The sequence below is a fragment of the Pedobacter kyonggii genome (assembly GCF_004310665.1).
Taxonomy (GTDB): Bacteria; Bacteroidota; Bacteroidia; order Sphingobacteriales; family Sphingobacteriaceae; genus Pedobacter; species Pedobacter kyonggii.
Window position 1 is genome coordinate 1 of record NZ_SIXF01000040.1, and the last position, 40,478, is coordinate 40,478.

The following is a 40,478-nucleotide window of genomic DNA, read 5'->3' on the forward strand; positions in this document are numbered from 1 at the left end:
AAAGCCCATTGACTGAATGTGTTTTGCATTTGAGAACAGCTTAACACAAAGCCCATAACAAAATCCATCGGAGAAATCTTCTTTGCACTGCGCTGAAGAAAACCACTGCTCCGAGCTATAGTATCAATGGTTGATCCATTAAAAAAAATATCAAATCTTTTTTTTATTTTAGAGTTGAAAAAGCGGCTTGTAGACATTGTCAAATGTGTTTAGAACTACAAGTTGCTTTTTCCTTTTTAAATAATAATCACAGACTTTTCAACCTTTGTCAATATCATTAACTTGACGCTAATGCGAACTTTCGGGAAAGCGTAAAAGTGAAAAACGGAAAAAAACTTATTGTTTGTACAGGGATTGCGATCCAAATGAAAAATCATTAAACTACAATCGAAAGCGCGATTTTTCCATCGCTATGGTTCGTGTCTTCATGCACCATAAGATCGAAATTAAGCATTAGGGAATAAACCTAAGGTCGCTGCGTACCGGAAAGTGGTCGGATAACTTGGCCTGGGTAATTTTGTAATTTAACACTTCAAGTTCCTTAGAAGTAGCAATGTAATCGATCTGAAAATTGGGGAACTTACCATTATAAGTTTTACCAAAGCCATTTCCCTTTTTAATAAAGCTATTGTTTAATCCGGCAGTAATCTGGGTAACCACGTAAGAAGCTGGCGTATCGTTAAAATCGCCTGCAATAAGATAAGGTGTTTTACAGGCTGCCATTTCCTTTTTCATAATATCTACCTGACCGCTACGCTTCAAAAAGGCACTTTTCAGCATTCTTAAAATCCGTTTCGATGGCTGGATTTCGGTATTCATTTCCTTAACCTTATCCAGGTATTGGTAATCTTGTTTTTCGAAAGAAATAGATTGAAAATGTACATTATAAACCCTCAGGGTTTTTCCCTTAATGTTTAAATCGGTATAAATACTCATGTTGCCAGGAAAGCCTTCAACAAATGGAATTTTGCCAGAATCTTTAATGGGGAATTTAGAAAATATAGCTAAGCCAGTAGCTTCGTAATCATTTTTATTGGTTGGTACGAAGTAATAATATTTTGTATTTAAGAGTAGCTTTAAGCTATCAACAGTATCGAAAGCACCTTTATAACGGGTAAAAAATTCCTGAAAACAGATGATATCAGGATTTTGATCTTTCACCACCTGAAGCATTTTTTCTTTTACCGATTCGGTATTGTCTTCGCCGTATAATTTAAAGCTATGCACATTATAGGTCATCATTCTGATGCTGTTTTCTGCCTTTTCGGTGCCACCTTCATCGCCGCCAATGGCAAATGTTGCTTTTAAAGCTTTAGCACCAAGTGCGATAACCAAAACGGTAGCGATTGCAAAAATCCATTTTTTGCTTAAAAACCACCAAGCCAGCAAGATAATGTTAACGAATAAAACGAAAGGGTAGGCGAGACCGAAAAAGGCAATAATAGCATGTTTTCTTGGATCCATATTTCCGGCAAGAACCCCCAATAGCAAAGCAATTGCCAATACAAAGGCAATGGGCAAAAGGAGTTTATCCACTAAACTATACTTCTTTTTTTTTGTGGCCATTAATCTTTACTCGCCTTAAATAATTTTTCTTTTTCTACCGCTGTTAATTTATCGTATCCTGAGGTTGATATTTTATCTAAAATGGCATCTATTTCCTGCTGGGAAACGCCGCCTTTAAATTCGGGTTTTTTAACCGGTTTTTCATTCCGAACTACCTTTAATTTCGGTTTGCGTTCGAAAATTTTGCTCCAATCCCTTCCGCTCTGCAAACTTTTTATAAAGGTGAAACCTAAAAGTGCTCCACCAATATGGGCTAAACTTCCACCTGCATTTACGGAGCCGATGGCAATGAAATCGAGTGCAAAATATATAATTGCAATCCATTTAATTTTAACCTCGCCAAAGAAAAGTAGCATGATGGTATAATTCGGTACCAGAGTTGCAGCGGCGAAAATAATGGCCATTACTGCCGCAGATGCCCCTACAATGGTCACGCCTGCTAATCCGCCTGAATAAACTGGAAATATATTTAATATGGCTACGGCAAATAAGCCGCCAAATAAACCACCAGCAAGGTAAACAAAATGAAATTGCCTGCTTTTTAGAAAATTCATGAATATGTTGCCGAACCAGAATAAGCCGAGCATGTTGAACAGGATATGAAGAATCCCGTCATGAAAAAACATGTAAGTAAATATGGCGTAAAAACGTTCAGGCAATTTGGAAATACTTGCTGGTAAGCCAACATATTCTCTAAGCCATAAATCAAAATCGATAGGGATACGACCTAAAAAAACAATTACACCAATGATGGCGGTGATTAAAAACAGCATCACATTAATCCCAATGTAAAAGAACAATGGATTGCTCGATTGAAAAACCTTGTATTTTAAATCTTTGAAAGTATTATTCATAGAGTGTATAAAATGTATCGTTTTTGTCTTTCCATATTTTAACAAGTATAAAGCCGATTAAGGCACCCCCAAGATGGGCATAATGGGCAATAGAATCGCCTTGTATTGATGCAATGCCTAAAGATAACTCTACTAAAATATAAATTGGTATAATGTATTTTGCTTTTACAGGAACCGGAATAAACATAATCAATAATTCGGCATTTGGATAAAGCATGCCAAAAGCTACCAATAAGCCGAAAATGGCACCAGAGGCACCAACCATACCACCATAATAAATTCCGCCTAAAGTATCCATTTGAGCCTGACTGGTAATGTGCTTCTGCCAACCATCAAATAGGGTAATGTGACCAATAATCTGCTGAACTTCAAAAGCTTGTACTGCCCACTGTAAAAATAATGCGCCTAAACCTGTTATGAAATAGAATGCCAGAAATTTTTTAGCCCCCCACCTCGATTCGAGCAGGCTCCCAAAAGAATACAATGCAAACATGTTGAAGAAAATATGTGCAATACCCCCATGCATAAACATATAGGTAATGGGCTGCCAGAGTCTAAAATTTGGTGAATCGAAATAAAATACAGCGAGTAAATTATCGAGCTTGAGGCTTGGAAGCAGGTTTGCCGCTGCAAAAAATAAGACGTTAATAATCAGCAGGTTTTTTACTACTGGTGGAATATATATGTTATTCATTTAATTTTTTCTTGTTTTTAAGCGGCAAAGTTTAATCTTTATTTGTTTACCCTAAACCCTAAACCCTAAACCCTAAACCTATTTCTCAAACTTCTTATCCAGCTCTGCCAGAGTAATGGTTTGGATAATCGGTTTGCCACTCACGCTAAAGTTAGGTGTTTTACAGGCAAAAAGCTCATCAATCAAAGTATTCATTTCTTCCTGACCAAGACTTGTTCCCGCTTTTATAGCGCTGTTTTTTGCTAAACTTCTGGCCAAGCTATCGCGTTTGCTTAATTTTAGTTCCTGCTGCGAGTTTTTAAAGCCCTCAATCAACTGTTCAAATAATTGTGTTTCGTTAATATTGCTGCTGCCCAGATCAACCGGAACACCTTCTACTACCAACGTATTTTTTCCAAATTCCCGTACATCGAAGCCCAAACTTTTTATATCATCCAATAAACTTTTGGCCAGTTCGAAATCATTGGCATTAAGCGTAATGGTTTGCGGAAATAAGCTCTGCTGCGATGCACCTTTGCGGTCATCCAGATGTACGAGAAAACGCTCGTAAAGGATCCGCTCATGTGCCATTTGTTGATCAATCACCATCAATCCCGACTTAATCTGCGAAACAATATAGCGGTTGTGCAATTGCATGTACTGCTTTTGCTTGGTTTCTAAAACCGTTTCATCAGCATAAATAGAAGTTTGTTCTAAAATTGGCTGTTCTGTTATTTCGTAAAGCGAACCCCAGTTTTTAGCACTCGGTTTGGCTTCATAATTTCTTGGCGATGAAGCGTAACCTGATGTAGAAGTACTATCGCTTGCAAATGGATTAAAATCAGGATTGAAATTAATACTTGGTGGAACAATGTCTTCAACCGCTTTATGGGTAATCATATTGCTAAAACCTGTTTCCTGATCGAAATCTAAAGTCGGCGAAATGTTATAGCGGCCAATAGAACGTTTTACGGCCGATTTCATGATCGCATAAATGGATTTTTCATCCAGATACTTAATTTCTGTTTTAGTGGGATGAACGTTTACGTCAATTTTTGATGGATCGATCTCTATAAACAATACATATAACGGGTAACTGTCATCCGGCAATAAATCTTCGAAAGCAGAGCTTACCGCGTGGTTTAAATAGGGATCTTTAATAAAACGGTTATTTACAAAAAAGAATTGTTCGCCCCTGGTTTTCTTTGCAAAAGCAGGTTTACCAATATACCCTTTTAGGTTAATAATGGTCGTTTCTTCCTCAACAGGAACCAAACGTTCATTATAGTTGTTGCCAAAAAGGTGAACAATACGTTGTTTTAAATTGCCTTTTGGCAGGTTAAAAATCTCGGTGCCATCATGGTGCAGACTAAAAAATACAGCGGGGTGCGCCAATGCTACACGTTGAAATTCATCCAGGATATGGCGCATTTCAACTGGATTACTTTTAAGGAAATTCCTTCTGGCAGGCGTATTGAAAAATAGGTTTTTAATCGAAATCTGTGTTCCAGGTGAGGTAGCTACAGGTTCCTGGTTGGTTACCTGTGCACCTTCGATAGAGATACAGGTACCGATTTCATCCTCATGCCTGCGGGTTTTCATTTCTACCTGCGAAATCGCCGCAATAGAAGCCATGGCTTCGCCTCTAAAACCCATGGTGCGGATGGCAAATAAATCTTCGGCTTTTTTTACCTTCGAAGTGGCATGGCGTTCGAAACACATTCTGGCATCAGTAACGCTCATCCCACAGCCGTTATCTATAATCTGAATCAATGCCTTACCGGCATCTTTTACTACCAGTTGAATTTTATCTGCGCCGGCATCTATCGAATTTTCGAGCAATTCTTTTACCGCAGAAGCAGGTCGTTGAACAACTTCTCCGGCAGCAATTTGATTGGCAACAGCATCAGGCAATAAGTGAATAATATCAGTCATGTATTAAGGCAAAGTGAATTCGCTAAATTATGCAAAATAAGCTTAAAGAACCCGATTTGTTTAAAACTCAACATGTAAATGACTGTTGGTAAATAGGATTAATTGCTTCAACTGATTTTATTTACACCAGTTGTCATCCTGAGCGGAGTCGAAGGATATGGCTGGAAAGAATTAATTCTTTATGCTTAATTTTTTTGTTTTTTTTGAAAAGCAGGCTCCTGCGTCAATCGGTTTTGGTAGTCCCGCTGTCCGCTGTATCTTTTTGGCTGCCCTTCGACTCCGCTCAGGGTGACCGCCTAAAAAGTATACCGCTTCCATCAGGTTTATTTTACAAAGGGCTGTTCATCCAAATATAGTGAAGAAATAAATATCCATTTTTACGAAGAGTTGTCCTCCTGAACTTGTTTCAGGATCTATTAACGGATAAAAAAAAGTTGTTATTTCGGCGGTCTGTGAAGACACAGACCCCGGCCTAGGGTAAAAAAAAACGTGTTTATGGTATGTATCTGTGGCAAAAAACTAATTGTTGCAGTGTCTTAGCTTGGCGCTTAGACCAATGTTACAAATGATCTCTGTAAAACCGAATTTACAAAGCCAAATGATTTCAATTTTCTATCTTTATCGATATGAAAGCCACTTTATACAGCCTTTTTCTAGCTATACTTTTGACTTCTTGTGCCAGGAAAGAGGCAGTTGATGTTGTTATTTATAATGCTAAGGTTTATACCGTAAACAACAAATTCGAAACAGTTGAGGCCTTTGCCGTGAAGAATGGTAAGATCCTGGAACTTGGCAAAAGTGATGATATCAAATCAAAATACGCTGGCAGAGAAGAGATTGATGCCGATGGAAAAGCAGTTTATCCTGGTTTTATAGATGCTCATGCCCATTTTTATGGCTACGGACAAAGTCTGCAAACGGCCGATTTAAGAGAAACAAAATCGTGGAATGAAGTGCTTACTCGTTTAACTGATTTTGCCAAAACGCACCCTGATGGTTGGCTAATTGGTAATGGTTGGGATCAAAACGATTGGGATAATAAAGCTTTCCCTACTAATGAAAAGCTAACGCTACTTTTCCCTGATCGACCAGTGTTTTTAAACCGTATCGATGGTCATGCGGCCATTGCTAATCAAAAAGCTTTAGATGATGCAGGCATTAAAGGCGAGCAGAAATTGGTAGGTGGCGATATGCTTACCCAAAACGGAAAGTTAACTGGTGTTTTAATCGATAATGCCGTAGCTTTAGTAGAGCGTAAAATCCCATCACCAGATGCTAAATTGGCTGAAAAAATATTTATTGATGCGCAGAAAAACTGCTTTGCTGCTGGTTTAACTACCATTGATGATTGTGGTCTGAGTTATTTAGCAGTAGAATTTATCGAAAAACTGCAGAAAGAGAATAAACTCAAAATGAGGCTTTATGTAATGCTTTCTGATGAGCCTGATAATTATAAATACCTTTTTAGTCGCGGGCCGATCAAAACCGAAAGGCTGAATGTTCGGGCTTTTAAGGTTTATGCCGATGGTGCTTTGGGGTCGCGTGGAGCCTGCCTGTTGCACCCATATAGCGATATGCCCGATAAAACAGGTTTTCTGTTGAGCGATCAAAAACACTTTGAAGAAGTAGCCAAAAAAATTGCAGCCAATCATTTCCAGATGTGTACCCATGCCATTGGCGATTCAGCCAATAGGGTAATCCTGAATATTTACAATAAAATTTTAAAAGGCAAAAACGATCAGCGCTGGCGGATTGAGCATGCACAGGTAGTAAATGCTAACGATTTCGGTTTATTTGGAAGCGCCAGTATTGTGCCATCAGTACAGCCTACACATGCTACTTCTGATATGTACTGGGCCAGACAGCGGTTGGGTGCCGAAAGATTAAAAAGTGCTTATGCTTACAAACAATTGTTAAAGCAAAATGGTTGGATTCCTTTAGGTACCGATTTTCCGGTCGAAAACATTAACCCATTATTAACGTTTTATGCAGCAACAGTGAGGGAAGATGTAAAAGGTTTTCCGAAAGGGGGCTTTCAGGTGGAAAATGCCTTAACACCTGAAGAAGCTTTACGCGGAATGACCATATGGGCTGCAAAAGCCAACTTTGAAGAAGAAGAAAAAGGAAGTTTAGAAAAAGGCAAGTTCGCCGATTTTGTCATCCTCGATCACGATATTTTGAAATCAACACCACAAAACATATTAAAAACCAAAGTTTTAAAAACCTACCTGAACGGAGAAAAAGTATATGAAGCGAAATAGATTGTATATCCTGGCTATAGCAACTTGCTGCAATGTTTTATGTTTAATGGCCTGCGCACAGGAGCATACAGCGAATGAGAAAAAACTGGCTATTGCCAATGCGATAACTAATGCAACAGTGTTATTAAATAATCAGGACGGTATTGTTCCTTTAAAATCGCTAGAGAAAAAGAACATTGCTTCAGTTAGCCTGAGTTTTGCTTATAGCGCTGTTTTCGATAGTCTGGCCAATAAATATGATAAAATCACTTCATTTTCTGCCGATTCGTATAAGGACAGCGTAAACCTGAACGATTTAGAAGATGATCTTAAATATTTTAATACGATTTTGATTTCCATTGATGATCAAAATGTAAACAAAGCCAAATACATTAACTTCATTAACAGCATCAGTAAAAATAAACAGGTAATTATTTCTTTTTTTGGCAACGGACCTGGTTTGAAATCATTCGATCTGTTAAAATCTCCGATTGTATGGTCCGGTCAAAACAATATTGATGCTGCTGCTATTGTGCCACAATATATTTTTGGTGGTATTGCTGCTACGAATAAGTTAACCACGGCATATTCTGCCCGCTATACCATGGGTTCTGGTTTCACTACAACGGCTACGCGCTTAAAGTATACTGTACCCGAAGATGCAGGTTTAAATTCGAACAACTTAAAAGAAATTGATGCCATTGCTGCTGAGGCCATAGCGCAGAAAGCAACGCCAGGATTGGTGGTTTTGGTGGCTAAAGATGGCAAGGTAATCTTTAACAAAGCATATGGCACACATACTTATGATACCAATGTGCCCGATAAGGTAACCGATATTTTTGATCTGGCCTCAGTAACCAAGGTAACTGCAACCACACCTGCCGTAATGCGTTTGTTTGAAGAAGGAAAGTTAAAATTAGATACCAATATTGGTGCTTATATCCCAAAGGCACGTACTACGCCAATGAACAACATTCAGGTACGCGAAGTGATGTTGCACCAGGCAGGTTTTATCCCTTACATTCCTTTTCACGATTATGTTAAAATCGGCGATTACAGCAGAGATTCTTCAGCAGCATATCCAACCAAAGTGGCCGATAACTATTACATCAAAAAAGGCTTTTTTAAAGATTTTATGTGGCCTAAAATGCTCAATTCGCCAATAAGAACACGTGGCAAATATGTGTACAGCGATATCAGCATGTATGTAATGAAAGATATTGTAGAACATATTAGTGAGGAGCCTTTAAATCAATATATTTATGAAAACTTTTACAAACCATTAGGCATGCAAACAGCGGGTTTCTTGCCACGTAACCGTTTTAAACCAGAACAGATTATTCCAACCGAAATGGACAGCTATTTCAGGAAAACCCTTTTAGTTGGCTACGTTCACGATCAGGGTGCGGCTTTGGCTGGTGGTGTTTCTGGTCACGCAGGTTTATTTGCCAGCGCCAACGATCTGGCTATTATTTACCAGATGCTTTTAAACCGCGGTACTTATGGCGGGGTAGAATATTTCAAGAATTCGACAGTAGATATGTTTACTTCGAAACAATCGAATGTTAGCCGCAGAGGCTTGGGTTTCGATCGTTGGGATCCAGATACGACTAAACGTTACCCGTCTGAACTGGCTTCGCCACAAACTTATGGCCATACCGGTTATACCGGAACTTGTGTTTGGGTAGATCCATCGCGCGGTTTGGTGTATGTGTTTTTGTCTAACCGTGTTAACCCTACCGTTACGGATAAGCTATCGAACTTAAAAATTAGAGGAAGGATTCAGGATGTGGTGAACAAAGCCATTGATGAATCGAAGAAATAAATTTGTAAAATATCTAAATATGAAACGAATCAAAACTTTAGCGCTTTCGTTGCTTTTTATTGGAGGGGTAAGCATTGCAAATGCACAACAGATTAAAGATGGAGAAACCGTAAATGTAGATGGAATTGCGGTAACCTATTCTATTGTTAATAAAGAAAAATTAACCATAAAAGATCAAAATGTCGATCGTTATAAAGTGCTGGCTTCGGTAAAAAACAATACTGGTAAATCTTTTAATATCCGATTGGCCAGTTCGCTGGATTTGTCAGCAATAAGTAGCTCAAAAATTGTAGAGCTAGATTGTATTAACGCAACGGGAGCTAGGCTAACCTCAAAAAAGGTTCAGATTGCTATGAAAAGCCATTTGATAAATGTTACTTATCCTACAAAAGATAAAGATGGGAAAGCAATTACCGCTGTGTTACCGATTACGGCGGGCTATTATTTCGATCAGGGACAAGTGATAGAAAATGATGCTATTTTTATTGTACCGGCAGGCGAAGCACCAAAAGTTTCTGTAAGGAGTTTGCTGAAGAATTAAATATTTGCTTAAATTCAGAGTTGTCAACTTAAATAGCCAGTTTGCCAGAAAGTTGACAACTCTTCCGCCTAAAAATTGATTGCCAACTTATAAATTACCGTTTTAAGTTCTTCGCTATCACGATCCTCACACAATAAAAAAGTTGTACTATGCTCGTTTTGGCTAAGTAAAGTAATGCCTTCAAATTTATGTTTGTCCGAGATTTTATTGCTGAAGGTTAGCTTCAAAGTCTGCAGGTTAATACTGCCGATAAAACTGCCCAAAATTTCTCCATCAGCATAAGTCGATTTGGTATCTTCGGCGGTAGCAATGAAAAATATTTCATTTTTCACCAATACAGCATCGGTAAAAGAAGATTCTACATGATCAATATTTGGAAGCTTAAAAGGGTTGAACTTAACTTGTTTAGCTTTAGCTAAATCTGCTTCCTGGATATCGAATATGCCATTCTTTGCATCGATCCCATTGCCACGGTTAAAAAGTAGCCACTCATTCCCTGTAAAAATTGAACCTTCAAGGTTAAAGTTCTGATCATCTATTTTAGCAATAGCTTTAAGTTTGGTGTAGGTATCGGTCAGGTCTTTCTGAATAACTTTTTGAGTTTTCAGGTCGAATTCGATCATCAGGTTTCTTTTGGGCGTAGAGCCCGAACCTAATATGTAGAGCTTATTGTTATTATGACAAAGGATTTCGAAATCGGGTTTTAAGGATTTAGGTATGTTTTCTAACTGATTTAGTTCCGCTTCAAATAATATCTGAATCTTGCGGAGCTGCTTGGTTTTGATGTTGTATTCATTTAAATAAGCACTGTTATCGCCTATAATATACAGTAAATCTTCACTCAAGAATAACCCTGAAGCAGAACCAATCCCATCAATTTCGGCGTAAACTTCTAAAGTTGTTGAATGCATGTTTGAAAATAATAAAAGAGCACCGGTTTTGCACTGCCCCCAAAAAGTTAGACACTATTTGGGGCAGTCTATTTTGGCCGATGCTTTTATTTTTGTTTACGATTCGCTAGGGACTCATGACTGAGGGCTCACGACTCCAAACTATTTCTTCAATCCAATTTCTCTTAATCTTTCATCCAAATATTCACCCGCAGTCATGTCACTATAGGCTTTAGGGTGTTCCGCATCAATGGTTGATGGTAAACTTGTTAGATCCATATCGCTGCGTGGATGTAAGAAAAACGGAACAGAAAAACGAGAGGTTTTCATCAGCTCGCGAGGTGGGTTTACCACTCTATGTGTTGTCGATTTTAATTTATTGTTGGTTAAACGCTGTAACATATCGCCAACGTTCACCACTATATCAGTGTGGTGTGCTTTAATCGGTAACCACTCATTGCTACGGGTTAAAACTTCTAAGCCATCTGCACTGGCACCAATTAATAAGGTAATCAAATTGATGTCTTCATGCGCACCAGCACGTACCGCGTCGTCAGGAATGGTTTCAGGATTTTCGATCGGGAAGTAGTGAATACCCCTCAAAATAGAATTTCCGTTATGAACATGTTTGTCGAAATAATTGATCGGCAATTCCAGGTAGGTAGCAATGGCACGTAATAAATGTGTCCCGTTTTCTTCCAGTTTTTTATAAATATCGCCTGTTACTTGGTTAAATTCTGGTAGTTCTTCTAAAACTTCATTGTCAGGATATTCATTTTTAACCGGATCACCATCAGTTACTTCCTGGCCAATCTGCCAGAATTCTTTCAAATCTGGAGTTTTAGCCCCTTTAGCTGTTTCTTTGCCTGCACTGGTGTAACCACGTTGACCGGCTAATTCCGGTTTCTCGTATTTCCTTTTGGTTTCAACGGGAAGCGAAAAGGCAGCTTTAATATTTTCATAAAGCTTGTCAATTAATTCCTGGCTTAAACCATGGTTGGTAATGGTAACAAAACCCGAATCGTTAAAAGCCCTGCCCAATTCATCAGAAAACTTTTTACGGTCTTCTGCAGAGCCATTGATGTAAGAGCCTAAATCTAAACAAGGAATATACGGTGTAGACATAATTTTATATTTAATGTTTTACGAATTTAAAAAGAATTGTTATTAACTGCATTTAGGTTGGAAGTTAAGTCTTTAATAAATTAATATACAGTTTTTTAAGTTATTAACAAAATTGCAAAAGCTAGGTAATATTCGATTGTCACACTAAATCCATTATAATTTAAACGCAAACTAGACTTTGTTTAATTTCGTATCATTAAGTAGAAATAACATTAGTAGCCTGTAAGGTAAAATGGTTATTTGCGACTAAAAAAATAAAACACAAATGAAAAAAATAATTTTAATCCTATTAGCAGTATTAGCCTTAAATCAGGCGGATGCACAAGGGAAAAAGACAGAGAAAGCTACATTTGGAATGGGCTGTTTTTGGTGTACTGAAGCCATTTTTCAACGTTTAAAAGGCGTAATATCGGTTAAATCGGGATATGAAGGTGGTGCCTTAAGCAATCCAACATATGAAGAAGTGTGTACAGGGGCTACCGGGCATGCCGAGGTTTTAGAGATTACCTATAACCCAATGGTGATTTCTTACGATGATTTATTGGAAGTTTTTTGGAAAAGCCACGATCCTACAACATTAAACCGTCAGGGTGCTGATAGCGGTACCCAATATCGCTCCGTAGTTTTTTATCATTCGGCTGAGCAAAAATCTTTGGCAGAAAAATATAAGGCAGAACTGAATAAAACCAATGCCTATGGCAAAAAAGTGGTAACAGCAATTGAAGCAGCCAAGCCATTTTATATTGCAGAAAATTACCACCAGAATTATTTCAACAAAAACGGAAGTGAACCTTATTGCAGATTGGTGATCCAGCCTAAAATAGAGAAACTGGAAAAAATATTTAAGGCGAAGCTTAAAAATTAATAAGCGTGCTTGACTAGCCCTGCAATAAACATTGCAGGGCTTTTTGTTAATTTAGGAATTTAAACTTTTGTTTATGGTAAAAAGAATAGTGCTGAATATCGATACCCTAAAAATTGCTGATGCAGCCAGTTTTTATAAAGATATTTTGGGGCTTGATCTGCTAATGGATCTTGGTTGGATTGCAACTTATGGTGCGGCAGGACAAAGAATGGATGTACAGATCAGTTTTGCGTCCGAAGGTGGATCGGGTACCCCAACACCAGATCTATCCATCGAAGTTGAACATGTTGATGAAATATTGGAAAAAGTTAAGGCAGCTGGATTTTCGATCGAATACGGCCCGGCTGATGAACCATGGGGTGTTAGGCGGTTTTACACCAGAGATCCTTTCGGTAAATTGATTAATATTTTAAGCCATCTCGATTAATTCCCGAATCCTTCCGCTTATGAATTTGTCCTCTTGAGTAGATGCTAATATCTATCTGTGTGTATCCTTTTTATCAGTGGTTAAAACTTACCATTAGTTCAAAAAACCTTTAGCTTTTTCGAGCAGTTCGCTGCCTTTCTTGCCAATCTCTTTTTTTCCTTTTTCTATGGTTGATGGCTGAGTATACTCACTCACCGAATTGGAAAGCGCTTTAAACTTGCCTATGCCGGCAAATACTTCTTCGGTATAAGGAACACCCTGTTGTTTCATCAGTTTTTCCCAATCTATTTTCGAGAGTACCGCAATCATGTATTTGGTAGCAATTTTACCGATAAACGCTTTGTCGTACACACCAGTTAATGCCTTGTCTGATTTACGGTCTTTTACATATATCATAGTTTGTTGTAGGGCTTCGCGTTCGCTATTAGAAAATAATGGGCTTTTGCTCAGCTTTTCCAAGGCTGGAAGCGACTGCTCTGGTCTTTCCTTTTTTAAATTCAGATAAGCGGTTATTCCCCAAACCAGTTCGTTTTGGATGCCGAGTTTGTTCATGTCGTTTAAGAAAGCCTCAAAATCTTCAAGCGATCTTTCTTCATCGATTTTCCGTTCCATTCTCATTCGGTCAAAGCCTCTAAAAAGATAGTTCATGCTATGGAAAGCCAAGTGTGTCTGCTCATCGTTTAATCGGCTACAGCCAAAAAAGGCTTTGGTGTAGGGGAGTGGGATTTTCTCGTTTTTATCGAGCCATTTAATGTTTCTCGAAAGACCATCTTCAGATAAATAAAACAGGTTGTTGCTAAAAAACAAGAAACCGCGCACAAATTCCAAAAGTGTTTTAATTTCGCAATCATCCAGCAGTTCAGGTTGAGTTTTAGCACATTCATATAATGCAAAAGGTTGCCCTAAATCTCTGGTGGCCAGTACCGCCATGCTTAAAATGGCATGTTCTATATTTTGATAGTAAGCCTTGTTTGCATCCTTAAAAAATGGTTGCGGCGTTTTTACGCCCGTTTTCATTGCAATAAATCCAGCGGTAAGCAATGGAAAAACATCCTCATCGGTTTCTTTTACAAATTGTTTAACCGATCGATATTCTTTATACACCATCAGCGCATCAATTACAGAAATATTTTCGTTGTTGTGCGCATTTACTTTGTTGAGGGTACTAACAACACTTTGTGCCTGTTTACTGAATTTCTGATACTCAGGCTGGGTGGTATCCTGAACGGCAGTTGAACGGACTGCTATTTTAGCAAATTTATAAAATATGATTTTATCATAATTGATGTTTTCAGCCAGTTTCTTTTTATCAAGTTCGAGTAAAAGCTGATCGGTTTTTTCGCCAGAACAGGCAGCTAAAAATAGTACAAAGCAAAATAAAATTAAATTCTTCATGAGGCATGTTTTAAACAAATAGATGTATAAAACTAACACTTTAGGAAGGAAAAAAAATTAAAAATGCAGATTTTGCTAAATTTAGCCTTTCTGAACATTTCCTGATTATCGAAATTTAAATTTTTTCGAGCGTTTAAAAGTAAAATGATAAATTTTTAGAAGAAATAGATGGTTCGATTAGCAAATTAACAATAGGTTTCTATGGTTAGTTTTATGTTCTGTTTGCTTTGTTATTGATCAAACTAATTTTTGGATTAAAATTTGATTAGAGCTTGTCAAAAAGAGAGAGGTATTTCTAATTTTTTGGCAATTTTTTCAGAATTAATGGCCTAAAATTCGTGGGATGTTTAAAATCATTCTAAATTTGTAACTCCTTTAAGCTAAGATGACAAAAAAGAAAAAGACAGTTGGTAAAACTGACGCTGATGTAATTTTAATTGGGGCTGGCATCATGAGTGCAACCCTGGGTGTTTTGTTAAAACAATTAGAGCCCAATTTAAGCATAGAAATTTACGAACGTTTAGATATTGCGGCGGCAGAAAGTTCTGATGCCTGGAATAACGCCGGAACGGGACACTCTGCTTTTTGCGAATTAAACTATACACCCGAAAAGAAGGATGGTACGGTTGAAATAAAAAAGGCAGTTCAGATTGCAGAACATTTTGAAGTTTCCAAGCAATTTTGGTCATACTTAGTTACCAAGGGATTGGTTTCTGACCCTTGTAATTTTATCCGCAATATTCCTCACATGAGTTTTGTTTGGGGGAAAAAGAACGTAGAGTACCTTAAAAAACGCTACGACGCATTAACCCAATGTGATCTGTTTAGCGACATGCAATATACGGAGGATACTGAGCTCGTAAAAAACTGGGCACCTTTAATTATGGATGGTCGTAAAAAAAGCGAAAAAGTTGCAGCAACAAAAATGGATTTAGGAACCGATGTTAATTTCGGAACTTTAACCCGTGATATGTTTAACAACTTAAAGGAGCAAAGTAATGTTAATCTGCATTTCAATCACGAAATCCGCGACCTGAAAAAAAATAAAGACGGCAATTGGATTGTAAAAGTTAAAGATTTAGAAACCGGTGATAAACGTAAACGTGTAGCTAAATTTGTATTTATCGGTGCCGGTGGTGGTTCTTTGCCATTATTGGAAAAATCAGATATTCCTGAAGGAAAAGGTTTTGGCGGTTTCCCCGTAAGTGGGCAATGGCTAAAATGTACCAATGAAGAAATTATTAAAAAACACCATGCAAAAGTGTACGGAAAAGCTGCGGTTGGTGCGCCACCAATGTCGGTTCCACATTTAGATACCAGAATGATTAATGGCAAACAAGCATTGTTGTTTGGCCCTTATGCTGGTTTTTCTACCAAATTCCTTAAAAATGGTTCATTCCTGGATTTACCAAAATCAATTAAATTTAATAACATCCGTCCGATGCTCTCTGCAGGATTGCATAACCTCGATTTAACAAAATATTTAATTGAGCAGGTTAGGCAGTCGCCAGAAGACAGGTTGGAAGCGTTGAAAGAATATTTACCAACTGCCGAACTTAAAGATTGGGAACTGGAATATGCAGGGCAGCGTGTTCAGGTAATTAAAAAAGACGAAAAACAAGGTGGTATTTTAGAGTTTGGCACCGAGGTAGTAAGTACTGCTGATGGTTCTATTGCAGCTTTGCTGGGCGCTTCTCCAGGGGCATCAACAGCAGTTTCTATTATGCTCGATCTATTAAACCGTTGCTTTGCAGAAGATTTAGCTACCGACGAATGGCAGGCGAAAATCAGAGAAATGATCCCAACCTATGGAAAAGCCTTAGCTCAGGACCCAGCACTTTGCAAAGAAACCAGAACAAGAACATCGAAAGTATTGAAAATAGAAAATACGGTGAGTGCTTAGGCAATAACACAATAAATCTTTAAAAGGTCCTGATGTAAATCGGGACCTTCTTGTTTGAAATATTTCCGTGGTCTGTGTCCGCACAGACCATAATGGGGAAGGTAATTTATCATTTGCATCACCAAACGTTCCTACGGAACGAACACAAATAACAAAATGTTATTTGCTGCCAACCATTCGTCCCCAAGACGGCCGATACGTTATATTCGCTATCTGTTATTAGATTTATCTTATGGATGGTTCATGAGTAACATTGGTAAGATTGTAAGATTGGTTTTCTTTCGTTCCATTAGGAACGTTTCACAGGTAACACTTAGGGGAGAACGATTTTTTCGTTCCGTAGAAATGCTGGGTGTTTTGTTTACAGGCCTTACCTCAATAAACCTGATGGGAACGGCAGCTCCTGATTGAAAAAATCGGGACTACAGTGTACAGCAGGACTACAGTACCCAAAAGCAAACGGGACCTTGCTTTTCAAAAAATTATGGCATATATTCTTACCACGCAAAAGAGGGTATCCAATTGCTTGAATACCCTCTTTTGTGAAAATACTTTATAGTTAAGCCGCAATTACTTCTGCAACTTCATCGGCAGAAATATCGCTATGGGATGCTTCCAATACACAATCGCCATCTTTAATCACTAAAATCTGCGGTGATTGATGTGCTACCTGAAAGATTTCGGCAATCCGGTTGGAAATATCACGATAGCTGATTAAATCTAAAAAGTAAAGTTTTGTGTCAGCCGGAATGATGTCCCAATCAAATTCGAAGTTCTTTTTAGCCATTAAACTAATTGAGCAACGCGTGCTGTGCTTAAAAATAAGGCTAAAACCGCTTGCATTCCTGATTTCGTCAAGCTGTTCCATTGAAGTTAAGTTAACCCAAGTCATGATATTATACGTATTGTTTTATAGGACAACAATTACAGTTAAATAAAGTTCTGTAAATGACCTGAATATGAGATTACAAATGAGGTAGATTAATTCCTTCTGCGTTTTCCTTCGGGATAAGATTCATAAGCAGGACAAAGCTTAGAAGAACAGGATTCTAAGATGGTAATGGTGCAAAACACCGCCAATAATAAAATGGCTACTTTTTTCATCTGTATAAGTTTGTTTCAATGGTAATGAAGCTATCATGAACTAGTCATGATAGCTTCATCGGGATCTGTTAATTTTTAAACTTCTAAGTTACAAATAATTATTAGAACACAAGTTTAAATTTGAGCAGAAAAATTGGCCATTTTAATCGCTGTAATAGCAGCCTCATCGCCTTTGTTGCCATGTTTGCCGCCAGCACGATCTTGTGCCTGCTCTAAGTTATTGGTAGTTAAAACGCCAAAAATAACTGGTTTACTGTATTTAATGCCAACATTGGTTATACCCTGTGCTACTGCATCGCAAATAAAATCGAAATGTTTGGTATCACCCTGAATCACGCATCCTAAACAGATTACAGCATCTATATTGCTTCTTTTGCTCAATAGAATTTCTGCACCACCTGTTAATTCGAAACTTCCCGGTACAGGTAAAGAAATTATATTTTCTTCAACAACACCATTGGCTAACAAGGTTTTTAATGCCCCATTGTACAAAGCGCCGGTAATTTCGGCATTCCATTCGGCTACAATAATTCCGAATTTATAGTTAGCTCCACTAGGAACGGTGGTATGAGAGAAATCAGATAGATTTTTTAATTGTGTTGACATGGGGCAAAGATAATGTTATGCTTCGAATGTTAAAAACCTTAATGTTTGTTACTTGTAACATTTAGTTCAGTTATTATTAGATTAGTATAATAATCAGATAAAATTTTAACCGCTTATGGAATTTTTACGTTCTGCCCATCTATATTAAAACGCAAAGCCATCTTATGAACATATCATTACGTATCTCCGCTTTATTTCTTTTTACCTTTTTGTTTTCCTTCGATGTTTCTGCTCAGCATAAATATACGCTGGCAGATTTTTACCAGGTTGACTCTCTTGCTAACCAAGCCAAACCCAAGGATGCCCTGGCTTTGATTGAAAAAATAAATCAAGCGGCACAAAAAGAGAACAATGCACCATTGCTGATCAAATCAGTTATCTACCGGATGATGTTTCAAAGCTATTTGGAAGAGAATGCCTTTGATAAAATTTTGGTTGGTCTGCGTACAGACATCAGCAATGCCAAACAGCCCGAAAAAAGCATTTTACAATCACTTTTAGCAGAAACCTATTGGAATTATTTGCAACAAAATAGGTGGCAGATTAGTCAGCGCACACAAGTGCAGGGCGATATTGGTAACGATATTAAAACCTGGAGCATTAAAAAACTTAGCGATGAAACGGTAAAATATTACCTGTTATCGTTAAAAGAAGTTCAGCTTTTGCAACAAACCAAAGTTGGTGTTTTGGATGCTGTTTTAGCGGGTGATAAAAATAATAGAATCTTTAGGCCTACATTATATGATTTGCTTGCACACCGTGCCATAGATGTTTTTAGCAATACACAAATTAACCTTACACAATATGATGATGACTTAATTGATATGAGCAATGCTGCTTGGTTTGGCAGCAGCCGGAATTTTTTGGCGATGGAACTCACAAATGATAGTACATTGTTTAAACCGCAAGCTTTGCAGTTGTTTAAAAACCTGATCAGGTTTCATCAAAACAGCAATAACTTTTCGGCATTGGCCGATGTTGATTTAAAACGCTTAAAATTTATACAACGAAATTTTAGTGGCGATAATCAGGAATTGTATAATAACGCTTTGATTAATTTAGCTGAACAAAGCACCCAAACCGAAGTTTATGCCGATATTTTATATGAACAGGCCCTTATGCATAAAAATGCGCAATTGCCTGTTGATACCAACAAACAGAATCTTTTAACATCCTTTGCTTTGGCCAAAAAAGCTGTTGAGGCCTATCCTAAAAGTATTGGTGCGCAAAATGCAGAAAATTTAATCAAGCAGATTAAAAGCAGCGAATTATCAATTAAAATAAAAGGATATATCCAGCCGGATAAACCTGCGCAGTTGTATTTATCATATAAAAATACAGATACAGTACATATTAGGCTGTTTAAAGCACCTGAACCTCAAAATGATTACGAACAGTTTAAAAACAAAGATGGCTTTTTAGCTTTTTTTAATCAGAATAAAGTAATCAAAAAATGGTTTGTCATAGTACCAAAAACCAGCGATTACCAAAGTCATACCTTAATTGATAAAATAGATGGTTTACCCTTTGGTAATTATACCTTGATTGCCCAAACCGTTAACCGCGAACAAAAAGATACCGTTTATAGCAATATTAATTTTAAGGTTACTGCAATGGCTGTAATCAACAGGCGCAATATTGAAAAACATGAATATTTTGTTAGCCAGCTTAGCAACGGTGCACCCTTGAAGAATGTTAAGATCCAGCAACAGCGATATGATTACAACAAGCGGAAATATATTAATGGCGATTTAATTACCACTAATGAAAATGGTTATGCAACTACAAATGAAACCGATGGGAATATGTCTTTTGCCGTGGCTACTTTTGGGAAAGACGAATTGAAAGTAAACATCAATAATTATAACAGCTATCGGGACGACGATGATAAAGAACGTGTGATTCTTTTTACTGACAGACCTATTTATCGGCCAGGGCAAACCATTTACTACAAGGGTATATGCTTGCAATCGAAAGATGGTAAAAATAAAATAGAAGTAAATAAAACACTTGAGGTTTTTTTTAATGATGCCAACGGTAAGGAAATAACCTCGACCAATGTAACGAGCAATGATTTTGGTACTTTTCAAGGATCTTTTAGCATCCCGATGGGGAAATTAAATGGCAGGATGGAAATTGAAACCGATTATGGCAGCATTAATGTACAGGTAGAAGAATATAAACGTCCCACCTTTGAAGTACTTTTTGATAAACCTAATCAGCGCTACAAACTGAACGACAGCATTAAAGTACAAGGTAAAGCCATCTCATTTTCAGGGTATTCCGTAAATAATGCAAAGGTAAATTATAAAGTTTTCCGCAGGGCGATGTACGATTACCGCCTAACCTACACACAGCGTAACGCTATTTATGGTTCAAAAATATATAGTGAAAGAAAACAGATTGCCATTGGCAAAACAAATACCAAATCAGGTGGCAAATTCGATATTACCTTTTTTGCAAAGGCCACCAATACCAAACAGAATTATAGCTTCGAAATTGAAACTGAGGTAACGGATTTAAATGGTGAAACCCGAACGAAAACCACAACGGTAAATGTGGGCCAAAAAGATATTAACCTTAATGTGAGTGCCGAACAGGTTATTTATGTAAGCAACAAAACCGATAGTATCCCATTCTGGGTAACCAATTTAAACAACGAACCCATTAAAGCGAATGTTAAGGCAGAATGGAGTTTGTTGCAAGCGCCATCCAGGTTAATGAACAAGAGCCCGTTTTATGCCGAAAACTATGCATTAAGTAAAGAGGAGTTTATTAAGCGTTTTCCTGATGAGGATTATAACAACGAACTCGAAGTAGCTAAATGGCCAATAAAATCGGTAGAATTAAAACAAAGCCCGACTGCTAAAAATGGTCGGGGAAGTTTAACCTTCAATCAAAAAAATCTAAAAGCGGGTTATTATAAAATCAATTTAATAGCCATAAACGAGCAGAACGATACCATTAAAGTAGATAAGTATTTAGTTATCTATAATGAAGCGCCTGTAACAATACAATCGAGTGTCGAATGGATTGCTCCTGAAGTAAGTGTAATTAAGCCGACTGAAAGTGCTGTTTTCCGCTTGGCAGGCTTAGCCGATAACAGCAGGGCTTATTATGAAGTTTATTATCGTGATAGTATAGCCGAAAAGGTATGGCTTAATTTATCGCGAAAACAAATTTTTGTTAAAATTAAACCAAAAGATAATTACGAGGATGGTTTTGCCGTACAGTTTACCATGGTACATCAAGGTATGATTTACAGTTCCATGCAGCAGATTAAAATTATAGATCCGAAAAAAGAATTAGATATCAGGTTTTTAACCTTTAGAAATAAACTTCAGCCTGGTGAAAAAGAAAGCTGGAAATTACAGATCAGTAATAAAAATGGCGAAAAGCAGATGGCCGAAATGGTGGCTACGCTATATGACGCAAGTTTGGACGACCTGAAAAGAATGGATTGGAATACGCAGTTGCCAACAGGCTTTAACTATTATTTTTACACTTGGAACTTCAAGGTAAATGATGTTGCAAACGCAGGTTATTTATGGTTTTTAAGGCCTAAAAATAACTATGGCGTAATTACACGTGGTTACGAGAATCTTAATTTATTCGGTTACAATTATTATGGCGGTTACAACAATGGTTACCGTAATTATATGAATAGTTTACAAAGGCCTAAAAGAAAGGGTTTATCTCCCGAAGCCGTTAAAAAACTGGCTGAATTGGAAAAAGGTAAATTAATTTATGGGGTGGTGTTCGATAGTCAGGGTGAGCCATTGCCGGGCGTACAGGTTAAATCAGGCAAAACAGTAACTACTACTAATGTTTTCGGCATTTACACTATTGATGCTAAAATAGGGGAGACACTGAATTTCGCTTTTATAGGGTATAAGACATATCCTGTAAAAATTAGCAATAAAAAACGGGTCGATGTAATATTGAAAGAGGATGGGCAAGCTTTAAATGAAGTAGTGGTTGTGGGCTATGGGTCGCAGAAAAAGGAGATGTCAACTGCTGCGATACAGATCAGAGGTTCAGCTACCTTGCAAGGGAAGGCCGCAGGATTAAGTGCCGCAGCTCCAACAGTTGAAATGTTAAGAGAGGAAGCAGTTGCGGTAGATGATGCTGGGACATATGATTTCGTAAGCATTAACAGCTATGACCCTAAAACTGGTTTAGAAATCGTAAATGGCAAGCCTGTCATCAAAAAAACTAACATTGCACCTCGTACCAACTTTAACGAACTCGCATTTTTTTATCCGCAATTGTTAACCGATGCTAAAGGCGAAATCAAGATCGAGTTTACTATTCCGCAAAGTTTAACACGCTATAAAATGATGGGTTTTGCACACACCAAAGATTTAAAAACCGCATCCATCACCAACGAATTGATTACCCAGAAACAATTGGCTATTTCCATTAATGCCCCACGTTTCTTCCGCGAAGGGGATACCATTTTATTAAGCGCCAAACTAAATAACCTGGCAGGCAAAAAACTTATCGGTAATGCCCGTTTAGAACTTACAGATGCCTTAACAGTTAAACCGATCCAGATTTTTGGAACAAACGAAAGAACCGAAAAAACTTTTGAAGTTGATGATGCAGGCAATACAGTTTTAAAATGGACATTAATTATTCCATCCGGCATTAGTGCCATTACCTATAAAGTTTTGGCCCAAAGCGGTAGGTTTAGCGATGGTGAAGAAAACACCATTCCTGTTTTGGCAAATGCCATGTTGGTTATTGAAAGTATGCCCATAAACGTGCGTGGTAATACCAGTAAAACTTTCGATTTTGAGAAGCTGGAGAAATCTGGTGCATCAAAAACCTTGCGCAACCAGAGCTTAACTTTCGAGTTTACCTCAAATCCTGTTTGGTACGCGGTACAGGCACTACCATATTTAATGGAATATCCATATGAGTGCGCTGAACAAACTTTTAGCCGGTTTTATGCCAATAGTTTTGCAACAGTGATTATTAACTCCTCACCAAAAATTAAAACCGTTTTCGAGCAATGGCAAAACACAAATAATGGCGAAGCCCTCTTATCTAACCTGGAGAAAAACCAGAAGCTCAAATCAATTTTGTTAGAAGAAACGCCTTGGGTACGTAATGCCGATAATGAAAACGAGCGTAAAAAACGTTTGGCCATACTTTTCGATTTAAATAGAATGACTTACGAGTTGAAAAACAACTTCGAAAAGTTAGAGAAAATGCAATTTAATAATGGAGCCTTTCCTTGGTTTAATGGCATGCAAGAGGATCGGTACATTACACAGCACATTGTTTTAGGAATGGGCCAGTTAAAAAAACTAAAACTGATTGATGAAAAAGATTATCCTAATTTTAATGTAATGCTTAACAAAGCCATTATTTATTTAGATGCACAGCTGATTAAAGATTATAAGGATGAAGTGAAAGGAAAACGTTTTGCCTATTTGCCCTTGCACTACCTATTCGCCAGAAGCTACACCAATAAAAAAAATAACAATGCAGATTTTTTAAAGGCCAAAGATTTCTATCTGAAAAAATTAATAGCGGGATGGAAAACCTTTGATACTTACCAGTTGGCACAAACCGCCTTGGTTTTAAATAGAAACAGCAATGAGGTAGAAGCCAAAAAAATCATTACGTTATTAAATCAAAGGGCTCAGCAAAATGATGAACTCGGTATGTACTGGGCTACAAATAAAGCTGGCTGGTGGTGGTACCAAAGCCCGATAGAAACACAGGCATTATTAATAGAGGCTTTCGACGAAGTGGCTAACGACGCCAAATCGGTAGAGGAAATGAAAATCTGGTTGCTTAAAAACAAACAGACCAACGATTGGAAAACAACCAAGGCCACAACGGCGGCGTGTTATGCATTGCTAATGAAAGGTGCCAACCTTCTTACAGAGAGCAATGAGCCTGAAATAACTATTGGCGGTCAAAAAATAGCATATTTGCAACAGCCTAATGCCGTAAAAGAAGCCGGAACGGGTTATCAAAAGTTAACTGTTGCAGGTAATGATGTTAGACCAGAAATGGGTAGGGTACAGGTTAAAAACAACAACAAAACGGTAGCCTGGGGCGCAATGTACTGGCAATATTTTGAGCAACTGGATAAAATAACCACTGCCAGTACTGGTGTTAAAATTAAAAAGCAATTGTTTATTCAAAAAGCCAGTAATAAAGGCGATATATTGACCCCATTAACTGAAACAAATATTTTAGCGCCTGGCGATTTATTAAAAGTGCGTATTGAAATTTATTGCGATCGGGATATGGAATATATTCATTTGAAAGATATGCGTTCATCGGGTTTTGAGCCTGTAAATGTTATCTCCAGATATAAATATCAGGATGGTTTAGGTTATTACGAAAGTACAAAAGATGCTTCAACCAATTTTTTTATCAGTTATATGCCAAAGGGGACCTATGTATTCGAATATCCACTACGGGTTACACATGCCGGAAATTTTTCAAATGGAATTACCAGCTTGCAAAGCATGTATGCACCAGAGTTTACTACCCATTCAGCAGGAATTAGGGTAAATGTAAAGCCTTAGTGTTTTGACCGTCACCCTGATCCGATAGCTATCGGATTTATTTCAGGGTCTAACTAACGAAGCACAAACCTCGCAGGTTTTTAAAACCTGTGAGGTTTAAATTGCATTAAGTAAGTTTAATATTGGTATAGGTTGCCCCGATAGGAATAATTTTTTCTCCAATCCAGATCTGGCTGCGGTCAAATTTGGATACTTTATTTTTAGCTACAATAAATGCCCGGTGACAGCGGATAAAATCTGCTTTTGGTAGCAGTTCGGCCAGATCGTTGATGGTAATCCTTGAACTTAAAAGTTTGTCTTTAAGTTGTATCTGCGTATAGTTTCCCGAAGCCTCTACATAAAGAATTTCGTCTAATTCTACCTTAATCTGCTCATAACCATCTTTTACGAAAATATATGCTGTTTTCGTTTCCTGTTTCTGGTTGCGGAGATTAAAGAGTTCCTGGGCTTTATTGCAAGCCTTTAAGAAACGGGAAAGTGAAAAAGGTTTTAGCAGATAATCTACAGCGTCGAGTTCAAAACTTTGTACTGCATGCTCCGTGTAGGCGGTGGTAAAAATAACCATTGGAGGCTTGCTCAAACTTTTTAAAAAATCGATACCACTAATATCTGGCATTTTGATATCCAAAAAAATTAAATCAACCTTGTTCTGCTGAAGATAGCTGATGGCTGCAAAGGCATCAGTAAAAGTTTGTTGCAATGTTACAAATGGAACTTTTGAGGCGTGAGATTTTATAATCTCTAGTGCAATCGGTTCATCATCTATAGCAATGGCAATCATTTTTGGTCTATTCTTTTATTTATGGCCTTTTGTTATATAATAACCTTCCATAAGGATTCTTCGTTATAATACAAATGATAAATTCTAAAAGTCAGGCGTCATTCCCGCGCAGGCGGGAATCTTAAAGCTAGGGCATTATGATTCCCAATCAAGCTGGTAATGACGAACCGCCTATATTTTCATCCCAAGCTAAGAACCAACCTTACATTAGCCAAGCTTTAATATTTACATCAATAATATGGTTTTTTATGAAATAATTTATTCTTAAATTCTTAGGATTTTACAAATAGGGGTTGACCATATAGCATGTAAGGAACTAATCCAATTGCAAAGTTAAATGAACAAAAAACTCATTGGCGCTTTCGCGGATGATTAATTCATGTTTTCCATAATAAAGTAATGATAAACGTTGTTTAACATTTTCAAGTCCGATGCCACTTTTTAATTTTTCCGGATCGTTATCTGCCTTAATGTAAATGCTATTACTTACATCAAAATACAAAGTTTTTTCTTTGGTTTGCAAGGTAATTTTAATGTACGAGGGCTGTTGCAAACTAATACCATGTTTAAATGCATTTTCGATAAATGGAATCAACAGCATCGGGGTAATCTGAAGGTTATTTAACTGCTCTTCAATATGCGTGTCGATCCTAATATCTGCAGAGCGAGAGGTACGCAGCTTTTGTAAATCAATATAATTGTTAAGGTATTCTACCTCTCGGGTTAATGAGATTTTATCCTGGGTATTTTCATGGAGCATAAAACGCATCATATCGCCCAGTTTCTGGATCCCTTCGCCCGTTCTTTCTGCATTTTCCTGCAAAGCTGTTCCAAATAGTGTATTTAAAGCGTTGAACAAAAAGTGTGGGTTGATCTGTGATTTTAAGAAATTAAGATTCGCATCCGATTTGCCCAACTCTGTTTTAAGCATTTGGATTTCACTGAGTTTTTCGAATTTATGCTTGTAAATATACCAGGCAGATGGAGTCGTAACGCAGATTAAGCATATGGCGTTCAAAATTAAAGTAATTGGTACCACTTCCCCATTGCGCATAAAAGGGATAAGAACCATCAACAGCAGTAATGAAATGATAATGGTTAAACCTACATTTCCCCAAAAATATCGGCCAAAACCTTTAAAATTCTTTCTAAGATTTGGAATAATGTAATAAATAGCGCAAAAAGCAAAGAAAATGTTCACTGGCGGTACAATTAGCCAAACGATCAATATTTCATAGTCTATCCTTACAGAAAATATAGCTGCAAAAATCATCAGTGTAATCAGCCAGATCCTGGTAGCGGTAAAAAGTTCTGAAATGATATTTTTATTAAAGCTTTTTAGAAATTGAATTCTATTTAACATTTCAAGACCACGCTCGTTAAAATATGCATAGGCATTAAAGATTAGATATAGAAAGAAAATATAGGTAAATGCCTCGCCAAAAAAGATCCCATAAGCGTTATCGATGTTATCATATTCTAACAGGCGGTAAGCTTGAGAATAAGTGTTAAAAACCATCCATGCAACAACGGAAAACGATGTGACTAAAATACTAAGAATGAGATTGAGCGTTACGTTTTTTTTATTTGCCAGTTGTGGCATGAAGCAAAAATTGAACAATAAAAAACTGATGTACAAAATGCTGATCTTAAATAATTCGGGGACAAAGTAATTTGACATTACACTATAATCAATCTGGCCTTCTTCAAAACGATAAGAATTGCCTCTGCTGTAAATAGTGGATGAACAGATGCTGATCAACGCCAGAATATATAGTGTTGTAGAAATCCAAAACTCAAGCTGGTTGATGTTTTTGGTTTTTATTGTTGATGGGTTGCCTGAAAGAATTACCATTTGTTTTAGTTTATACCACAATTTTACGAAGAGTATCGGCATCAATATTTAAAATGTGATGGATTGGCCAAAAAATGTGATGAATGAACAGGATTTTTAGGATTATTTGATTTTAAGATCGACTTTCTTTAGAGTTGTCAACTTTCATAGACCCACTCGCTAGAAAGTTGACAACTCTTGATTGATGTGTGAAGGCGTTCTCATCAAACTGTTATTGGATACAGGAATTGATTAAACGTTGAATTTGGTGTCGGATAGTAATATCCAACACCACGAAAAGAATCCTAATTCCATGTAGCCGTGCAGTCAGATGTTACCATCTGACTGGTAGTTGGATTGATACCCAACTGAATAATTAAGATTAGCGTCAAATAGAAATATCTGACACCACATCCAAATTTTATTATCTTTGAGACGGATTGTTGGCTTGGTTACCATCATCCATTTTACATTTTTCCATTTATCCTTCACTCGTTCAAAATTCAATAATTTATATGACCGTTTACGGAATTCCAAATTGCAATACAGTTAAAAAATCGCTCGATTGGTTAAAAGCACATCAGGTTGATTTTGAATTTCACGATTTCAAGAAAAAAGGCGTTACAACTGAAAAATTAAATGAATGGTGTAATACCTTCGGTTGGGAAACGGTATTAAACCGCAAAGGTTTAACCTGGAAGAAACTCACTAAAGAAGAGCAGGCTAAAATTGATAACCAAGATTTGGCGATAGCTTATTTAAAAGAAAATACCAGCGCAATAAAACGTCCGATTATTGAGCAGAACAACAAAGCCATATTAATTGGATTTGATGATGACAATTATTTAAAAACACTAACCTAATTCAATTGTTCTAATGTTAAAGTTTGTTAAATGCAGCTTTTAAATGTCGAACTAAGTTACTTTTGAGTATGTACAAACTGATTATTTTTCTATTGCTTGCCTTGCCAATTGGCATTTTTGCTCAAACGGTAACTACAGGTACGGTTTTCGATTATTCGAAAAAAACGCTTTCTCTTCCTGGTGTCAGTATCAGAAATCTGAACAGTAAAAAATCAACCAGTACAAATAAAGAGGGTAGGTATACCATTAGTGCCAATATTGGCGATCTTTTAGAGTTTTCTGCCGTTGGATATCATACCGATACACTGTACTTAACCAACCTATTAAATAGAACGATATACCTTCCGGTTAAGTCGAATAGCTTAAAAGATGTAGATATTACAGCAGTGCGGATGAATAGTCAGGTTACAGATGCAAAAGATCCGTTGGCTGAAAAATATACGCTACTGAGTACGGGCGGAAATTTAAATCGCAAGCGTATGAAAGATAAGGTTGGTGGTTTAAACCTAAATCTGGGTTATGGTAAATATAAAAGACAGCAGCGCAAAGAAGCCGATCTAGAAGAAAAAGAGATGTATCTCGAAGAGATTGATGAAAATTTTACCGCAAAAGCCATTACGGATATGACCAAGCTAGAGGGTGAAGAACTTAAAAATTTCATGATTATTTATCGCCCTTCGGTGGAGGCCGTAAAGGCAGAAAGGCCATACCGTTATGCTTATTATATTTCTCGTGCCTTTGTAGCATGGAAAAAATTAACCCCGCAAGAAAGAAAATTACAGGATCTACCCAAATTAAAAGCGAATTAATATTCGGTAGCATTATAAACCATCATTGGTAACATTATAACCACATATAAATCTATACGTGGTTATTTTTTATATTTACCGCCTGATTACAATCTTATTATTATCATGAAATTGACTAAACTAATAACTTTTTGTTTAGTTTGTTGCGTTTTTGCCTTTTCTGCATCGGCCCAACAAGCTACAACACCGGCGCCAGTTACCAATTATAACCCTGTTGAAGCCTTTGGCCCACTATTTTATACACAAAACGGGAATGAATTCCGCTCTGCAATTGGGGCGCCCGGGCCAAAATATTGGCAGAACCGCGTTGATTACAACATTACCGCTAGTCTCGATGAAACAAAAAACATGGTTACGGGTACCGTTAACATTACCTACAAAAATAATAGTCCCGATAAATTGCCCTATTTATGGCTGCAATTAGACCAGAATACTTTTAAAGAAACTTCACGTGGCTATGCCATTACGCCAGCGCGTAGCCGTTATGGTGCACAAGGTGAAAAATTTGATGGGGGATATAAAATCCAGAATATCAGTGTTTCGCAAAAAGCTGCTGCTGTAAAATTTACTTCTTTGGTAGAAGATACACGCATGCAGATCCGTTTAGACCAACCAATGGCAGCCAATGGCGATATTGTAACGATTAAAATGGACTATTCTTTTATTGTACCAAAAGAAGGATCGGACAGAACAGGACATTTAACTACAAAAAATGGTGAAATTTTTGCCATTGCACAGTGGTTTCCGCGGATGTGTGTGTATGATGATGTAATTGGATGGAATACTTTGCCTTATTGGGGCGGCGGTGAGTTTTATTGCGAGTATGGCGATATTAATTTTGCCATTACCGCACCGGCAAGCCATATCGTAATGGGCTCGGGCGAATTGTTAAACCCTGCTGAAGTTTTTACCCCTGAGCAGTTAAAAAGATGGAACGCGGCTAAACTAAGCGATGCGACTGTACACATCCGTAGCGAGGCAGAAGTAACCGATCCGAAATCACGTCCGGCGAAAGACAAATTAACCTGGAGATTTAAAATCTTAAATGCACGCGATGCGGCCTGGGCTTCATCTAAATCTTTTGTATTAGATGCAGCAAGAATCAATTTGCCAAGCGGTAAAAAATCTCTGGCTGTTTCTGCACAACCTGTAGAAAGCAACGGTGTTGATGCATATGGCCGTGGGGTAGAATATGTGAAATCTTCCATTGAGCATTATTCTACAAAATGGTTCGAATATCCATATCCTATGGCGGTTAATGTAGCGACTAATATTGGCGGTATGGAATATCCTGGTATTGTGTTTTGTGGTTGGAAAGCTAAAAAAGCAGGCGCATGGGGCGTAATTGACCACGAATTCGGCCATACCTGGTTTCCAATGATTGTAGGATCTAACGAACGTAAATATGGTTGGATGGATGAAGGTTTTAATACTTTTATCAACGGCATTTCTAAGAAAAACTTCAACAATGGCGAATACGCTGGTCCTCCGGCTGATTTAAACCGAATTGGTAAAGCGCTTATTGGTAATCCGATTTACGAAAACATTATGCAGATGCCAGATGGTATGGCCGAAAGAAATATTGGAGTTAACCTTTACAGCAAACCTGGATGGGGCTTAGATATCTTGAGAAATCAGATTTTAGGTGAAGACCGTTTTGATTATGCTTTCCGTCAATATATTAAAAACTGGGCATTTAAACATCCAACCCCATTTGATTTCTTTCGTTCAATGGAGAATGGTGCAGGCGAAGATTTAGCCTGGTTCTGGAGAAGCTGGTGGTTAAACAACTGGAAAATGGATCAGGGTATTGCTGGTGTTGAGGCCATTAAGCAGGACGATAAATTGGTAGGTTATGCGATTAAAGTTGTAAACCTGGAGAAAATGCCAATGCCAATTATTCTGCATGTTAAAACCAAAAGCGGTAAAATGGATATTGTAAAAGTTCCGGTTGATGTTTGGATGAAAAACGCAACCTGGTTGGTACGTTACCCAACAACTGAAGAGATCGAGTCAGTTACTTTAGATCCTGATAAAGTATTGCCAGATTCGAATATGGATAATAATACCTGGACAGCTACAGGTAACTAAATTTAGCCTGAATAATTAATTATAGCCTCCTGACTTTAAAGATCAGGAGGCTTTTTATTGCAAACAACCGACGGTTTACTATTTCTTATCGAATAATTTAGCACCTGTTAATTTATAGCAAATGGAAAAACCTAATTTAGAAATTACTAACCCCGCAGGTATATACGATCCCCGTCCGCATGGATATTCTCACGTTGCTTCAGTTTCAGCCAATTCCTCACTTGTATTTGTTGCAGGCCAGGGTGGTAGCAGAACCGATGGCATACTGAGTGATGATTTCAGGACACAGGTAAGTATTGTATTCGAAAATATTGCTTTGGCTTTAAAAAGTAAGGGCTTAACTATGGCCAATATTGCAAAGCTCACCACATTGGTGGTAGATTATGATGAGGAGAAACATCATATCTTAATAGAAGAGTCTACTAAAATATGGCCAGATCTAAAATTTCCAGTGAATACACTCATTCCTGTACAGCGACTGGCTTTAAGTGGAATGCTGATTGAAATTGATGCCACAGCCATTGGCTAATTCAAAGACTTTAAGATGGAAAAAGGAGAACGCAAAAACGTTTATAAGGCTTACAATAAGATGGGTAAATGGTTTGCCGAAAACCGCTATGCTGGTTTAGAGGAGAAAACCTATTTGGACGATTTACTTAAGCGGGTGCCTTCAAATGCAATTATTTTAGATTTGGGCTGCGGCAACGGAAAACCTATATTGGAATATCTGATTAACCAAAAGGTAAACGTTCTCGGAATCGATGCCAGTACAACGATGCTAGAATTGGCCAGACTAAATTTTCCAGACACACAGTTTATGCTGAAGGATATGCGTAAACTTGATTTAGCTGAAAAATTCGATGCGATAGTTGCCTGGCATAGCTTTTTTCATCTCCCAGCAGCCGATCAGCCTGGTATGTTCAGTATTTTTAGGCATCACCTTAAACCAAATGGTGTTTTGTTGTTTACCTCGGGAACGGATAGAGGAGAGGTTTGGGGGATGAATGGTGGTGAAAACTTATTTCATGATTCTTTAGATACAGATGAATATCGATCATTGCTTGAATCCAATCATTTTGAAGTACTTAGCCATATAATAAACGATCCTGATTGTGGCGGCGCAAATGTTTGGATGGCGCAATATAAACCCTGATAAATTTGCCTTAACTTTGCAGCATGGCCGAACAGCAAAAAAACAATCCCTTACACGGTATTACTTTAGAAAAAATTGTAACCGATCTTCAGGTACACTATGGTTGGGAAAAACTGGGATCATTGATCAGGATTGATTGTTTTAATAATAATCAAACTATAAAATCGAGCTTAAAATTTTTAAGAAGAATGCCCTGGGCCCGTAAAAAGGTAGAAGAATTATATCTTGATACGTTTCATAAATGATTGAATTTTGAATGAGTTCGAGATCAAATCCAACTTAGTTCATTCAATAATTAACGCTCCTTGCAACCTTTATCAAAGCACACTCGTCATCCTGATCTAAACCCTATCAAATGAAAAATATTTTCTATTGTTTTTTGCTGATGCTTGTGCTGAGCAGCTGTGCTATTTCAACCATGACAACGTTCTATTCCATGTCGAAAGGCAAAATAGATGTTCCTAAAAAAGAAAGTTATAGTGTAGTGTACCAAGCCAAATTTGGCGATGGTTTAACAGCCGATGTGGCTTACACCAATGAAAGTGGAAAACAGACAGAACTAAAAGAAGTTAACAGTGCCTGGGAAAAGACCGTAAGCTTAAGATCAGGAACGCACGTTCAGCTTAAAACTTTTGCAACTGCTAAATCAGAATCAAGAGGTGAGTATAAAATCCTCGTAGATGGGAAAGTGGTTTCTGAGTATGTGCTGAACGGAAAAAAACTAAATTATACTTTCGCTTTCGACTTGCCTTAGTTCATAAAATCTTCATGTTGATTTTCGAGATTTAATAGACAAAATAACAAGGTTTATTCATCATTAATCAATTTGAAAATGAAAGCAATTAAAGTTTTAGTAATCACATTAGTAGCCGCTTTTACCATTAATACCGTAAGCGCTCAAACCACAACTCCGGCAAAAGCAGGTACAGTAAAATCGCAGACTAAAAAAGGTCATAAAAAACACCATCATAAAAAGCACACAAAAAAGTAGCTAAAGCTTAAAAAAAGGCTTTATCATATTTGTAATTTCATTCGAACTTGTTATGTTGAGCTTTCCGATTGCGATCGGGAATAAGTAGTCGAAACGTCTTGTGAGACATTTAAACAGACCCTTTCGCAGGCTACTATTGATAGATTTCAATAGAAAGGTCGTCATTGCGAGTCGGCTGAAAAGGCTTTCTCGCAATGACGATTCCTCGCAACCTATCACTGCAAAAAAAAACCGCTGTCATCTATATTGATTTATACAATAAATTAACCCTCAGGATGACAACTCTATATTTATGATACAGCTTGTTTTGTTTGTTGAACAAAATATTTTTTCTACCACAATTTCATTTAGTGTCTTATTCCTATGTAAATGGGTAATTTTAGTAGTAGGAAGATAAAGGATCGAACAAGACGTTAATTGTTCTGCTGGCCTAACATTTTGGGTTTTGCCAAGTGTTTTCTATATATAGGTGGATATTTGTAACTTCGGATCAATTAAGTCCTTATTTGAAACCTTTATGAAGAAAACTTTACCATTTATTCTTGCAATTTTACTAACCCTGTCTTTTTCTGCCTGTAAAAAAGGAGATATTAAAACCCTAAATAGTATTGGTTATGGATCATCATTTGGGATGTGTGTAGGCTATTGTTCCAATAATTTACTCATTAGCGACCTGAAACTTACTTTTTCTAAATCGAAAAACGGGCAAACAACTGATACTAAAACTTGTAGCAAAACAATTTCTGAAGCTGATATAAATGCAATTAAAAAAGAACTGGATTTGGAGAAGATTTCGGCCCTGCCAGAAGTAATTGGCTGCCCTGATTGTGCTGATGGAGGAGCAGAGTGGATTACTATTAATGCCGATGGCAAACAATATAAAATTACTTACGAGTATGGTAAAGCACCTAAAGAATTAGAAGCCGCAGTTGCGCGGTTAAAAGTACTTAGAGATAGCTTTAAGGATTGCAATTAAGTTTTAGCTTTTATCGTGCTTTAACAATAGTGCTTCTGGTTTCTGTTCCTTCAAAGGTTATTCTTTTATCCCGTGTGCTTACCAGTTCGGAGAGTTCATATACATTTCTATAACCATAGCCATATAGATTAATATAAGTAGGAATATTTAAGGCCAATGAAATTGGGGCTATTTTTTTCTTTATTAAAACAGGCACAACTATTTTACTGGCAAAATTTGCCTGGTCATCTATGAAATTATTATTGCAATAGATTAATATTTTGGTATCTGCATTTGGTATAATTCTTAACAGGTTTTGTTGTGTGAAATCGGAAAAATTTAAATGAATAGCACCCTTAACATGTTTGCGTTTAAATAGACTATCAGAACGTGTATCTAAAATAATGGTGCCTTTCTCTTCAGCTATTTTTAAGAATGTTGGTAAATCTACGAGCCTACCTTTACGATGGGCTTTAACCTCAGGTATGAGTTTTTCGTAAGCATCAAAATCTACATTGGCCTTTCTTTTAATAGTTGAAGAGGTTTGTGCATTACATAGGTATGCGATGCTACAGAATATGATGGTGATGATTTTTGTTTTCATTTTAGAACACTTGAATATTAATTTCCACCTAAAATAATTGGTGCACTTTTGCCATTACCCATAATAATAACTTTGGTATTGGCCGATTTTGCAATCTCTTTTTGAGCCAATATAGATTCGTATTGGAGCTGGCGATCGCTTAAGCCTGTAGAAAGAATGCGTTGGTAATCGGCAATTCCTTGCGCTTCCACTCTTTTACGTTCAGCTTCCTGGCGTTCTTTTTGGAGCACAAAAGTCATTTTTTGTGCATCTTGTTCTGCGTTTATTTTTGATTCGATACTTGCTTTTACCGATGCAGGTAAAGTGATGTTACGCACCAAAAGTTGTTCTAGTTCTAAACCTCTTTTGGCAAAGCTTTTTTCGATGGTACTAAATATTTTCGATTGAAATTCATCCCGCTTGCTTGAATACAATGCAACGGCATCGTAAGCAACTGCGTTATCGCGTATGGCGGTACGAGAAACCGGACGGACAATCTTTTCCAGATAGTCGGTTCCTATTTCCCGTAAAATATTTGGAGCGGCACTTCCTTTTACCCTGAATAGTACTGAAAGATCAATAATGACCTCCAGGCCATCTGCAGATAAAACACGTAAAGCATCATCCGTCTGTTTATTGCCTTCATCATGCACGCCAGACATGGTGTAGTTTTGGGTTTTAACATCAAAAGGCGTAATTACCGCAATAGGGTTAATTACGTTTAAACCACTATATAAAACGTCCTTATCTACTTTTCCAAAAACGGTTTTAACGCCAACCTGACCAGCATCAATAACTTTAAACACGGAAAAGGATAGGCCAATAATGACAAGCACCACCCCGATAATTTTGGTAATACTGCTGTAGCGGCCAATAACGTTATTTTGGTTTGATAACGCAAAACCAACAAAAATGATAATAATTCCGATGATACTTAAGAACATATAATTTAGATTTTTATTAAAGATAAAGTATTTAATACAATCTTTTATGAATTTATGACATGCATGATTTTAAGTCTTTTTTAAGCGTATGTAAAAAGGCTAGGGAAATAATATTCTTATAAAATGTTGAAATCAGACACTAATAGTTCTACCTGCTCTGCTAACTAAAACCTATATGCGTGGAATTGAGTCCTTCGCTAGCTTGTAGCTTTAGCTCCGAAGGAGTTCCTTTGGAACGGGGCCGAACCCAATCTAAGGGTGGCTGAAATTGCTTCCCAAATCACAGGTTATAATCATAAAAAGATGCTGTAATGGATTTAACGTTTAAGGTGAAAAAGATTACTTCACGCTATCGCCATTTCCCTGGCTTCGGTTCGCAATGATGATGACCGAGAAGACGAATCGCAACTGCTTAATTCTCAACTCCCAACTTAAAACTGCCAACTCAAAACTTTTTACGCTAACCCCTTGATTTTTAAAAAGAATTGTTCTACTTTTGCAGTCCGTTTTATGGGCTATCTGCAAGGATACCGGGGGAGCGGTAAATTTTTTAATAAAAAAACATAAAAAAGCACAATGCCAACCATTCAACAATTAGTTAGAAAAGGTAGAGTAGCACTGGAGTTCAAGAGTAAGTCTCCAGCGTTGGACAGCTGTCCACAGCGAAGAGGTGTATGTACACGTGTGTACACCACTACCCCTAAAAAACCAAACTCAGCAATGCGTAAAGTAGCCCGTGTTCGTTTAACGAACGGTAAAGAGGTGAATGCTTACATTCCAGGGGAAGGTCACAACTTACAGGAGCACTCAATCGTATTGATCCGTGGTGGTCGTGTTAAAGATTTACCAGGTGTACGTTACCACATCATCCGTGGTGCATTAGATACATCAGGTGTAGCTGGTCGTAACCAACGTCGTTCTAAATATGGTACTAAACGTCCTAAACCAGGACAGGTAGTTGCGGCACCAACAAAAGGTAAAAAGAAATAATCGGGAGGAAATAAGAAATGAGAAAGTCAAAACCAAAAAAGAGAATTATTCTTCCTGACCCAAAATTTAATGATGTTCAGGTAACTCGTTTTGTAAACAATATGATGTACGATGGAAAAAAATCTATCGCTTATTCAATTTTTTACGATGCTGTTGAAATTGCTGAGAAAAAAGCAGGTGAAAACGGTTTAGAGATCTTTAAACGTGCTTTAACTAACATTATGCCAGCTGTAGAGGTTAAATCTCGTCGTGTTGGTGGTGCTAACTTCCAGGTTCCAACTGAGGTTAGACCAGAGCGTAAAACAGCTTTAGGTATGAAATGGTTAATTTTATACGCTCGTAAACGTGGCGAAAAAACCATGAAAGAGAAATTAGCTGGTGAAATCGTAGCTGCTGCTAAAGGTGAAGGTGCTGCTGTTAAGAAGAAAGAAGATACGCACAAAATGGCTGAGGCTAACAAAGCGTTCTCTCACTTCAGATTCTAATTTAGGATTAACAGATTAGTAAGATTACACAGATTTAATTAGAAGATTATACTGATTAGATAAATTACACCGATTTGTTTTAACATAATCGGTGTAATCATTTAAGATCAGATAAATCAAAAACATAACATGGCAAGAGATTTAAAATTTACAAGAAATATTGGAATCGCGGCTCACATTGATGCGGGTAAAACTACAACAACTGAGCGTATTCTTTATTATGCTGGTGTAAGTCATAAAATTGGTGAAGTGCACGAAGGTGCTGCAACAATGGACTGGATGGCACAAGAGCAAGAGCGTGGTATCACGATCACTTCTGCTGCAACTACGGTTGAGTGGAAATACAGAGGTCAGGCTTACCACATGAACATTATCGATACACCAGGACACGTGGATTTTACCGTAGAGGTAAACCGTTCGTTACGTGTATTAGATGGTTTAGTGTTCTTGTTTTCTGCAGTTGATGGTGTTGAGCCTCAATCAGAAACCAACTGGCGTTTGGCTAACAACTATAATGTTGCCCGTATCGGTTTCGTTAACAAAATGGACCGTTCTGGAGCTGACTTCCTAAAAGTTGTTAAACAAGTTAAAGATATGTTAGGTAGTAATGCAGTTCCATTGCAATTACCTATCGGTGCTGAAGACGGATTTAAAGGTGTGGTTGATTTGATCAACAACCGTGGTATCGTTTGGAATGAGCATGATAAAGGTATGACCTTTACTGAAGTGCCAATCCCAGAAGATATGTTAGATGAGGTTGCTGAGTGGAGAGAGAAATTACTAGAATCAGTTGCTGATTATGATGAGTCTTTAATGGAGAAATTCTTTGAAGATCCAAACTCAATCACTGAGCGCGAAATTTTAGATGCTTTACGTGCAGCTGTTTTAGATGCTAAAATCGTTCCTATGGTTTGTGGTTCATCTTTCAAAAACAAAGGTGTTCAAACCATGTTGGATTACGTAATGGAATTATTGCCTTCACCTCTTGATTCAGAAGGTGTAACAGGTACTAACCCAGATACAGGTGCTGAAGTTTTATTAAAACCAAGTATCAATGAACCATTTGCAGCTTTAGCATTTAAAATTGCAACTGACCCGTTCGTAGGCCGTTTATGTTTTATCCGTGTTTACTCGGGTAACTTAGAAGCTGGTTCTTACGTGTATAACACACGTTCAGAAAGTAAAGAACGTATTTCCCGTATCTTCCAAATGCACGCTAACAAGCAAAACCCTGTGCCTAATGTGGCTGCTGGTGATATTGCTGCGGTAGTAGGATTTAAAGATATCAAAACTGGTGATACACTTTGTGAAGAGAAAAACCCAATCGTTCTTGAGTCTATGAACTTCCCTGAACCGGTTATCGGTTTAGCTATTGAGCCTAAAACTCAGGCTGACGTTGATAAATTAGGTATGGGCTTAGCTAAATTAGCTGAAGAAGATCCTACATTCAGAGTTCAAACTGATCAGGAAACTGGTCAAACGGTTATCTCTGGTATGGGTGAGTTACACTTAGATATTTTAATTGACCGTTTAAAACGCGAATTTAAAGTAGAGGTTAACCAAGGTGCACCACAGGTAGCTTATAAAGAAGCGATTTTTGGTAGTACTCAACACCGTGAAACTTATAAAAAACAATCTGGTGGTCGTGGTAAATTTGCCGATATCCAAGTTGTTATTTCACCAATTGATGCTGATTTCGAAAAAGGTGGTTTACAGTTCGTAAACGAAATTACAGGTGGTTCAATTCCACGTGAATTTATTCCTTCAGTAGAAAAAGGATTTGCTGCTGCAATGGCTAACGGTGTATTAGCTGGTTATCCGCTTCCTGATATGAAAGTACGTTTGATTGATGGTTCATTCCACGCAGTCGATTCAGATGCTTTATCATTCGAGCTTGCTGCCCGTATGGCATATCGTGAAGCTTTACCTAAATGTAAACCTACTTTGATGGAGCCAATCATGAAAATCGAAATCTTAACCCCTGAAGAAAACATGGGTGATGTTATCGGTGATATGAACCGTCGTCGTGGTCAATTATTAGGTATGGATACCCGTAATGGATCTCAAGTAATTAAAGCTACTGTGCCGCTTTCTGAAATGTTTGGTTATGTAACACAGTTACGTACAATCACTTCAGGCCGTGCAACTTCTACAATGGAATTTGACCACTATGAAGCTGCGCCTAAAAACGTACAGGATGAAGTCGTTGCTAAATCTAAAGGAAGAGTAAAATCTGAAGACTAATTAGTATTAAGATAAAAGTATCAAGTATCAAGATGGCTTATCGGTCTTGATACTTAATACTAAGTACTTGCTACTAAAAAGATAAATCCGGTTTCTGTTGTTAATAGCTCTAACAGGAAACCACAATTAAAAATAAGATGAGCCAAAGAATCAGAATTAAATTAAAATCTTACGATTACAACTTAGTAGATAAATCTGCTGAGAAAATCGTAAAAACTGTTAAGCCTACGGGTGCAGTTGTAAGTGGACCAATTCCACTTCCTACAGAGAAAAAAATCTTTACTGTTTTACGTTCTCCACACGTAAACAAAAAGGCTAGAGAGCAGTTCCAATTATGCGCTTACAAACGTTTATTGGATATTTATAGCTCTAACTCTAAAACAGTTGATGCTTTAATGAAACTTGAATTACCTAGCGGTGTTGAAGTTGAAATCAAAGTTTAATTGATTTTAAAAGAACAGAAAAGGTCTCGATGCAAATCGAGACCTTTTTTTATGCATATCCAAATTCTAAAACAAAAGCAGCGCTGGCTGGTTGTACTGATATGGCTAAGGAAGATAAAACGCACCAAGGATTACCAGTTGAAGGACAGGATTTTGCGGATCCTAAAGAAAAACTGAAAGAAACTCCATCTTCACATGGCGAAGTGGCCAATCAAAAGGACGGTGATTTTTCTGAATTGGAAGAAAGTAGAATGGAAAATCCACCAAAACACCGTGATGAAAATGGATCATCTAAAGATGATTTAGATAGTAGTACGCAGATTGATCAGAGTAAAGGTGTAAAGTAGCTGCAATTGATTGTAGTGGCGGTAAAATAAGATGAAGGGATTAACCTGAGTTCGATTAATATTTTCAGTAGATATCTGCTTTTTATCCCTTATAGGCTAGGCGTCGCGTCATGCTGAATTTATTTCAGCATCTTATTGGCAGGAAAGCCCCTGATCCCGAACCTTCGCATTAGCGTCAAGTTAAGCTGAAAATAGTTGGCTTAAATTAATTCTGTGGTTTCTTTTTTCATATTTACAGTACTTATCTATAATATCTCTGAACTGCTTTCTACCTGTAGCGATTACCTCTTTCATGTTCAATACAAAGAACTTTACACATTTGATCAAGCTAACGGAGCCTTTGGCATATCTGACAACTGGCAAAAATATTTTTTGCATAAACAGGCATATAAACATCAACAGGAGGTATATATTCGTGCTAATCCGTTTTTCATTGGTACAGCCATTATGTAGCAACTGCTG

The 40,478-nt window shown here is 37.4% G+C and carries 36 protein-coding genes; 21 read left to right on the forward strand and 15 right to left on the reverse strand.

The window, feature by feature from the left end; translation table 11 throughout:
• From EYS08_RS26195 to mutL, 5 genes are all read right to left on the reverse strand, one after another.
• A partial coding sequence (locus EYS08_RS26195) for a hypothetical protein (RefSeq protein WP_208745944.1) occupies positions 1–197 on the reverse strand: 197 nt, incomplete at its 3' end.
• A gap of 256 nt (positions 198–453) precedes the next feature.
• Complete coding sequence (locus tag EYS08_RS23350) at positions 454–1,566, reverse strand: endonuclease/exonuclease/phosphatase family protein (RefSeq protein WP_131032356.1); 1,113 nt, start codon at positions 1,564–1,566, stop codon at positions 454–456.
• On the reverse strand, positions 1,566–2,420 hold the full coding sequence (locus EYS08_RS23355) for a rhomboid family intramembrane serine protease (protein ID WP_131032357.1): 855 nt from the start codon (positions 2,418–2,420) through the stop codon (positions 1,566–1,568). The genes EYS08_RS23350 and EYS08_RS23355 overlap by 1 nt, the downstream gene beginning before the upstream one ends.
• Entirely contained in the window at positions 2,413–3,114 is a 702-nt protein-coding gene (locus tag EYS08_RS23360) for a rhomboid family intramembrane serine protease (protein ID WP_131032358.1), read from the reverse strand. Before EYS08_RS23360 ends, EYS08_RS23355 begins: the two co-directional genes overlap by 8 nt.
• A gap of 78 nt (positions 3,115–3,192) precedes the next feature.
• Positions 3,193–5,028 carry a DNA mismatch repair endonuclease MutL gene (mutL, locus tag EYS08_RS23365; protein WP_131032359.1) on the reverse strand — a complete coding sequence of 612 codons (1,836 nt, stop codon included), beginning with the start codon at positions 5,026–5,028 and terminating at the stop codon, positions 3,193–3,195.
• Between the two features lie 626 nt (positions 5,029–5,654).
• Between mutL and EYS08_RS23370 the strand changes: the two genes are divergently transcribed.
• The 3 genes from EYS08_RS23370 to EYS08_RS23380 are packed head-to-tail and all read left to right on the forward strand — an operon-like array spanning position 5,655 to position 9,634.
• Positions 5,655–7,289 (forward strand): amidohydrolase, encoded by a 1,635-nt coding sequence (locus tag EYS08_RS23370; RefSeq protein ID WP_131032360.1) that lies wholly within the window; start codon positions 5,655–5,657, stop codon positions 7,287–7,289.
• The gene (locus EYS08_RS23375; protein WP_131032361.1) at positions 7,276–9,093 is read left to right on the forward strand and encodes a serine hydrolase domain-containing protein; all 1,818 of its coding nucleotides are present in this window, start codon (positions 7,276–7,278) and stop codon (positions 9,091–9,093) included. Before EYS08_RS23370 ends, EYS08_RS23375 begins: the two co-directional genes overlap by 14 nt.
• A 19-nt stretch (positions 9,094–9,112) precedes the next feature.
• On the forward strand, positions 9,113–9,634 hold the full coding sequence (locus EYS08_RS23380; RefSeq protein WP_131032362.1) for a hypothetical protein: 522 nt from the start codon (positions 9,113–9,115) through the stop codon (positions 9,632–9,634).
• A 68-nt stretch (positions 9,635–9,702) separates the two neighbouring features.
• On the opposite strand, the gene EYS08_RS23385 is transcribed toward EYS08_RS23380, so the two are convergent.
• Positions 9,703–10,545 (reverse strand): DUF6929 family protein, encoded by an 843-nt coding sequence (locus EYS08_RS23385; RefSeq protein WP_131032363.1) that lies wholly within the window; start codon positions 10,543–10,545, stop codon positions 9,703–9,705.
• Positions 10,546–10,686: 141 nt separating this feature from the next.
• On the reverse strand, positions 10,687–11,649 hold the full coding sequence (locus EYS08_RS23390) for an isopenicillin N synthase family dioxygenase (RefSeq protein ID WP_131032364.1): 963 nt from the start codon (positions 11,647–11,649) through the stop codon (positions 10,687–10,689).
• A 265-nt stretch (positions 11,650–11,914) separates the two neighbouring features.
• Between EYS08_RS23390 and msrA the strand changes: the two genes are divergently transcribed.
• Positions 11,915–12,514, forward strand: a complete 600-nt coding sequence (gene msrA / locus EYS08_RS23395) for a peptide-methionine (S)-S-oxide reductase MsrA (protein WP_131032365.1) — start codon at positions 11,915–11,917, stop codon at positions 12,512–12,514.
• Between the two features lie 73 nt (positions 12,515–12,587).
• Entirely contained in the window at positions 12,588–12,941 is a 354-nt protein-coding gene (locus EYS08_RS23400; RefSeq protein WP_131032366.1) for a VOC family protein, read from the forward strand.
• Between the two features lie 93 nt (positions 12,942–13,034).
• Here the strand turns inward: EYS08_RS23400 and EYS08_RS23405 are convergent, their stop codons facing one another.
• On the reverse strand, positions 13,035–14,336 hold the full coding sequence (locus EYS08_RS23405; protein WP_131032367.1) for a short-chain dehydrogenase: 1,302 nt from the start codon (positions 14,334–14,336) through the stop codon (positions 13,035–13,037).
• A gap of 385 nt (positions 14,337–14,721) precedes the next feature.
• Between EYS08_RS23405 and EYS08_RS23410 the strand changes: the two genes are divergently transcribed.
• Positions 14,722–16,239, forward strand: coding sequence for a malate:quinone oxidoreductase (locus tag EYS08_RS23410; RefSeq protein WP_131032368.1), 1,518 nt, complete (start codon positions 14,722–14,724; stop codon positions 16,237–16,239).
• A 559-nt stretch (positions 16,240–16,798) separates the two neighbouring features.
• On the opposite strand, the gene ytxJ is transcribed toward EYS08_RS23410, so the two are convergent.
• Positions 16,799–17,107 (reverse strand): bacillithiol system redox-active protein YtxJ, encoded by a 309-nt coding sequence (gene ytxJ, locus EYS08_RS23415; RefSeq protein ID WP_317130090.1) that lies wholly within the window; start codon positions 17,105–17,107, stop codon positions 16,799–16,801.
• 350 nt (positions 17,108–17,457) lie between these two features.
• Complete coding sequence (gene ribH / locus EYS08_RS23420) at positions 17,458–17,949, reverse strand: 6,7-dimethyl-8-ribityllumazine synthase (protein ID WP_131032370.1); 492 nt, start codon at positions 17,947–17,949, stop codon at positions 17,458–17,460.
• Between the two features lie 164 nt (positions 17,950–18,113).
• Between ribH and EYS08_RS23425 the strand changes: the two genes are divergently transcribed.
• The gene (locus EYS08_RS23425; protein WP_131032371.1) at positions 18,114–24,503 is read left to right on the forward strand and encodes an alpha-2-macroglobulin family protein; all 6,390 of its coding nucleotides are present in this window, start codon (positions 18,114–18,116) and stop codon (positions 24,501–24,503) included.
• Positions 24,504–24,609: 106 nt separating this feature from the next.
• Here the strand turns inward: EYS08_RS23425 and EYS08_RS23430 are convergent, their stop codons facing one another.
• Both EYS08_RS23430 and EYS08_RS23435 read right to left on the reverse strand, forming a co-directional pair.
• Positions 24,610–25,284, reverse strand: a complete 675-nt coding sequence (locus EYS08_RS23430) for a LytR/AlgR family response regulator transcription factor (RefSeq protein WP_131032372.1) — start codon at positions 25,282–25,284, stop codon at positions 24,610–24,612.
• A 316-nt stretch (positions 25,285–25,600) separates the two neighbouring features.
• Positions 25,601–27,181 carry a sensor histidine kinase gene (locus EYS08_RS23435; RefSeq protein ID WP_131032373.1) on the reverse strand — a complete coding sequence of 527 codons (1,581 nt, stop codon included), beginning with the start codon at positions 27,179–27,181 and terminating at the stop codon, positions 25,601–25,603.
• Between the two features lie 452 nt (positions 27,182–27,633).
• Here EYS08_RS23435 and EYS08_RS23440 point away from each other — a divergent pair, with 452 nt between their 5' ends.
• The 9 genes from EYS08_RS23440 (at position 27,634) to EYS08_RS23475 (ending at position 34,001) form a co-directional block, all read left to right on the forward strand.
• Entirely contained in the window at positions 27,634–27,981 is a 348-nt protein-coding gene (locus EYS08_RS23440) for a Spx/MgsR family RNA polymerase-binding regulatory protein (RefSeq protein WP_131032374.1), read from the forward strand.
• 68 nt (positions 27,982–28,049) lie between these two features.
• Entirely contained in the window at positions 28,050–28,790 is a 741-nt protein-coding gene (locus EYS08_RS23445; protein ID WP_131032375.1) for a carboxypeptidase-like regulatory domain-containing protein, read from the forward strand.
• Between the two features lie 105 nt (positions 28,791–28,895).
• Positions 28,896–30,881: a M1 family metallopeptidase gene (locus EYS08_RS23450; protein ID WP_131032376.1), complete on the forward strand. Its 1,986-nt coding sequence runs from the start codon at positions 28,896–28,898 to the stop codon at positions 30,879–30,881.
• 121 nt (positions 30,882–31,002) lie between these two features.
• Positions 31,003–31,410 (forward strand): RidA family protein, encoded by a 408-nt coding sequence (locus tag EYS08_RS23455; protein ID WP_131032377.1) that lies wholly within the window; start codon positions 31,003–31,005, stop codon positions 31,408–31,410.
• 15 nt (positions 31,411–31,425) lie between these two features.
• Positions 31,426–32,034 (forward strand): class I SAM-dependent methyltransferase, encoded by a 609-nt coding sequence (locus tag EYS08_RS23460; RefSeq protein ID WP_131032378.1) that lies wholly within the window; start codon positions 31,426–31,428, stop codon positions 32,032–32,034.
• A 23-nt stretch (positions 32,035–32,057) separates the two neighbouring features.
• A complete protein-coding gene (locus EYS08_RS23465; protein ID WP_055910152.1) occupies positions 32,058–32,279 on the forward strand; it encodes a VF530 family protein in 222 nt (73 codons plus the stop codon).
• A 110-nt stretch (positions 32,280–32,389) separates the two neighbouring features.
• Positions 32,390–32,788: a hypothetical protein gene (locus EYS08_RS23470; RefSeq protein WP_131032379.1), complete on the forward strand. Its 399-nt coding sequence runs from the start codon at positions 32,390–32,392 to the stop codon at positions 32,786–32,788.
• A 78-nt stretch (positions 32,789–32,866) separates the two neighbouring features.
• Entirely contained in the window at positions 32,867–33,025 is a 159-nt protein-coding gene (locus EYS08_RS25915) for a hypothetical protein (protein WP_165456544.1), read from the forward strand.
• Between the two features lie 517 nt (positions 33,026–33,542).
• Positions 33,543–34,001, forward strand: a complete 459-nt coding sequence (locus EYS08_RS23475; RefSeq protein ID WP_131032380.1) for a hypothetical protein — start codon at positions 33,543–33,545, stop codon at positions 33,999–34,001.
• A gap of 10 nt (positions 34,002–34,011) precedes the next feature.
• Here EYS08_RS23475 and EYS08_RS23480 read toward each other — a convergent pair whose 3' ends face one another.
• Complete coding sequence (locus tag EYS08_RS23480; RefSeq protein WP_131032381.1) at positions 34,012–34,584, reverse strand: rhodanese-like domain-containing protein; 573 nt, start codon at positions 34,582–34,584, stop codon at positions 34,012–34,014.
• A 17-nt stretch (positions 34,585–34,601) separates the two neighbouring features.
• On the reverse strand, positions 34,602–35,507 hold the full coding sequence (locus EYS08_RS23485) for a prohibitin family protein (protein WP_131032382.1): 906 nt from the start codon (positions 35,505–35,507) through the stop codon (positions 34,602–34,604).
• Between the two features lie 576 nt (positions 35,508–36,083).
• On the opposite strand from EYS08_RS23485, the gene rpsL reads away from it, so the two are divergent.
• The 5 genes from rpsL to EYS08_RS23510 all read left to right on the forward strand — a co-directional run bounded on the left by rpsL (position 36,084) and on the right by EYS08_RS23510 (position 40,016).
• Positions 36,084–36,497 (forward strand): 30S ribosomal protein S12, encoded by a 414-nt coding sequence (gene rpsL, locus EYS08_RS23490; RefSeq protein ID WP_029278631.1) that lies wholly within the window; start codon positions 36,084–36,086, stop codon positions 36,495–36,497.
• Between the two features lie 17 nt (positions 36,498–36,514).
• Positions 36,515–36,982, forward strand: coding sequence for a 30S ribosomal protein S7 (gene rpsG / locus EYS08_RS23495; protein ID WP_029278632.1), 468 nt, complete (start codon positions 36,515–36,517; stop codon positions 36,980–36,982).
• Between the two features lie 129 nt (positions 36,983–37,111).
• Positions 37,112–39,226, forward strand: coding sequence for an elongation factor G (fusA, locus tag EYS08_RS23500; RefSeq protein ID WP_131032383.1), 2,115 nt, complete (start codon positions 37,112–37,114; stop codon positions 39,224–39,226).
• Positions 39,227–39,363: 137 nt separating this feature from the next.
• Complete coding sequence (gene rpsJ, locus EYS08_RS23505; RefSeq protein ID WP_008244591.1) at positions 39,364–39,669, forward strand: 30S ribosomal protein S10; 306 nt, start codon at positions 39,364–39,366, stop codon at positions 39,667–39,669.
• A gap of 29 nt (positions 39,670–39,698) precedes the next feature.
• Positions 39,699–40,016 carry a hypothetical protein gene (locus EYS08_RS23510; protein WP_131032384.1) on the forward strand — a complete coding sequence of 106 codons (318 nt, stop codon included), beginning with the start codon at positions 39,699–39,701 and terminating at the stop codon, positions 40,014–40,016.
• A gap of 180 nt (positions 40,017–40,196) precedes the next feature.
• Here EYS08_RS23510 and EYS08_RS26200 read toward each other — a convergent pair.
• Positions 40,197–40,478 (reverse strand): hypothetical protein (locus EYS08_RS26200; protein WP_208745913.1); only part of this gene is annotated, 282 nt, incomplete at its 5' end.

Excerpts from the sequence above, each read along its gene's own strand:
- EYS08_RS23430 (WP_131032372.1), bottom strand. The coding sequence starts at position 25,284 with ATGATTGCCATTGCTATAGATGATGAACCGATTGCACTAGAGATTATA.
- mutL (WP_131032359.1), bottom strand. The coding sequence starts at position 5,028 with ATGACTGATATTATTCACTTATTGCCTGATGCTGTTGCCAATCAAATT.
- msrA (WP_131032365.1), top strand. The coding sequence starts at position 11,915 with ATGAAAAAAATAATTTTAATCCTATTAGCAGTATTAGCCTTAAATCAG.
- EYS08_RS23425 (WP_131032371.1), top strand. The coding sequence starts at position 18,114 with ATGAACATATCATTACGTATCTCCGCTTTATTTCTTTTTACCTTTTTG.
- EYS08_RS23380 (WP_131032362.1), top strand. The coding sequence starts at position 9,113 with ATGAAACGAATCAAAACTTTAGCGCTTTCGTTGCTTTTTATTGGAGGG.
- EYS08_RS23485 (WP_131032382.1), bottom strand. The coding sequence starts at position 35,507 with ATGTTCTTAAGTATCATCGGAATTATTATCATTTTTGTTGGTTTTGCG.
- EYS08_RS25915 (WP_165456544.1), top strand. The coding sequence starts at position 32,867 with ATGAAAGCAATTAAAGTTTTAGTAATCACATTAGTAGCCGCTTTTACC.
- rpsL (WP_029278631.1), top strand. The coding sequence starts at position 36,084 with ATGCCAACCATTCAACAATTAGTTAGAAAAGGTAGAGTAGCACTGGAG.
- EYS08_RS23370 (WP_131032360.1), top strand. The coding sequence starts at position 5,655 with ATGAAAGCCACTTTATACAGCCTTTTTCTAGCTATACTTTTGACTTCT.
- EYS08_RS23460 (WP_131032378.1), top strand. The coding sequence starts at position 31,426 with ATGGAAAAAGGAGAACGCAAAAACGTTTATAAGGCTTACAATAAGATG.
- EYS08_RS23440 (WP_131032374.1), top strand. The coding sequence starts at position 27,634 with ATGACCGTTTACGGAATTCCAAATTGCAATACAGTTAAAAAATCGCTC.
- EYS08_RS23390 (WP_131032364.1), bottom strand. The coding sequence starts at position 11,649 with ATGTCTACACCGTATATTCCTTGTTTAGATTTAGGCTCTTACATCAAT.
- EYS08_RS23405 (WP_131032367.1), bottom strand. The coding sequence starts at position 14,336 with ATGAAGAATTTAATTTTATTTTGCTTTGTACTATTTTTAGCTGCCTGT.
- EYS08_RS23480 (WP_131032381.1), bottom strand. The coding sequence starts at position 34,584 with ATGAAAACAAAAATCATCACCATCATATTCTGTAGCATCGCATACCTA.
- EYS08_RS23360 (WP_131032358.1), bottom strand. The coding sequence starts at position 3,114 with ATGAATAACATATATATTCCACCAGTAGTAAAAAACCTGCTGATTATT.
- EYS08_RS23475 (WP_131032380.1), top strand. The coding sequence starts at position 33,543 with ATGAAGAAAACTTTACCATTTATTCTTGCAATTTTACTAACCCTGTCT.
- EYS08_RS23465 (WP_055910152.1), top strand. The coding sequence starts at position 32,058 with ATGGCCGAACAGCAAAAAAACAATCCCTTACACGGTATTACTTTAGAA.
- EYS08_RS23350 (WP_131032356.1), bottom strand. The coding sequence starts at position 1,566 with ATGGCCACAAAAAAAAAGAAGTATAGTTTAGTGGATAAACTCCTTTTG.
- EYS08_RS23445 (WP_131032375.1), top strand. The coding sequence starts at position 28,050 with ATGTACAAACTGATTATTTTTCTATTGCTTGCCTTGCCAATTGGCATT.
- EYS08_RS23355 (WP_131032357.1), bottom strand. The coding sequence starts at position 2,420 with ATGAATAATACTTTCAAAGATTTAAAATACAAGGTTTTTCAATCGAGC.
- EYS08_RS23450 (WP_131032376.1), top strand. The coding sequence starts at position 28,896 with ATGAAATTGACTAAACTAATAACTTTTTGTTTAGTTTGTTGCGTTTTT.
- ytxJ (WP_317130090.1), bottom strand. The coding sequence starts at position 17,107 with ATGGAACAGCTTGACGAAATCAGGAATGCAAGCGGTTTTAGCCTTATT.
- EYS08_RS23375 (WP_131032361.1), top strand. The coding sequence starts at position 7,276 with ATGAAGCGAAATAGATTGTATATCCTGGCTATAGCAACTTGCTGCAAT.
- EYS08_RS23410 (WP_131032368.1), top strand. The coding sequence starts at position 14,722 with ATGACAAAAAAGAAAAAGACAGTTGGTAAAACTGACGCTGATGTAATT.
- ribH (WP_131032370.1), bottom strand. The coding sequence starts at position 17,949 with ATGTCAACACAATTAAAAAATCTATCTGATTTCTCTCATACCACCGTT.
- EYS08_RS23455 (WP_131032377.1), top strand. The coding sequence starts at position 31,003 with ATGGAAAAACCTAATTTAGAAATTACTAACCCCGCAGGTATATACGAT.
- fusA (WP_131032383.1), top strand. The coding sequence starts at position 37,112 with ATGGCAAGAGATTTAAAATTTACAAGAAATATTGGAATCGCGGCTCAC.
- EYS08_RS23385 (WP_131032363.1), bottom strand. The coding sequence starts at position 10,545 with ATGCATTCAACAACTTTAGAAGTTTACGCCGAAATTGATGGGATTGGT.
- EYS08_RS23470 (WP_131032379.1), top strand. The coding sequence starts at position 32,390 with ATGAAAAATATTTTCTATTGTTTTTTGCTGATGCTTGTGCTGAGCAGC.
- EYS08_RS23435 (WP_131032373.1), bottom strand. The coding sequence starts at position 27,181 with ATGCCGATACTCTTCGTAAAATTGTGGTATAAACTAAAACAAATGGTA.
- rpsJ (WP_008244591.1), top strand. The coding sequence starts at position 39,364 with ATGAGCCAAAGAATCAGAATTAAATTAAAATCTTACGATTACAACTTA.
- EYS08_RS23400 (WP_131032366.1), top strand. The coding sequence starts at position 12,588 with ATGGTAAAAAGAATAGTGCTGAATATCGATACCCTAAAAATTGCTGAT.
- rpsG (WP_029278632.1), top strand. The coding sequence starts at position 36,515 with ATGAGAAAGTCAAAACCAAAAAAGAGAATTATTCTTCCTGACCCAAAA.
- EYS08_RS23510 (WP_131032384.1), top strand. The coding sequence starts at position 39,699 with ATGCAAATCGAGACCTTTTTTTATGCATATCCAAATTCTAAAACAAAA.